The sequence below is a fragment of the Litchfieldia sinesaloumensis genome (genome assembly GCF_900156865.1).
Lineage (GTDB): Bacteria > Bacillota > Bacilli > Bacillales > Bacillaceae_L > Ferdinandcohnia > Ferdinandcohnia sinesaloumensis.
Map to the genome: position 1 here is coordinate 4,451,113 of NZ_LT732529.1, position 57,671 is coordinate 4,508,783.

Sequence of the window (57,671 nt, forward strand, 5' to 3'; positions counted from 1 at the left end):
TTGCTTGGGGAACGGAAAAGACTTTCGAAGAACAGCCGAGACCTTCAAGGTCTCATATCAACAAGTATACCAATGGGTTAAGAAGTACGAAATTATTGGGGATGAAGCACTTAAAGATGGGCGTGGAAGGAAAAAGGAAGCAGCTGAATTAACACCAGAAGATAATTTCAAACTTCAGTTGAAAAAATTAGAAAGCGAAATCCGATTTGAAGATACATATTTAGCAATTCAAGAACTTCATGAGAAAGAAGATTTTAGTATTATCATGCTTTGTAAAATCGCTCGTATATAACGAGCAGCTTACTATAAATGGTTAAAGCGTACACCTTCCGCAAGAGAACTTCAGAATGAAGTAATTATTAAAGAGATGAAAGCTATCCATGAAAAAGTGGAAGGCATCTATGGTTATCGTAGAATGATGATGACCATAAATAGAAAACTAGATGAACGATTCAACCACAAACGCTTTTACAGACTAATGAAACTGGCTGGAATAAAGTCTGTAATTCGAATAAAAAGGAAGCGTCATAAGCACTCTAATCCTCAACATGTGGCGGAAAACGTATTAAATCGTGAATTTACCGCAGAAAAACCAAATAAGAAATGGGTTACAGATGTAACAGAATTTAAATATGGTTCATCAAAGAAAGCTTATTTGAGTGCCATTAAAGATTTATATGATGGGTCTATTGTTAGTTATGTTTTAGGGCATTCAAATAATAATAAACTTGTTTTCGAGACCTTTTATCAAGCTATAAAGTTGTTGGATGGAGACCAACCACTTATTCATAGTGACCGTGGTTTCCAATACACATCTCATGGCTTTAAACGTAGAATAGACAAGGCAGAGATGACACTAAGTATGTCCAGAGTAGGAAGATGCATTGATAATGGACCAATGGAATCCTTTTGGGGAACACTCAAATGTGAGAAGTACTATTTACATAAATATGAGACATTTGATGAATTGTCTCGAGCTATAAACCAGTATATACATTTCTATAATCATGATAGATATCAAAAACGACTAAACGGCCTCAGCCCTATGGAATATAGAGCTAAAGCCGTTTAAGTACCTTTTTATTATTTCCACTGTCTACTTGACAGGGGGCAGTTCACGATGGACAGGCATTTTTTTAGTTAACACCCTTCATGAACTTTTGAATCTTTGGTGATACGAATAGGAGAACAATACCTAAAACGATAGAAGCTCCACCAATTACCCCAAAATAGGTCATTTCAGTTTCAGGTGTATAGAATTTAACAATCTGTGCATTAAGAGCTTGTGCAGCAGCGTTTGATAGCATCCATAAGCTCATCATTTGTGCTGTAAATGCAGCAGGTGCTAATTTTGTTGTAGCTGAAAGACCAACTGGTGATAGTAATAATTCACCTAATACTACGATGAAATAACTTAGAACTAACCATAATGGATTAACTAATGTATCAGGTCCACCAAAGTATACTGGTAATAGGATTACAAGGAAAGAAAGACCAGCAAATAGCAACGCAAGTGAAAACTTTTTTGGAACAGATGGTTGGCGGTTACCAAGCTTCATCCACATCCATGCAAACACAGGCGCTAGGATGATAATAAATAATGGATTTAATGATTGGAACCATGCAGGTGAAATTTCAAAGCCTGCAAAATTTAACTGAGTACGTTTATCAGCATAGCTCGCTAGTATGGTTGCTCCTTGCTCTTGGATAGACCAGAACATAACAGCAGCTAAGAACAAAGGAATATAAGCTAAGATTCTTGAACGCTCAACGTCAGTTGTTTTTGGACTACGATACATGGTGATAAAGTAAATAGCTGGAATAAGGAAACCAAGAATACCAACTAATGCAATGAATGAATCAAATGTAAGAATACCTAAATTTATTGTAACAGCTATTAGAATTGCAAGAACTACGGCACCAATACCAATTTGAGTATATACCTTTTTCTTCTCCCCAGGTGCTAGTGGGTTTGGAACGATTGTTCCAGCAAGACCAAGATTCTTTTTCTTTGTGAAAACAAACATGAGTAAACCAAAGAACATACCAACAGCAGCGATTGAAAAGCCCCAATGGAAGTTATGCTTTAGGCCAACTTCTCCAACGATTAATGGAGCAATTAAACCACCAAGGTTGATCCCCATATAGAAAATACTAAACCCTGCATCGCGACGTGTATCTGTTTCGCTGTAGATCTCACCAACAACACTAGATACATTCGGTTTTAATAATCCGGTACCTAGGATAATGAGGACCATGGAAACAAAGAACAAGCTAATGCTACCAGGAATTGCAAGTGCAATATGCCCAAGCATAATTAATATTCCACCGTAGAACACGGCCTTGGAAGTACCAAAAATTCGGTCAGCTAACCATCCCCCAATAATCCCCGACATGTAGACAAGTGATCCATAGATGGACATGATAGCTAATGCTGTATGTTCAGGAAGACCCAAACCACCTTCAGTTACTTCATAGTACATATAATATAATAGAATGGCTCTCATACCGTAATATGAGAATCTCTCCCAAAACTCTGTGAAGAAAAGAGTGAATAGACCTTTAGGATGTCCGAAGAAACCCTTTTGAGGAACACTGTCCACAATTTTCTGTCTATTATAGTCTGACATAATAAAACCTCCAAAATAGTATGTTAATATAATAATTTAAATAGTTTTATAATGTCAAACAAATGAAAATTCTGATTAGGATAAATGTTTTATAAGGTTTTTAATCTTAAAATAACTGGAAAGGCTTTTATGTATTATTTTATTAAAAAAACAAACAGATTGCGCTTGCAATCTGTTTGGGTTTACTATATTTGGATTATTTAACAATTATTTATGGTGAAATTTATAAAGGATGTATAATAATACCAATAACACAAAATCTAGCCTAGCGGCAAAAGCAAACTGAAGCAATCCTGTATGAAGGACAGGTATTTTAGTTAATAGAATGGCACAAACCATAATAATAAGTAGGGGAATTACTGCTTTTTTAACTTCCTTATTCATTGCGATAAGAATCCCGCATACGACTTCTAAGATTGCAACAACATACATGACCGTATCCGGTGTGGGTATTGGTAAAGTCATCCACATAGAGTGTAAATCGTTTGTGAAGAGCTTGACAGCCCCAGAAATAATAAATACATAGGCAACAACATAACGTATGAGATTCATAGTCGTTAATGATTTATTCATAGTTTCCTTCCTCCTTTTTCTATAACTCTATGCTGGAAGGGACAAACTATTCTCATGCTAAAGGTAGGAAAATAAATTAGACAAAAAGTAGTATAGTCGAACCGATATCAGTTAAATGAATAAAATAGGCAAAAGACATCTGTTAAAGAGGTGATGTGTTTTGTCAATGAATTTCAATGTACGACCAAATGGCGTCATTGCATATACGACAAGTCGCGGTGGGGATTACGACATATGGATTTTCGATGTTCAAAATGGGACCAGGATGCAGCTTACGTACGGGCTAGCCGACTCTCTTTCGAAGCCTGTATGGTCAGACGATGATAGCAAGATTGCTTTTGTAGGGAAAAATCGGATTGTGTATGTGATTTACCTTTCAACTGGCAGAATTGCTGCAATTGATCAAATTAATCCAGGTGGATATCAGACTCTAGATTGGTCACCGAATCATCGGACACTTGCATACACAGCTCGAAATCAAATCATGATGTATGATGTTGTTTCACACCGTGCTACAAGTATTTCGGCCTCAGATGCCGCGCAAGTTCAGTGGTTTCCGAATGGAAGGGAGTTGTTATTTCGAGGTCTAGACGCTTCTGGTAATCAGCAACTATTCCGCATTGCCACAAATGGATTTGAGAGAAAACAAGTTTCAAATGTGACTGATAGCCCATTAAATGAAGTATCACTATCTCCAGATGGGACATTTGCACTTTATACCACGCCTGGAGCAAGTATTTCACTTGTCCGAACAGTTGATTTGTCATCGGGTAATCTGTACGAAATAAGAGGTGGGGAACAAGCAAAAAATTACTATCCAGCCTGGTCGCCCAATTCCCAATATATTGCATTTAGTGCAACGGCATATGCAGAAGGAAGTGGTTATTATAATGAAATACGATTAGTTGGAAAACGGGGTGGAAATGAAAGGGTGATAACGACATCATCTTGTTTTGCAACACCTGTTACTTGGTCACCCGATAATCGTAAAATCGCCTATTTATCTGGTTGTACAGAACAAGGGATTGCAAATGAGATGTGGATGGTGGACGTACAAAATAATCGAACTCCAGTATTGCTAATGAAGGATGCTCAAATTGGAAATATGAGTTGGTCTAAAAGGGGTAGTCGCCCAAAAAGGGCCATCTTTATTAGTGATTCGTATAAAGTTCAATTTTTTTATCCAGCAGACTGGCAGCAGATAGATTCAGAAAGGTATGAGGGGGTAGATGGATTCTTCCAGATTTCAGCTATCGCTGGAGGAAATAATATTCATGAAGTGTGCAAAGGAGAGGCATTTCATCAATTGATGCCTTATGGATCATCACCTCGTATCTATTACACGAGAATACGTGACCATGAGGCTTGCTTGATTTATCCGTCTGCGGACCAACCACCTGAAATGAGCCGACAAGCAGCGGCAATAGTTAGATATCCGGTCCCTGTGCAGATTGAGGGTTCAACCTATAATTACTTTATTTTATGGGCCGATGAGGTACATTTGGCATCGATAGTAGGAACAATTGCATTTAAATAAAAAAGCAGTTGCAACACTCAGGTTGCAACTTTTTTTACATGTCACGAAGTTTCCTAGATAATGTGCTAATCTCTTCCTCGATTTCTGCGATTTGGCGTTCAAGTGGTGAGATATTGCCATTTACAGAATCGAGTTTTTCTAAATCATTTTGAAGACGGACGTAATCTAATTTTAGCTCGCGGATTTTGTATTCCAGTTCTTTCTTATTCATTAGTTGGCCTCTTTCTCATTTAGTTTTTTTTATATTATACCATTGAGAAAGTGGATATGCTTTAATTAGCTTTACTTGGTTCAGGTACACGGGTTAACACGATAAATCCAATAATGAAGAGGATAACTAAGCTGAAGACACCCATATTGGAATGACCTGTTATTTGTGCAGTCGCTCCTACTAATAAAGGTCCCATAATGGAAGCGAATTTACCAAAGATATTATAAAAACCGAAGAACTCATTTGCGTTTTCCTTAGGGACAAGCTTTGCAAAATAAGAACGGCTCAATGCTTGAATCCCCCCCTGTGAAGTTGCAACAAGCATTGCTAGGATCCAGAAATCAAGAGTAGTCTTCATGAAAAATGCGTATATACAAACGATAATGTAAACAAAGATTCCAACATACAACATTTTTTTACCTGTGAATTTCTGGGCCAATCTCCCATAAAGAATCGCGAATGGTGCAGCCACAACTTGGGTCACAAATAATACGATTAAGAGACTTGTAGCATTTATTCCAAGGTCAGTACCGTATGCAGTCGACATCGAAATAATAGTACCAACACCGTCAATATAGAAGAAATAAGCAACTAAGAACAAAAATACAGCACGGTACTTTTTGATTTCCTTAAAGGTTTTGCCCAACCTTCTGAAACTATTCATGATTGGATTTGGCTCACGCTCGATGTAGTATCGCTGATGTACATTCTTAAACAGTGGGATGGAGAAAAGACCCCACCAAACTGCGGTAATGATAAATGCGATTTTGCTAGCAACTGTTGCTGATATTGGTAGTATTTCTTGCTGTGCTAATAAGATAATTGCGATTGCAAGTAGGAATGGGATTGTACTACCGATATAACCAAGGCCATAGCCCCGAGCAGAAACGCGATCCATTTTTTCTTCGGACGTGACATCGACAAGAAAGGCATCATAGAAAATATTTGCTCCCGTGGAGCCTAATGCTGCAAATGTATAAACAATTAATAAAAGCAACCAATTATCACTGGGGATAAAAGCTAATAGTGCTGTTGCAGAAACTCCAAGTGTAAAGAAGAAGGTGAAAAATTTCTTTTTGTAGCCTCGGTAATCTGCAATCGTTCCTAGAATGGGCCCTAGCATGGCTAAAATAAATGTAAAGATTGCAATCGTGTAGCCCAAATATGCTGTGGAATCTGCAGCATCCACACCTGCGTTTGTCGCAGCAGCCTTATAAAATATTGGGAATACAGCTGTTGTAATAATAATCGAATAGGCGGAATTCGCCCAGTCATAATACATCCAGCTCGACTCTTCTTTCGAAAACCCCTTCATCCCATAACCCCCTATCATTTTTTGTATCCAGAGGGACGGCTCTAGTGGTCCCTCTGATAATATATGTTAAATCATCAGTTTCAAAAACTTTAAGAACTGACCCCTAGGTCTAGAAGCTCTTCAATAGCACGGCCGTCTGTTTTTCCTAGATCAAGGCCGAGTAGACTTGCGAATGTTGGGCCTTCGTCTACAAGGTGCATAGAAGGAATCTCGATGTTAGGACGAATACCCTTTCCAGAGGCAATGAATACAGTGGTATAGTTCTCTTTTTCAGGTGAGTAGCCGTGGCTTGCAAAGGTGTATCTTTTTTCACGTACATCTTCGATTTGGATCTCATCGATATACTCACCATCAAAATGCTCTTTGAAATAGTAGCCAAGCTTAGCTTCAATCATGAACGTGGCTTTGTCGTCAGCACCTTTTTCCCTCGCTTCGCTACTTGTTAGAAATCGTTCAACTCCGTTTTCTTCATTCTTAACAAGTTCTTCTAGTAGTGCTTCTATCTGCTGCTGTGATTCTGTATCATTTGGATCCTTCATATAAATATATGCTGACCCATCACAGCTTTTGCAATAAGCCTTCCAATCTATTATTTTTCCATCATGGTTGACTGTAATAAATCCCAACTTTTTCAAAAGGACATTTAGCTTTACAGCTTTAGACTCATCTAATGCGCTGTGGTCACCTAATGCAATGATGGTTGTATTATCGTAAATGCCACTTTCTTTAAGTGCATTTATAATTTTGCCCAGGCGTTCATCGTGACGTCGGAGAGCGGCCATAGCTTCATCAGAAGAAAAACCATGATAATGACGCTGTGAATCTAAGTCAACAAAATGGACGAGCATTAGATTTGGTTTTCTTGTTTTAATGGTTTCAACAGTTGACGCTAGGACGAAATCATCAAGTTCAGGCTGATTAAGTCCGTTCCGAAGATGCCCAAATTTACGATTCATATCCAACTGATAGAGTGGACTACCATTTAATAAGGAAACAAGGATCTGATTTTGCCATGAACGATTTGCGAAAATCTCAGGCATATTGTAATCAATCGTAGATTTTGCTGTAACTGGCCACAAAAGAGCAGCTGTTTTCATACCGGCTTTTTTAGCTTCATCATATAGTGTTGTTCCTTTTACATGCCTTCTTTGCCAATACCAGTCTGGTGACAGGCGACCAGGCTGAAGAAGGGTGTTATTTACTATCCCATGATTCTTGGGATATCTCCCTGTAACAATGGTTGCATGGCATGGATAGGTTACAGAAGGGTAGATGGTTTCAACATTCCGACAATAAGATGCGCGTTCTAGAAGCTTTTTAAAGTTAGGTAGCCTTTCTATAATGGGAAAATCTAGTGATGATAGGCAGTCAAATGAAATGACTAGTAAATAATCTGTGAGTCGAGACATAAGGACCTCCATCCGAAACTAATTCTCTATACTATTCTAAATATAACAGAAAATTTGGAATTAAAATATGAAAATAATGTAAAGACAGCGTTAAAAAAGTGTTCATTTCAATGGCAGATGGAATATAATTATGGTTATGTTGAATTTGGGCTAAGGGGATAGCATCATGTATGAAACAAACACGGTTAGAGAGAAAATAAAATTAATTTTTGTTATGTTAGTACCTATCTTGATTACGCAGTTAAGTATGTTTTCTATGGTATTTTTTAATACGATTATGACTGGTAGGTTTAATTCTTCTGACCTAGCTGGGGTTGCGATTGGTTCGTCGATTTGGAATCCCATTTTTACAGGTATTAGTGCAATCTTATTGGCTGTTTCCCCGATTGCTGCACAGAGATTTGGGGAGAAGAGAGGCAAAGACGTATCGACGGTTGTTTCAAGTGGGATTTATTTAAGTATCATCATTGGGTTAGTAGTTATCTTAGCTGGAGCAGTTCTATTAAACCCTTTGTTAATGATGATGAACCTTCCTGAGAGTGTCCATAAGACTGCATATGATTATTTAGTAGGGCTAAGCTTTGGTATCTTTCCACTGTTTATTTTTAATGTATTGAGGTCATTTATTTATGCTCTAGGTATAACAAGGGTTGTTATGTTTATTTTATTAATCTCTGTGCCTATTAATCTTATTTTAAATTATATTTTCATATTTGGAGCTTGGGGATTCCCTGCATTTGGTGGAGGAGGAGCGGGTATCGCTACCTCAATTACCTACTGGATTATCGTGGCAATTACGGCCTATATTGTTCGAACAAAAGAGCCATTCTCATCCTATAAAATTTTTGTAGGGCTTGGTGGGTTCAATTTTGAAGAAAGTAAGGAAATCTTAAAAATTGGGATTCCGATGGGGCTTTCAACCTTTTTTGAAACAAGCATGTTTGCAGTTGTCACTATATTAATTAGTAGATTCTCAGTCACAACCGTTGCTGCTTATCAATCGGCTCTGAACATTGTTTCATTCTTATATATGATACCAGTGAGTGTTTCAATGGCTTTAACTGTATTGGTTGGGTTTGAAGTGGGAGCAAAGCGTTATCGGGATGCAAAAATATATAGCTGGCTCGGGATTGGACTATCAATGCTCATAGCACTTATAACTGGATTATTGGTAATCATCTTTCGTTATGAAGTCGCGGGGCTGTATTCAACGGAGACTGCTGTTATCACATTGACTGCCCAGTTCTTGATTTACGCCTTGTTCTTCCAGGTCTCAGATGCGATTCAAGCAACAGCTCAGGCAGCACTCAGAGGCTATAAAGATGTTAATATTGCATTCATTATGACGTTGATTGCCTATTGGCTCATCTGTTTACCTGCTGGATGGGTACTGGCCCACTTTACAGATCTTGGGGCAGCAGGCTATTGGCTTGGACTGACATTTGGGCTACTTGCAGCTGGTATTGGTTTATCTGCAAGACTTATCCATATCCAACGTACATGGTACTCCGAGGAAAAGATGGTTAGTTAGTAAACACTCTTCTTCAATGTTAATTTAATGGAAAGGGCTAAACGAAATGTCTGTGAGATTATAAAAAGATAGATTTCGTGGAGTCAAATAATAGGAAACTATTTAGAGGAAGGGGAGAACCCTTCCTTTTTTTGCTCTATACCAAAACTTTACAATATCTTAACTCTAGCTAAAGAAAATAATCGCAATTTTTCGATAAAATGTTGTAAAAGGGTATGGAGGGGTTAGATGAAAATTACGGTTGCAGGTGCAGGGTATGTTGGGCTAGTTACAAGTGTTTGTTTAGCAGAACTTGGTCACGAAGTAATTTGCATTGATATCCAAACTGAGAAAGTAGAGAAACTGCAAGAAGGGACTTCACCTATTTACGAACCGGAGTTGGAGCCATTGTTACAGAGAAACCTGATTGAAGGGAGACTATATTTCACGACGAACCCACGTTATGCGTACACTCATGCTGAAGTGATTTTTATCGCAGTCGGAACGCCACAGCAAGAGGATGGTACTGCAAATCTTGACGATGTGTATGAAGTAGTAGAAACAATTGCTGTTCATATTGAGAATGACGTAATCATATCCACAAAAAGCACGGTCCCAGTGGGAACTAATGAAAAAATAAAACGAATCATCGATTCTAAGAAGCTTCCTCACCTTCAGGTTGACGTTGTGTCAAACCCAGAATTCCTTCGTGAAGGGTCTGCGGTATTTGATTTCTTTTATGGGGATCGCATTGTGATTGGAGCTGAAAATGACGAGATTGCAACAGTAATTGAAAAAATCTATTTGCCTCTAAAAATACCAATCATCAAAACGGATATAAAAAGTGCCGAAATGATTAAATATGCCTCTAATGCCTTTCTTGCAACGAAAATAAGCTTTGTGAATGAGATTGCGAGAATGTGTGAAAAAGTAGGGGCAAATATTGATGATATAACCTACGGAATTGGAAAGGATCAACGAATTGGACCCTATTTTCTAAAAGCAGGGATTGGATATGGAGGTTCCTGTTTCCCGAAAGATATAAGAGCGTTAATGCATACCTCAGGAAGTTTGGGACATCATTTTGAGTTATTGGAAGCAGTTATTAAAGTCAATAATCGTCAAAAATCATTCCCAGTATACAAAGCTAAAGAGATTCTCAGTACTTTAAAAGGAAGAAAGATAGCTGTTCTGGGGCTATCCTTCAAACCTGGTACAGATGACATTAGGGAAGCAGCTTCCATTACAATCATTAAAGAGTTGCTAATGGAGGGGGCAAGTGTTATTGGATATGATCCTATTGCAATTAAAAGTGCAAAAGAGCTGTTTGGCAATACCATAGAGTACACGGATGAAATTACTACTGCCATTCAAGGCGCAGATCTTACAATCATAACAACAGATTGGGAACAAATTAAACAGTTTCCATTAAATATGTACCATTTATATATGAAGGAGCCAAAAATAATAGACGGCAGAAACTGCTATCCGCTAGAAGAGGTACAGAAATATCCACTATTATACATTTCAATTGGGAGACCTACAGTAATGAATACGTTAATAAATAGACTGTGATTTTTCTTGAAAGGAGCTAATGCATATGAAGCTTTTTCTTTCAATCTATCATGCTGATTGTCGAATTTTTCAAAAGGTAAACCAGCATTATGAGAACAAATGGCTCCATTTTTTCTTTTCTAGAATTACATTTCTTGGTGGCGCTACTTTTACAATCATTCTTTGTCTAGCTTTGGCGATTATGACGACGAACCAATCAAGAATAACGGCTACTGCAAGTGCGCTTTCTCTTGCGCTGAGTCATATACCTGTACAAGTAATTAAGAAAATTTATCCTAGAAAAAGACCTTATTTAATAGTAGAAAAATCGAAGTATCCTATAAAAGCTTTAAAAGATCATTCATTCCCTTCAGGACATACAACTGCTATATTTTCGGTTATTATTCCATTTGTTTTATATCTACCCTACCTTGCTGTATTACTGTTCCCGATTGGGTTATGTGTAGGTATGTCGAGGATCTTTTTGGGTTTGCATTATCCATCTGATGTGATGGCTGGCGGTATTCTAGGTTCCATCACAGGATTATTAAGTTATATCTTCTTACAACAAATAATGGAATCTACCTTAAGGGGGATCTTATGAAAATAGCGATCTTTACAGATACCTATTATCCAGAGGTAAACGGTGTTGCACGAACATTGAAGAGGTTTACGGATTTTCTAGAGGAACAAGGCATTGATGTTAAGGTATTTGCTCCAATGTCAGGTTCGAATGAATATGTTTCTAGTCATATTCATCGATTTAAGAGTTTGTCATTTTTCTTATATCCAGAGTGTAGACTTGCATTTCCCAATATGCCTCAAATTCGGTCTGAATTAGAGAAGTTCTCTCCGGATATTATACACGTCGCGACACCTTTCAATATTGGATTTTGTGGAGTTCATTATGCAAAGAAGTTAAATATTCCACTTGTAGGCTCCTATCATACAGATTTTGATTATTACCTACAGTTTTATGACTTGCAATTTTTATCTAATCCTTTGTGGTCCTATATGAGATGGTTTCATCGACCGTTTCAAAAGCTGTATGTTCCATCACTCGTGACAAAAAAACAACTTGAGAATAAAGGGTTTGGACAAATAGAAATATGGACTCACGGGGTAGACAGTGAGTTGTTTAATCCGTATTATGACAAAGTTGCCGTTCGTAAAAAGCATCACGTTTCTAGAAAGTTTATGCTAACGTACGTTGGGAGGTTAGCGCCGGAAAAAAACATAGAAATTCTTGTTGAAGTAGCGAAATCATTGCCAGCCCAGTGGAGTGAACAAATTCAATGGGTGATTGTAGGTGATGGACCTTCACGAAGTAAGATGGAGGAAGAGGCTCCAACAAATATGATTTTCACTGGGTTTTTAAGAGGAACTGATTTGGCTGAGGTATACGCAGCCTCAGATATTTTTGTCTTTCCTTCATCATCTGAAACTTTTGGAAATGTCATACTTGAATCGATGGCCAGTAGTACACCTGTAATTGCTGTAAAAGCTGGAGGAGTTCAGAATATTGTTCAAGAAGGCATGACTGGATATTTGTGTGAGCCTGGTAATAGTGGGGGTATAACAGAAGCGATTTTGCAGCTACTTGAAAATGACGGGAACCGTAATCGCATGGGAATGGAAGGACGAAAATATGCACTCTCCCAAAAATGGGATATTATTTTTGAAAGGCTTCTTTATAGCTATTCGACAGTATTAAAAGACCAGAACAAACAAAAATATGCATAGTAAAAAAGGAAGGGGCCAACCCTTCCTTTTTTAAAACTATTCTCCAATAAAATTAATAAACTCACTTCCAGTTAAGGTTAGGTTTTTAGGAACCTTGATATAGAGAAAATCATAGTTTACTGGCTTATCATCATTAAGGCTACTATCAAATTCCTCCGTAATTCCACCCCCTCTAAATTGGGAAATTACAATATTATTATGGAAACTATACAATTGAATTTCATATTGCGTGGGTGGATATGCAAGCAATTGATTATTTTCGATAGAAATGAAAGGACTTGGAATTTCACTATAAAAGTCATACCCGTTGTAGTTTGTATTTGCTACATAATAAATGACTTCGATAGTAGAGTCATTGGTGTCCTTTTTTTCATAAATGGTTAACATATTGACATTTTCAATTGTTTCGATATTGAGTTCGTTGCCGCTATAAGGAAGTGTCCATCGTTCTTTTTCTCTTATTGCTTCAACTTCTTTAATTCGACCAGAATCAATGGCTTCATGGACTTCTTGATAGGTTATATTCTTTGTCTCAGGTTTTTCAGAAACAAAGCTAGATGTAGGGATGAAATAATAAACAATCACGGACACTGTTAAAATACCAAAATAGATTCCTAAAAAAGCTTTAGTGTTTTTCGGACCAGAGAGTCTTTTTCGCATGTATACAAATAGCAAAACGATAATTGCTATAAATAGAATTAAAATAGGAAGTACTAATACACCAATAGATGACATTATTTCCGCACCTCCAAACGATTTGTTGCCAAAATAACAATCCAGATTAATAAGGCAGACGCTAAGACTATTTTAGCTGAGAAAAGAAGGATTGACGTTTCTTTAAAGAAAAAGGCTAAGGTAGAATAGGTGTTGAACGTTCTGACTTCAAATATCATCCATCCAATTAGTAATGCTGGGAGTAAAAATCCGAACAACTTGTTAATTTGGGTGAACATCCCAATTAGATATCCTATCATGGCAATCAGTAGCAAATATAAGGCTCCAGTATAAATCCCAATCAGGAGATCAGAGAAGGACATGAAAAAATGTTCAGCGATTATCTTATCGCCACCCTCTTTGAAAAATAAGATGACCCTTAATAGAATATCTGCAAAGGACGAGGTGATACTGGCAATGAATGCATAGACGATAAACATCCCAACTGTTGAAAGATGACTGCTCATTCTGTTCGTCACAAATGAAAAATCGATATAATGATAAGACTTTGTGGTTAATGTAATTGCTATAATGAAAGCCCAAAAAGCAGTAAAAATAAAGACTGTACTTCCTGAGTAGCTGTTAATGGATAAGTTTCCACCAAGCCCCATTTGACCTACTCCATTGAAAGAAAAAAGAAGGGCTATCGCTTGTACGCTTGCTAAGCTTATAAACGTCCCAAAATACGACTTTACTTTAAAAAGCACTTGTTTTTTTACGACTTCAGGAAGGTTAGTTTCGATCAAAGACATCATTTATACCTCCTTTGTTTTTTGCTGTTAGGTATACACAAAGGTCCTCTGTATCCACAGCTGAAAGCTCAATTCCTAGTTTTTTTGCCTCCAACCATGTAGCTTCTGGATATATATCCTTTACAACGGAATAGGTGTAATCATGGCCTAAGTCCTCTACGTAAATGACCTCCATACCTTTTGTTGTTTTTTCAATAGCACCTGTTTTTCCACGCAGTCCAACAGCATATCCTTTTAAATCATCAATTGTTTCATGAAGCGCAACTGTACCATTACGGATTAAGAGAATATTTTCTAAAATACTATCAATCTCATTCAATAAGTGGCTTGAAAATAGAATGGTTCTAGGGTGTGCGATGTAATCCTTTAATAATGCCTTATAAAAATCCTTCCGAATGGCCGCGTCCATACCGGTTGTCGGTTCATCGAAAATGGTTATTGCACAACGGGACGATAGGCCGATAATCATATTAAATGTACTTTTCATCCCTTTTGATAGATGATGGTGCAATTGCTTTGGATTAAAATCGAAATATTCAAAAAGGCGTTTTGCCAATTTCTTATCCCAGTTTGGATAAAAACGAGCACTTGCTTCCAATAATTCAGCTAAATTTAACCATGGTGGAAAAACCATATTATCATCTACGAAAATAAGATTGTTTGATATCCTCAAATTGTTAAACGGATCCTCTGAAAAAACACGAACTTCCCCTGAAGAAACAGGATAGAACCCGGCAATTGTTTTTAAAAGAGTTGTTTTTCCTGCTCCATTTCTTCCAATAATCCCCGTTATTGTATCAGGTTCAATTGTAAAATTCAGGTTATCAAGAGCTTTAGTGCTTCCATACAGTTTAGTTACCTGTTGAAAATCAATCGCGTTCATCCATATTCCCCCTTTGCTTTTCTTTTTCAGCCTTAATCATGTTCACTAATTCTTCTTCACTCACTCCTAAACGCTCTGACTCCATCACAAGCTCTGACACGAGAGATTTCATCGTTTGACTCTTCCTTTTCTCTAAAATAAATTGTTTAGCATTTGGCGTAACAAACATGCCCAAGCCTCGCTTTTTATATAGAATGTTTTCATCTGCAAGGAGATTAAGTCCCTTTGCTGCAGTTGCAGGATTAATATTGAACATCTCCGCAAGCTGATACTGGGAAAATACCTTCTGATCTTCTGTGAAAGCGCCACTTAGTATTTCAGTCTCAATCCATTCGGAAATCTGAACATAGATGGGTTTTGCGCCATCCTGCTTAAACATCATATAAACACCTCCTTAGGTGATTATGTACATTAGTGCATTAGTGATATAATGTACTATACTACAAAGTATGATGAATTTCCAGAATGTTTACTATAATTTTTAAAAATGTATATAATTAGGTGATAGAAGGCCGGTTTTAATGTCTTTTTTTAAAAATACATCTCAAGTCTTAGTTTCTTGTAATGTCTAGGTCCATAGTTAGAATAAATATCTTATAGTATAGTTAATTTGAGAAAAATACAGATTAATGAAATTTTTATAGTGGTACGTGAACTGAGGTTTATATGAATATCTGAATAGTGTTAAAGTTTTGGTGAAGAGGTCCTCATCGAGGTGATGAAGACCTGAACGGAGCTAGAGTTCCGGTGAAGAGGGAGACCTGGCCCAGCGCCGCGCGATTCCCGTTCATCGACGATATGAAAAGAAAAGCGGGCCCCAGTCCTGCACAAACTCGAGCCAACAAAACTCAAACACAGCATTACCAAAACACCAAATTTTTCCTCGAAGTTTTTTGAAACCAACGATAACTTTGGTTCGTATATACTAATAAGACAGAATGTTAGGAGTCGATTGTATGAATTCGATACTCGCTTTTATTGTTAAATCGTTTATTTCAGTGCCGACAACGGTTACTGTTTGGTTAATAAGCTTTTTTGCGTTAAATCAAACGTTCCTACTTTCGTCTGGCTATGCTTTATTAGGCGGAGGAATTGCCTATTTCGGCACGTCTGTCATAATGAAACAAGCCTTTTTACGGAAACATGGGCTAACGAGGAAGGAATATCAGTATATTGAGAGAAATTTAAAAGAAGCAAGAAAAAAACTTGCTAGACTAAATAAATCACTTTTTACCGTTCGTCACATTCCTTCATTAAAACAAAGAGTTGACCTGCATCGCGTCACGAAAAAAATCTACCGGCTATCCAAGAGTGAACCGAAACGATTCTATAAGGCAGAACGATTCTTTTTTTCGCATCTTGATTCAGTCGTGGAATTGACAGAGAAGTATGCTTTTCTTTCATCACAGCCAAAGAGAAATAGTGAACTTGAGCGCTCACTACATGAAACGCGTAGAGTACTAGAAGAATTAACACATACAATCGAGAAGGATTTACACAGAATGCTTTCGAATGATATAGAGGACTTGCATTTCGAAATAGATGTAGCCAAAAACTCAAATAAACAAGCACAAGATACCGCGTTTATTGATCAAAATAGGAGGTAATTGAGTATGAGTGAACAAAATTCTCCAAAGTATAAAGAGCCTTCGAATTTAATGGATGAATTACTAGCGAATCCATTTGATGAGAATAAAGATTCACAGGAAAACCCAATTGTTATTACACAGGAAGAAGAGAAAAAGCCTGTACGTTTAGTGGATGTGCTACCTGAGGAAAATAAAGAAAAAGCACTCCAACTTGCGAAACAAATAGATCCAACGAATCATCAAGCCATGATTTCGTACGGAACGCCTGCTCAAAATAAATTGCTTTCTTTTTCAAACACAATGCTTGAACATGTTCAAAAGAATGATGTAGGAGAAGTTGGACAAATTATCTCAGACCTTATGAAGCGTCTGGATGATATGAAGCCAGAGGAGTTAAATCCCGAAAAACGATCTGTGCTTGCACGCATGTTTGGGAAAATCTCAAATTCCGTACAAGAGGTACTTTCAAAATATCAAAAAACAGGTGCACAAATTGACCGAATCAGTGTAAAGCTTGATAGAAGTAAAAATGTTCTTCTCTCAGACATTGCTATTCTTGAAAAACTATACGACAACAATAAGGACTATTTTGATGCGTTAAACGTCTATATTGCAGCAGGAGAATTAAAGCTTGAAGAAATGCATCAAAAAGTAATACCAGAACTAAAAAAACAAGCGGAAGCAACAAATGATCAAATGAAGGTCCAGGAAGTAAACGACATGGTTCAATTTGCGGATCGTCTAGAAAAACGTGTACATGACTTAAAGCTAAGTAGGGAGATTACGATTCAAAGTGCACCGCAAATCCGCTTAATTCAAAACACAAACCAAGCACTAGTTGAAAAAATTCAATCATCAATCATGACTGCCATTCCATTGTGGAAAAACCAAGTGGCTATTGCCTTAACTCTAATTAGACAGCGTCATGCGGTTGAGGCACAAAAGCAAGTTTCTAAAACAACGAATGAACTTTTATTAAAAAATGCAGAAATGTTAAAGAGCAATACGCTTGAAACAGCAAGGGAAAATGAACGTGGTTTAGTTGATATAGAAACCTTAAAGAAAACGAAAGAGAATCTTATTTCTACCTTAGAAGAAACGTTACGAATTCAAGAAGAAGGAAGAAATAAGCGCCGTCAAGCTGAACTAGAGCTTGCTTCAATGGAAACAGAACTGCGTCAAAAATTATTAGATATTAGAACAGATTAACAAAGAAATAGGATAGCTACCGAAATGGTAACTATCCTATTTTTTTTATAATCCAAATAATTGAGGTAGAAACAATGAAAGTTGTGGAATAAACGCAACGAGTAATAATACTATAATTACCACTCCGAAATAAGGTAATAAAGTTGGAACTACTTCTTCTATTTTTACCTTTGCAACACTACATCCTACAAATAAAGCACTTCCTACCGGTGGAGTCATATTACCGATACAGAGTCCAAAACAGAGTAGCATTCCAAAATGAACTGGATCCATTCCGAAATTTTGTGCCACTGGTAAAAAGATTGGTGTGAAAATAAGAACTGCAGGTGTGATATCCATAAAGGTTCCTACAAGTAATAGGATAAAAATAATAATTAGGATAATCCCTATTTGATTTTCCGTAATGGAAAGTAGGGCACTACTAATTGCCTCGGGTAGCCTCATGTATGACATTACGAGTGAAAAGAGAGCTGACGCGGTAATTAAAAATAGAATCATCCCGGTAATCTCAATGGTTTCGGTGAATATTGTTGGCAAATCTTTTAGTTTAAAGCTTTTATAAATAATTGAAAGGATGACTGAATAGATCACCGCAACTGCAGCACCCTCTGTTGCTGTAAAAATACCAGCTACAATACCCCCGATAACAATGAAAATTAACAATAGGCTTGGAATTGCACTTACAATAATATAAAAAATATCCTTCGTGCTGGGTAACTCTGACACTGGATAATTGGCTTTTTTCGCCATGAAGTAAGCGACTACCATTACAGCCAAGCCCCATAATATCCCAGGGATATAACCAGCCATAAATAATGCAGCTACAGATGTACCCCCACTCACCAATGAATAGACAATAAGGACCGAACTAGGAGGAATAATTAACCCGGTTGGTGCAGAAGCGATATTCACCGCAGCTGAATAGGTCAGTTTGTAGCCTTGATTGGTTTGCATCGGTGTCATAATGCGGCCCATTGCAGCGGCAGACGCAACACTTGATCCAGAAATCGAGCCGAACAGCATATTGCCTACAGCGTTTGTGTGTGCCAAAGCACCTGGAAGTTTACCTACCAATACTTTAGCAAAGTTAACAAGTCGAAACGCAATTCCACCGTTATTCATAATAATTCCTGATAAAACAAATAGGGGAATCGCTAACATGGTAAAGTTATCAATACCTGTAACCATCCGTTGTGCCGAAGTTAAAATAGCAACATCAAAGGGAAGTATCAGCAAAAAGGTAAACACTGAACTCAAGATGATTGAAATCGCAATTGGTACACCAAATAATAAGAGAAGAAAAAAAGTGGCAAAAAGTATGACTCCTGCAATTGTTTCCATTAAAGGATCACCTCTCTTTTTCTGTCCTTATAAGATAACAAGCTGTGAATCTGATAAAGAATAATGCAAACTCCGCTAACGAGAATCGCTGCATAGACGACACCCATGGAAAGTCCAGTGGCAGCTGCTGTTTGTGCAGATGTAAGCATGACAATTCTAATTCCACCATAAACCATTAAAATCGTGGCGGTTAACAGAATAATAATATCCGTGATGAATTCAAACTGTATTTGTACTTTTGGATTGAATTTTTCTCTAATAAATAGAATTCCGATATGCTTTTTTGCTCCAAATACGTAAGCTGCTGACATCAATCCAAACCAAATTAGCATATATCGTGTTAATTCCTCTGTACCTGGGGAGGAGATGTTAAATACGTATCTCGATAAGACTTGCCATGTTGACAGGACTACCATCGAGACTAGCAGTAAACTAGAGAAGATGATCAACACCTTGTCCAGAAGCTGTTTCACTTTATTCATTTGACGAATTCCCCTTTATTAATTGGTAAATGTCTTTTGTTTCTTCATCTTTTGCATAGGCTTCGTGCAGCGGTTTTACAGCACTGATAAAGGAGGTTTTATCAACCTCAATAAATTGAACCCCCATTTTTGTTTTAGCGATTTCTGTCTGTTCTGTAATAGCCTTCATCCAAACATCTTCATGATAAATGGTAGATTCTTTCGCCGCCTCCTGGATGATTTTTTTTTCATCAGCTGATAATTTATTAAAACGTTTTGCATTCATTACGAGCATATCAGGCACGATTTGATGCCCTGTATACATATAGTACTTTGCAACTTCACCGTGGTTATTACCGACTAGGGCGGTTTCATTATTTTCAGCAGCATCAATTACGCCTGATTGGAGGGCAGTGTACACTTCACCATATGCCATAGGAGTGGGGAGTCCACCAAATGCTTCAATCATATTTACACTGGTTTGGCTTGGTTGAACCCTTGTTTTTAAACCAGCAACATCAGCAACTGTATGTACCTCCCGATTCTTTGTATACAGGTTACGTATTCCAGCGTTGTAGTAGGTTAAGCCAATAAAACCAATGTCTTCAGTTTTGTAATAAATCTCATTGGTAATGTTTTCATCATTCATTTTTTTCTCAAACTCTTCGTAGCTCTCAAATAGGTATGGCAAACTAAAAATCGAATAGTCTGATTCAAATCCTTCTAAGGCACTTGCACTGGCTTTGGCCACATCAACAGCACCTGATTGTGTTAACTCAAGTACTTCACGCTCACTTCCTAGTTGGCCATTCGCATAGATCTCTACTTTCATTTTATTGTTAGATTTTTCTTCAACTAATCGTCCAAATTCAACTAGCGATAGGTGAACAGGGTGATCTAGGGTTTGATTATGAGCCAGCTTGAATTCTGTTACACCAGCCTCGCCGGTGTTGCATCCGGATAATAAAAATACATTGACTATACCGAATAGGATAAGGGCCATTATTCTCATATTTTTTCCTCCTGTAATAAAAAAAATCGACGAGTACTCTTATATTTTGTGTTGATTTACCAAACTTATCCGGATGAATGGAGTATTTGCGAGGTCAAAATGAAAAAGGGTACCATTCAATAAGTACCCTTTTTTCGAACATCTATTATGAGGTTTTGATTTCTTTATGATCAAGCAATTCTTCTTTTTTACTAAATTGGCTAATCGTAAGCCCTAATACTGAACCAATGAGTGCAGGAACAACCCATTCTAAACCAACAGCTGCGAGTGGTAACGTATCTTTCAATGACTGAAGAGGTCCGAGGTCAAGCCCAAATGCATTTAATCCACTAAGTAGTGCAAATACACCTGTAAATAACATCGCTGACCCATATACGGCCTTCACATTTTTGAAATAGCGACTAAAGAAAGTTAATACGACTAACACAATGAGTAGCGGGTAAGTCATTACTAAGAATGGGACCGATACTTTTAAGATTTGTGCTAAACCTAAATTTGAAAGGGTAAACCCGACCAACGTAACTAGAAGGACAACGGTTTTATAACTAACCTTTGGCATTAAGTTTGAAAAATACTGGCCACAAGCGGTTGTTAATCCAACAACTGTTGTAAAGCAGGCTAAGGTAAAGATAATGCCAAGAAACACAGTTCCACCTTGCCCAAATAATAGGGTTGCAGCAGAAGATAAGATACCTGTACCGTCATCAAATGTCCCGTGGCTCGCCATTTTTGCACCAATTAATCCAATTCCAATATAGATAGCCGATAGAAGAATACCTGCAATGATTCCAGCTCTAAACGTATATCTTGTTAATTGAGATCGGTTATTGATACCTCTTTTTTGAATAGCGTTTAAAATTACAATTCCGAAGGCTAATGATGCTAATGCATCCATCGTATTATAGCCTTCTAGGAAACCGGTGAAAAAGGCACCTGATTGATAGGCTTTTGTAGGATTCAGGAAAGGTGTATCGATTTTGAATAACCCTACAATGATTAAAGTTACAATTGCAACTACTAGAGTTGGAGCAATGATCCGGCCCATATATTGTTCCATTTTAGTTGGATTTAGGCTGATAAAATACACAATTCCAAAGAAAATAGCTGAGAACAGCAATAGAATAAGGGCGCTATTAGTTGATTCACTTAGAAATGGTGTAATTCCCATTTCGAACGCAACATTCGCATTTCTCGGAATTGCAAGGAACGGTCCAATACACAGATAAACAGCCACCATAAAAGCTGTACTAAACACGGGGTGAACACGATTACCCATTGCTTGTGCTCCGCCTTTTACAAGAGAAACTGCAAAGATAACAAGAACCGGTAACCCAACACCTGTTACAATAAACCCAAGCATGCCAGTCCAAAAACTTGTACCAGCTCCAGCACCTAAAAATGGTGGGAAAATCAAATTACCAGCACCAAAAAACATCGAAAACAACATAAACCCAATAAACAAAGTGTCTAACTTCTTCACATCAAATCTCTCCTTAATTGTTATTTTAAAATAGGGACGAAGGGACAGGTCCGTTGTCCCAAGACAAAATAAAAAACCTCGCCCCTAAAAAAGGGACGAGGTTAACTCGCGATACCACCCAAATTCCGCAGCCAACATAGACTACGACACTCACTAACGTACAATCATACGTGTTCCTTGTAACGGCGGACTCCCGTCAAAGCTTACTTATTTCAGCTTTGCACCTCAGAGATGATTTTCGGATAGAATCTGAACATCGACTTTCAGCAACTGTCGACTCTCTGGGGATCAGACTTCCTATCGTACTCTTTCTCGTCATCGATTTTTAATATATTGGTATATTATCAGAAGAAAAATTACCAGTCAACAAATTTTTTGATAGTTTATATAATTTTGTATTGGAAAAGGTTTACATGAAGGTCTCAACTAAGTAATCAGTTGCACGTAATTAAAAAGAGATGGTGGTGGAGAATAAGGTGGGACAAGGCACCTGTGCCTTGTCCCATTAAATCAGTTCGCTTTCAATTTCTTTTTTACAAGTAAGGACATTTTCTATGATTTGTTTGATGAAGTCTTCGGTGATTCGGTATTTCGGGACACTGACACTAAAAGCACCATGGTTTTTACCGTCCACTGTTATACTTGCCCCGACACAAAATATATCTGCCTCGTGTTCTTCATTATCAAAAGAGTATCCTCGTTCACGGATGTTGTTTATTTCAATCATAAAGTCCTCTTTAGTTGTTAGTGTATTTTCTGTCTTTTTTTCTAACGTAATGCTATTTAAATAACTTTCTATTTGTTGATCATTTTGGTCGGCAAGGATTGCTTTTCCCATTGCCGAACAATAAAGGGGTATCGCTTTGCCAACACGAGAATATAAAGAGATAGGATTGAAGCTTTCTAGTTTGGTTATATAAACAATGCTTGCTTGGTCAAGAATTCCAAGATGTACAGTTTCAGTCGTTTGTTTTCTAAGTTTTTCTAGGTATGGCTTTGCGATATCCTTAATATCCGTTTGATTTAACGCTTTGTTTGCATATTTAATAATAGATTTTCCTAGACGGAATTTTTTTGTTTCCTCATCCTTTTGGACATAACCAATTAATTGTAGCGTGTCTAAAATTTTTAATGCGGTGGAACTTGTTAATTCTGTTTCTTTTGCTATTTGTTGAAGAGTTTGAGATTTATCAGTAGTAGACAGGAATTTTAAAATTGTATCAGCTTTAATCAGCACGGTTCCATACGGTTGCTTCTTATCAGTCAAGGTAATCACTCACTTTATAAAATTTTCTAAAAAATTAACAATCTATCGGTTGAAATCCCTTACACGATTATATATAATAGCCTTATAGTTTCCATATAATAAATTTAATTTCCAAATAGGAAATAGTCAAGGGGTTTTGGAGGCAATTATGAAGAAATTAAATGTACTCTCAAAAATCGCGGATTGCGGCGTAGTCGCAGTTGTCCGAGCAGACACAAAAGAAGAAGCAGTAAAAATCTCAGAAAGTTGTGTAGAGGGTGGAATTATAGGAATCGAGGTGACCTTTACAGTCGATGGTGCTGACGAGGTTATTAAGGAACTTGCTTCCATCTACAAAAATAGTGAAGTTGTAATCGGGGCTGGAACAGTACTGGATTCAACAACTGCACGAATTGCTATTTTAGCAGGAGCACAATTTGTTGTAAGTCCAAGTTTTGATGAAGAAACGGCTAAGCTATGTAATTTATATCAAGTTCCTTATATGCCAGGATGCTTGACAATTACGGAAATGAAACGTGCACTTGAAGCTGGTGCAGATATTATTAAGCTCTTTCCAGGAAATGCCTTCGGACCGGATTTTGTGAAAGCGGTTAAAGCACCACTTCCACAGGTGAACATCATGCCAACGGGTGGTGTAAGTCTGGATAACATTGATCAATGGATTAAAAATGGCTGTGTTGCAGTTGGTGTGGGTGGTAATTTGGTTGCACCTGCAAAAACAGGAGACTTCGCTAGCATAACGAAATATGCAGCACAATATGTTGCTAAAGTTAAAGAAGCAAGAGGGGCGTAAAACCATGAAAAAGAAGATTGTTGCATTCGGAGAGCCTTTACTTCGCTTATCAACTAACATGGGTGAACGCCTTTTACAAGCAAATCAATTAACCCTAAATTACGGTGGTGCAGAGGCAAATGTTGGAGCATCCCTTTCTCGTTTTGGGTACGATGTTTATTTTATTGGTAAAGTACCAAATAATTCACTCGGATACGCGTATGAGAGACATTTGCAATCGTTTGGTGTCCAAACCGATTATCTCCTTAAAGGTGGTGAGCGACTAGGTACATACTACTTGGAAACAGGTATAGGAGAGAGAAGTGCGCAAGTCATCTATGACCGAAAAGGTTCAAGTTTTTCACAACTTACTCCTAATGAAGTGGATTTCGAAGATATTTTGCAAAATGCGGACCTTTTTCATGTCACAGGAATCACACCTGCCCTTTCACCGGTCCTACAGGAATTAACATTACAAGGATTAAAAGTAGCGAAGGAAATAGGTGTGAAAACTAGTTTTGATTTCAATTACCGTGCAAAGTTGTGGAGCCTTCAGGAAGCTCGTGATGCAATTCAACCTTTTTTACCATATGTAGATATTTGCTCATGTGGGGAATTGGATGCACTCAACCTGTTAGGAATTGAAGAAGCAGATGCTTCGTTGGATCATTCTCAAAAACTCACTTTCTATTATGAAAGAATTAGTGAAATGTATCCTAACATCAAGTATTTGTATTCCACTTTTAGAGAGGTATATTCAGCTTCACATAACAGTTTACAAGGGAATTTATTTGTAAATGGGAAGTTGTATCAATCAAAGGTACATGATATCAATCCAATCGTTGACCGAGTTGGAGGTGGGGATGCTTATGCCTCTGGAATTCTCTTTGGAATTTTAGAAGGTAAGGAACCGGAGCAAATTGTCAGCTTTGGAACAGCTGCATCCGCATTAAAACATACTGTTCATGGAGATAGTAATGTCTTTTCGGAAGAAGATATCCTGGCATTTGCTAAAAATGCAACGGGTCAAATCGTCCGATAAGATATTCAAATATTAAATATTACTTTTAGGAGGAATATGAAATGGAAACAAAAATTGAAACACGTTATGCAAATCATCCCGAGGAAATTAAGCGATTCAATACAGATGAATTAAGGAACCAATTCTTGGTAGAAACCATTTTTGAACCAGGAGAGGTTAAATTAACATATACACATAATGACCGTATGATTTTTGGTGGAGTAACTCCGACTGACAAAGAATTAACGATTAAACTTGATAAAGAATTAGGGGTAGAGTATTTCTTAGAGCGCCGTGAATTAGGAATTATTAACATTGGTGGCGAAGGAATGGTTATTCTTGATGGCGAAGAATATAACATGGTTCGTCGAGATGGACTTTATGTAGGTAAAGGAACGAAGGAAGTTTTATTCACTTCTAAGGATCCTAACAATCCAGCAAAGTTTTATATCAATTCAGCACCAGCCCACCACAAGTATCCAACTGTGAAAATTGACATTAATGAAATTAAGCCTTTAGAAGCAGGAGAGCCTGGAACTCTAAACGAGCGTAAAATTTATCAATATGTACATCCAAATGTATGTGAAAGTAACCAACTTCAAATGGGACTAACAATGCTTTCTCCTGGTAGCGTATGGAACACTATGCCGTGTCATACACATGAGCGCAGAATGGAAGTTTACCTGTACTTTGATATGGAACCAGAAACTCGTGTATTCCACTTCATGGGTCAACCAGAGGAAACTAGACATCTTGTTATGAAAAATGAGCAAGCAGCTATTTCACCAAGCTGGTCCATCCACACAGGTACTGCAACAAGCAACTATACATTCATCTGGGGTATGTGTGGAGAAAACATCACATACACGGACATGGATGTTGTACCAATGGAAAAATTACGATAAAAAATTGGAGGACTATCAAAAATGACAACTCAATTGTCTGATTTCTCATTAGACTTTTTCTCATTAACTGGGAAGGTTGCCATCGTAACTGGTGGTGCTACTGGTCTGGGTCAAGGCTTTGCGGTTGCGTTAGCGAAAGCTGGAGCAGACCTCTTCATAACAACTCATGGCACTAGTTGGGATGAAACAAGAGAATTAATCGAAAAAGAAGGACGTCGTGTCGAATTTTTCCAAACAGATTTATCTAAACGTGAAAATGCAAAAGAAGTAGTTTCAGCATGTGTAAAAGCATTTGGAAAAGTTGATATTTTAGTAAATAACGCAGGTACAATCCGTCGTTCTCCAATTCTTGAGTACAAGGATGAGGACTGGGATGCGGTTATTGATCTTAACCTAAACTCTCTTTACTTTTTAAGCCAAGAGGCTGCAAAAGTAATGGTTGAACAAAAGAGTGGAAAAATTATCAACGTGGCTTCTATGCTTTCATTCCAGGGTGGTAAATTTGTTCCGCCGTATACAGCAAGTAAGCATGCTGTACACGGACTTACAAAATCATTTGCTAATGAACTTGCTGAATATGGAGTTCAAACAAATGCAATTGCACCTGGATATGTAGCAACAAATAACACAACACAAATTCGTGCAGATGAAAAGCGTAATGCAGAAATCCTATCACGTATTCCTGCTGCACGCTGGGCAAGCCCGTCAGACCTGATGGGAACAGTCGTATTTTTAGCAAGCCGTGCATCAGATTATGTGAACGGTCATACACTTGCAGTAGACGGTGGCTGGCTGGCACGATAAAATAAAAAGCTGATTCGCTTTAAAAGCGCTTCAGCTTTTTTTAAACCAAATTCCTCCTTCTCCACTTTAGGAGAGGGAGGAATTTGGTTTAAATATTAATCTCGAGTTCCGAAATAAATATAGAAAGACTCATTAAAGGTGTTGGCGAGAATGGAAAAGACAAAAGAAACTATTAAAATGACATCTTTGTTCGCATTTTTTATACCCTTAGGATTGTCTGCAAGTCTTGTGACCTTATCTCATATTATCATCAATGGTACGTTAGTAAGGGCGGATAATTCTGAGTTTGTTTTAGCAAGTTATGCAATTGCAATGAGTTTGTTTGGAATTACAGAACGACTAGGAAATTTACTCCGGCAAACGTGTTCTGCACTTGTAAGAGATAAAACTTCATATCAATTAATGGTGCGTTTTTCCTTTTACCTTATATTTGGCTTAATGGTGGTTGCTATTTTTGTTGCCTATACACCTGTTGGAGATTTTATATTTGCCAAAGTATTTGGTGCTAATGCGAATATGGTGGGTGAAATTAAGTCCATTTATCAGGTTCTAATTTTTGTTACAATTTTTTCCGCAGCACGTTGTGTTGCCCAAGGAGTCATTATTTTTAACAGACAAACGAAATGGTTAACAATCGGAATGGCCATTAGGATCACTGCTATGTACGCATTGTCTTTATACTTTATTAAGAGTGGTCAGATATCTGGGACAACTGGAGCAATTATCTTTTTACTAGGAATGATGATTGAAAGTTTGGTTAGTATTATCGAAGCGAGAAAATTGGTTCGAAAAATGCCCGATAAGAATGAGGAACTACGGATAGAATCGAAGAAAAGTATATTTAAGTTTTATAGTCCACTTATGTATTCTTCGGTAATTGTCGTTATGATTGGACCTGCAATTAATATTTATTTAGGTAAAACAGATGATATCGAGCTAGCCATTGCAAGCTATGCGATTGCGCTAAGCGTGACTCAGTTGATTTTAAGTTTTTTTACCTTTACCCATCAAATTGTCATTAACTTTTATAGTGAACATAACGGTATCGTGACAAAATTTTTATTCACCATAGGATTTATACCGTTTATTATAATCGCAATATTAACAACTACCCCATTTGGTGAATTATTCTTAGCGAATATAATGGGGGTCGAGGGTCGATTATTAGATGCTAGTATGCAAGTATTGAGAGCTACTATGTTAATGGCATTAGTATTTCCATTTGTCGATTATTTTAATGGATTATTGATGGTCTATAAGCAAACAAAAATCACGGTTTTTTCTCAGTCCGCAAATTTCATTGTTACATTGCTAGCGTTAATTATCGGAGTAAATCTAGCGTCTCAATGGAACGGAATAATCGGTGGAATAGGAACCTCACTTGGACTACTAGCTGAATTAATCGTTGTAAGGATTTTTATTAGCTCGATAGAACGTAAAGAAGGAAAAGTGAATATTTTTTCATTAAAAAGACTTTTAAAAGTTAGAAAAAATCACAGCCTGTAAAGTATAGGGTGATTCACGATTCTATTGATGGTACTTTTTGCACTTTAACAAAAAGATGGTTAGAATAAAAACGAGTCAAAGTAAAAGTGAACAGATTAAGGAAGGTACATAAAATGTCAAAATGGTCTCAATTAGAAGAAATGAAACCTTTTATACAGAAAATCTGGCAAGAGTCAGGCTTTGAAACACCAACAAACATTCAAGAAAAGGCGATTCCCGCAATACTGGAAGGTAAGGATGTCATTTGCGAATCTCCGACGGGAACTGGTAAGACCCTTGCTTACTTGCTACCAGCTATCCAAAAGCTTGACGAAACAAAAAATGGTATTCAAATCGTCATTCTAGCCCCATCTCGCGAACTTGTTATGCAGATCCTTGATGAGGTCAAAAAGTGGACGAAAGGTACTAATATTGTAAGTAGTGCTTTTATTGGTGGGGCAAACATCAAAAAACAAGTGGAGAAGCTTAAAGATAAGCCACAAATCGTCATTGGTACAACAGGTCGTATTGTAGAACTTATTAAATTGAAAAAAATGAAAATGCATGAAGTGTCAACCGTAATCGTAGATGAGGCAGACCAGCTCGTTTCAAATGAACATCTATCCAATGTTCAAAGCATCATTAAGTCGACATTGCGGGATCGCCAAACCCTCTTTTTCTCGGCAACAATTTCTGAGCAAACTGAAAAAGTGGCGAAGTCCCTAATGAGCGATGCGGAGCTCATCCGAGTACAACAAACCCTTGATCAGGAAAACACATCTCACATTTACTTCCTCTGTGAGCAACGGGATAAAATTGATGTGTTGCGCAAGATAATGGTTACAGAGCCGGAGAAGGCCATTGCATTTATAAAGAGCCTAGAGAAAGTGGAAGAACTAGAGGCGAAGTTAACCTATAATCATATCGGAGTGGCAGTGCTTGCTGGAGAGGCGAAAAAACTTGAGCGGCAGCAATCGTTGAAAAACTTTCGTGAGGGTAAAATTCCATTGTTACTAACGACAGATGTGGCCGCAAGAGGGTTAGACATTCAAGACGTAACATATGTGATTCATTTTGACTTTCCGAAAACAACCAGTCAATATGTACACCGCTCGGGCCGTACAGGTCGAATGGGTAAAAAGGGTGTTGTTATTTCAATCGTTAATGCACGTGAGGAGAGCTTCGTTAAAAAAATGGGGCATGATCTAGGGATTACGTTCACCAAAAAGGATTTTTATAAAGGTGAAATTGTGGATGCTCGTGAAGAGAAAAAAGTAATATCAAAAAAGACAAAAGCCAAAAAAAAATAACAAGAATAAATAGTAAAGTTAAAATAGTAAAGTTATTTAACCAAATTGCCTAGAAAAGAACTCTTTCTAGGCGATTTTTTTATTTCGTTGAATAGAACCTTTGAAAAATAGTGGATACCTAAGTTTTCACGTTCATATTACCATTCTTCACTTTATGTCAGATACCTTCACTAAGAGTATGAGTTTGGAACGGGGTTATCCAAATATCCCTAAGTAAATGTATAACATTTCCTATATAGGAAAATAGTATAAAGAAACAATAGCAGGAGAAGTATCTTGCACCTTTACTTCATTTAGAGTTAAAACACACCTTTAGGGAGTTTTTCAATGAATGGATAAGAACAAAGTGAGTGGCATCCAGCTTTTCTATTTAATGACTGGTTATGTATTGGGTACTGCACTTATTTTGGGAGTAGGCGTCGAAGTAAAGCAGGATGTATGGTTATTTTTATTAATAGGTACAGTAGGTGGACTTTTTCTTATGGCCATCTATACCCAATTATCAACCTATTATCCGGGCGATTCGTTAGTCCAGATTCTCCAGAAAGTGGTCGGTAGGTATCTCTCATACCCCATCATAATGTTATATATTTTTCATTTTACGTATTCAGCAGCAAGAGGATCTAGGGAATTAGGAGACCTAATCGTTTCTACTATCTTAACAGAAACTCCAATCAGTATTGTAATCGGTAGTTTTATGGTGTTAATGATCTATTGCCTTGGAGGTGGGTTGGAGACGTTAGGGCGGATGGCGGAAATGTTGTTTCCAGTTTATATTTTTTCTCTTATTCTAATTTGGATTCTATTGTTTACTGTTGATCAATTTAGCCTAGGAAATCTAACTCCTATATTAGGGCAGGGTGTTTCTCCATTTTTAAAAAGAGCAATTCCGAACTCAATAAACTTTCCTTTTGGGGAGACAATCGTGATTATGATGTTTTTTCCACTTCTAAGCAATAAACAAAATCTAAGAAAAGTAGGTATATTCAGTATCCTGCTTGGTGGATTACTATTAGCTATCAATTCGATTATGGTTTTATCCGTTATTGGTCCGGAGATTTATAATGTAAATATTTTTAACTTCCTAGCAGCAGTACAATTAGTTTCTGTTGCTGATTTTCTCGAGCGATTTGATGCTCTTGTTATTTTAATGATGGTAGCAGGCGTATTTTTTAAAGTGGGTGCTTTTATGTTAGCAGCTGCATTTGCAGTGGTTCAATTATTAAAATTAAAACAGTTTCGTTCAGTGCTAATTGCACTTGCAACGATTATTACCCCCCTATCACTTGTGAGTGCAACAAGCTATATTGAACACTTAGAAATAGGTTTTCGGTTTTATATACCTTATGTACATACTATCTTGCAAATTATCATACCAATCTTGTTGTTATCTATCGCTTTTATCCGTAAAAAACGAGAGCAAAGAGGACGTCCCCAGTAATGGAAGGTGTGTGTCGTGAGAGGTTATAGGCGGTTACAAAAAGAATACTCAAATAAAAATGGTAAGCAACAAGACGTTTTACCAGAGAAAAAAGAAGAACCAGGAAATCCAGAAGAGGAAGGGAATGCGGTAAAAAAAGAAAAAACATTGTTGTCAGGTAATTTAAAAGAGGATGGGGATCGGATAAAGAGCCTTTTTAAAGGGGCGACCGATTTTACTTATCGGAGAATTAAAATTACTAATTCGACTCACGCCATGATTTTATATCTGGATGGATTGGTTGATATTGAGAAGATTGAATTACATGTGATTCACCCTTTGTTACATATAGATTTTGCAAAGGCTAATAACACGGAACTAAGTATAGAGTATATCTTTGATAAATTAAGCTCAGCAAATTTAAATCAAGACAATAGACTTCAGTCAACAATTGATCAAATTTTAGCTGGTAATACAGTACTTCTTATCGATGGAATTGATAAAGCCATTATTATTAGTGAACAAAAATGGGAGCAACGTTCTGTTAAAGAGCCTCTATCCGAAGCGGTTGTTATAGGTCCAAGAGAAGGGTTCACGGAAAATATTGAAACAAACATTAGTATGGTGAGAAGAAGGCTAAAAACGACAAAGCTAAAGTTTGAATCGATGCAAATCGGAAAGATGTCAAATACTATGGTAGTCATTACCTACCTTGAAAATATTGCACAAAAGTCGATTATAGAGGAAGTTCGTAATAGGCTAAATCAAATAGATATCGACTCAATCGAGGACAGTGGTTACATTGTTGAATTTATTGAGGACAATCCTTATTCTGTGTTTCCACAGGTGTTACAAACTGAACGGCCTGACAGGGTTGTAGGGAATCTACTTGAGGGAAGAGTCGGAATAATTGTTGAAAATAGCCCATTTGTTCTTATAGTTCCCGTTACTTTTTTTCAGATGATGAACTCACCTGAAGATTACTACGGAAGATTCATCATGTCATCTTTCATTCGGTTTATCCGGTATTTATTTTTATTTGTTGCATTGTTATTTCCATCTATCTATATTGCAGTAACAACTTTTCACCAAGAATTGTTGCCAACAAATCTTTTATTTAGTGTTGCGGCTTCAAGGGACAAGGTGCCTTTTCCTGCAGTTGTAGAGGTCTTATTGATGGAAATAACCTTTGAAGCTTTACGTGAGGCGGGTCTTCGATTACCAAGACCAATCGGATCAACAGTAAGCATAGTAGGGGCTTTAGTAATTGGGCAAGCAGCAGTGGAAGCAGGGATTGTTTCAGCTCCGCTTGTAATCGTTGTATCAACAACAGGAATAGCCTCTTTTATGTTCCCAAATTATCCACTGACAGGAGCAATTCGACTCCTGCGTTTTATCATGATTTTTCTCGCCGGAACATTAGGTTTTTATGGGATTTTACTTGGTGTCTTCTTTATATTGGGCCATCTAGTACAACTTCGTTCCTTTGGTGTTCCATATCTTGCACCGATGGCCCCATTTAACTTTAACAATATGAAGGATATATTCGTTCGTGTTCCTTGGTGGAAGATGGACGAACGCCCAGAACAAACCGGAAAACGAAATATAAAGCGGGTAGGTATTCGCCAACGGAAATACTGAATCAGTACAAAAGGACGGGAAATGTGTACATGAAAAAGCTGAGATTGCTTCTGATTTTAGTAGTCACCATGAATGTATTAACAGGCTGTTGGGATCGCTTAGAGGTAAATGACATAGCCGTTGTTACTGCAATCGGATTAGATCTCATTAAAGATGATAAAATTCGCTTGTCACTACAGGTGGCAATTCCATCAGCACTGGGACCAACCGGTGCTAGTGGAACTGGTAGTAGCGATGGAAAAAGTACGTATATTATATCCGAGACTGGAGAAACACTTTCAGAGGCTTACCGAAATTTACAATTGAAAATTTCAAGACGTATTTTCTTTTCACAAAGCAGGGTTTTATTAATCGGAGAAGAAATGGCTAAAAAAGGCGTGAGTAATATTATTGATTTTCATTCGAGATATCACGAACCCCGTATTAACAGTTTTGTCATGCTGACAAAAGGAGAGGCTGCGGAATTCATCAAAACCATGCCAAAGCTAGAAAGTGTTTCTGCTGAAGAAACAAAGGAACTCATTAAATTAAGTGCTGGATTAACAGTTTATGTAAGAGACTTTTTGAGCATGCTGCTTATGGATGGAATGGAGCCATTTGCGCCTGAACTCACACTCACACCATTAGAAGTTGGAGATAAGAACGGGAAAGAGGAAGGACAGGCTGTTAATGGGACGGCAGTATTTAAAGATGATAAGCTGGTAGGATGGCTAGACAAATCCACAACTCGTGGATTATTATGGATCCGCAATGAAATGGAAAAAGGGGTTATTACAGTCAAAGTCCCAGAGGAAGACGGAGATGGAAATATTAGTATTGATATTGTTCAAACTGAAGTGAAGATTAACCCGCAAATGAAAAATGGTAAATTAGCAATAACAATTAATGTTAATGCAAATATGAATGTTATGGAAAATGACTCAACATTAAATTTAGATGATTCCAAGATACTTGAAGACCTCCAAAGTAAAGTTGAATCTGAAATTAGTGATAGAATCCAAAGTGTTATAGATATTGTGCAGAAGGAATACCAATCTGATATTTTTGGCTTTGGTCAAGCTATTTATAAAAAGTATCCCAAACAATGGAACTCAATCTATAGAGAAAACTGGGAAGAGGAATTTTCACAACTAACGGTAGACATTAAGCCAACGGTTTCCATCAAAAGAATCGGCTTAAGTAAGCAATCAAATGAAATTTAAAAGGAATTATGAAAATGGCTAAAATAATTTTAGTAATACTTCTATTTTTTTCAGTCTTTTTCTGGGAAGCACGAAAGCTTGTAAAGAAAAAGGAAATGATTGAGCTAGCTGTTTTTTCATTTTTGATTCTCATTGGATTGGCATTGAGTATTGCAGCAGTCATACAATCATTAATCTAAAACCACAAAGCATAGCAGATTACCTACTTATTATTATTGATAATCATGAAGTTCCCCTCCTATAATTAAACTGACAACGTTTACACAAAATGGTGGGGGGATGAGCTTGACTACGAAAGTAAAATTTGGAATCGTTGGATCGGGGCATATAGCGAATACACATATCAAGAGTATTTTAGAAACGGAAAATGCAGAAGTAATTGCAATTTACTCTCGGAATAAAGAAACTGTTCATAGGTTAGGAGATACGTATAATCTTAAGGCATTTACAGATTATCAAGAATTTTTAACTTCCTCAGGAATTGATGCTGTTTGTATAGTCACACCTCATGGAACACATGCCGAACTTGGGATAATTGCTGCAAATGCGGGGAAACATGTTGTTGTGGAAAAACCTATTGATGTTTCCATTGAGAGTACGAATAAACTGATTGAAGTATGTGAAACAGCAGGTGTTACCTTAAGTTGCATCTTTCAGCATCGGTTTAATGATGCAACGCGCAATCTGAAAGAAGCTGCTGACAATGGTGAACTTGGACAATTGAACTTTGGTGCAGCTAGAACAACCATTTTTCGTTCACAAGAGTATTATGATAGTGGCAAGTGGCGTGGAACTTGGGAGATGGATGGAGGGGGACCTCTCATAAATCAAGGCATTCATTATATCGATTTACTTCTTTATATCATGGGCCCGGTTGAGGAGGTTCACGCATATTGCGCTACAAGGACACATGAGCGAATAGAGGTTGAAGATATAGGAGTTGCAACTGTGAAATTCAAGTCGGGTGCACTCGGATTAATTGAGGCAAATACGACAGCATATCCTGGATATTCTTCAACTCTTGATATATTTGGATCAGATGGAAGTGTCGTTATCGAAAATGGTAATATAAAGGCTTGGAATTTTAAAAGTGGCTTGCAAAAGAGGGAAGAAAAGAACGTATCCACAAATTTAACATCCTTTATCAGACAATATGAAGATATTGTTCAAGCAATAACAGCTAATCGTAGACCTCTAGTTACTGGATTGGAAGCAAAAAAATCACTTCAATTGGTGCTAGCCATGTATCAATCTGCACGAGAAGGAAGACCGATTCAACTGTAGCTAATGGGTTAATCGTTCGAAAAACCCTACCAAATAAGGGCGTTTCCGTAAGAGTCATTTTCAATGATTTTCGGAAAGGCTCTTTTTTAACACTTTTCATTCTTCTGAGAAATTGCACAAAATTTTAATAGCAAGTCTTTTGTTTGGGAGGTATACTAAATATATAAATATACTAGAATGCATATAAAATAGGGGGAAAGAAGATGTTTCTATTAACTAGAAAAAAAGAAGAAATCAATAAAGAGGAAGCGTTTTCAAATTATTTGGTAGAAGAACTACAAAAAGTTTATAAACAAAATGAAAACTATGATGGCTTGTCAAAGGATGTTCCATATTTATCAGGCGATAGTGAAATAGAGGTATGGATTAATAAGCTATTAGAACTAAAAAACGCTCAAATTAGGGAACAATTCCTCAAAAACATTGAAATTATGGAGTTTGTTACGCAAATGGATTATGTGAAGGATATGGTGGACTATATTTCTATTCAAAAATCATCCATGGATGACGTGGCAGCTAGTAGTGAGGAAATGAGTGCTTCAATTGAACAAATTTCTGATTTCGTTCAGAATTCTTTAATCACAACAAATGAAACAATCTCTATTTCAACAAATTCTCTTGATACAATCAATGATTCTTTTAAGTATATCAATGAATCTTTTGAGGAGATAAAGGCTGTTCAAGACAAAATGCAGAACGTTGTAGAAGTCACAAAGGAAATCGAAAATGTCGTGAACATTATTAATAATGTAGCGGGGCAAACCAATCTGTTAGCTTTAAATGCTAGTATTGAAGCTGCAAGATCTGGAGAGGCCGGTCGAGGTTTTTCTGTTGTGGCAACGGAAATAAAAAAATTAGCTGACAATACCAAACAATCGGCTAACTATATAAAAGACATGGTAACGAAACTAAGAGGAGAGATTGGAGCATCAGAAGAAACAATTACTGGTGCAGTTACAGTTTTTACTAAGGGTAAAGAACAAATTAATCAGGCTGTACTTTCAATGAATCAATTGGAGCAGTCATTAGGAAGTATTTCAACAGTGTTTGAAGAAATATCGGCTAATGTTGAGGAGCAATCGGCAACAACACAGGAAATTACAGGGCAACTTTCTGAGTTGAACGTTCAAACGCAAGCATTGAATGAGGTATGTATTAAAACAGGACAAGGAATTTATGATGTAAGTAGTATGCTGCAGGATACTAAGGAAATGGCACTGCCTTATTTTAAAGATTTAAAAGAAGAGCAAATTAAAAAGGTAGCGACGGTTGACCACTTACTCTTTAAATGGAAAGCTTATAATGTTGCTTGTGGATTTGTAAAACTAAATGAAAATAGCTTAGGAGATTACATGGACTGTAACCTTGGAAGAATGCTTGAATCCTTAAATCAAACGGACCATACACACGAAACAGTACGGAAAATGTATATACCACATAAGAATGTACATGAACTTACGAAAGAAGTCATTATGGCTGTTAACAGTGGTAATAGAAATAATCTAGATCATCTCTTACAAGAGCTAGCGGAGAATACCAATGAATTCGTTGAGGAATTTAGAACAATAAAGTTTTAGTGGTGACAATTGACTCACCAAATTAAAATAGGGACACCGAAACTGTCCCTTATTTTTCATATTATATTTATCCTCGAGTTTAAACTAACCTCCAACCCGATTACTTAATTCCTCTTGTTTCCTTGCGATTTTCTTATAAGCGAGATTTGCTGAAGAAAGAATCACTAGACCTAATAGGCTGATACCAAAAAAGAATCCTAATCCAGATATGTTGGCAACGGCAAAGTAAACCGCGGCAAATCCAAAAATAATAAAAAGACTAGGCATCGGGTTGTAGATAGTAATTAGAAGTGCATTTTTTAAATGAGTACCTAAAGGTTGTTCAAATTCAACAAAGGAAGCTAAGGTGTAGCAAATGATAAGGAGATAAATGCAACTCATAATCAAACTTGAATAAAAAAGAAATGTAGAAATCTCATTAGAAGTAGAACTTAAAAAGCGTATATTCATATACAAAATAAAACCGATAACGCTAATAAATAATCCTAATTTATTGCTATTTAAAAATTCTTTTCTATAATAACCCCAAAAGGTCTTAAAAACAGGTGGATGATTCTTCATTAGAAACTGTCTTAGTGTAGCTAACATTGCAATTGTAGCTGGGAAAAATCCCAATATCACAAAACCACTTAATGTAAATAGAATCCACAGGATATTTAAATATGCAAGTCTCGCCACCCATTCACAAAAGGTAAGAACTGAACTTGAAAATGCACCTAATTGCATAGTACCCCTCCTTATCATAACTATATCACGTGATAGATTATAGCGTTTTTATTTTTTCTAAGAAGGTAAAAAATTTATCAAAAAGGTAAAAATAAAGCTCTAATAGTAACAAACTGTCTTGTAGTTGAAATAAGGGGTAGAAATGTAGTAAAAATTTTGCCAATAGTGTAAAAATTATTCGTTGTTGAAAGCGATTTCAAATTTTATACTTAGACTACATTTAGATTACTAATCTTCAATAAGAAGAGGTGAAAGATTATGAGTAGTGAAGCAAAGCTCGAGACAGAGATCGTAAAAAAAGCGAAAAATCATGTGCGAGCCAAAAAAAGAAAGAGTGGTCCTTTTAGTGGATGGAAGGAGAATCTTGCTGGATATGCATTTGTAGCACCAATGTTTATTGGTACTTCTGTATTGGTTTTATTTCCGATTCTTTCTTCGTTTGTTCTAAGTTTTACAGATTGGAATTTTGTATCTGGTTACCAGAATGCTAGATTCATAGGATTTGAGAACTTTTCCAAATTATTTACGAATGCACTGTTCATTAAGGGTTTAATCAATAACTTTATCTTAATTTTAGCCATCCCAATTACTTTAATAGTATCTCTAGGATTGGCTGTTATTATCAATAAGTATGTCTACTTAAAGGATTTGTTTAAGGTGATTTATTTTATGCCGTTTATTTCGAGCATTGTTGCCGTAGCAGTTGTCTTTCAGGTGTTGTTCCATCCAACAAAAGGTCCAATTAACCAATTACTCATATCGCTCGGGGTTGATAATCCACCTGCATGGATTGCAGACGTCACTTATGCCCTGCCATCTGTTATGTTAATTATGATTTGGACAGGAATTGGATTTAATTTAATCATTTATTTGGCAGGCTTGCAGAATATCCCTAAGGAATTATATGAGGCTGCACAAATTGATGGTGCTACAGCTTGGTCCCAATTTACCAAAATTACAATTCCGTTAGTGTCACCTACAACATTCTTATTGTTTGTTACCGGTGTTATCTCAAGCTTTAAAGTATTTGATCTGATTATTGTCTTAACGAATGGTGGACCAGCAAATTCAACTATTACACCAGTTGTTTATTTATATCAGCAGGCATTTATAGAACTAAAGACAGGTTATGCTTCAGCTATTTCATTAGTAATGTTTATCATCATACTAATTATTACCTATATCCAATTTGTTGGTCAGAAAAGATGGGTAAATTATTAAATAGGAAGGAGCAGTACAGATGGTAGCAAAATTAGATATGCGTAAATTACTCACGACAGTCATAATGATTCTACTAGGAATTGCTTTTCTAATGCCATTCTTGTGGATGATTTCTGCTTCTTTAAAAGTAGAAGAAGATGTATTGTCATTTCCGATTAAATGGATCCCAGAAACGTGGAATGTAGTTGAAAATTATAAAGAGGTCTGGACAGGCTCAATGCCATTTATACTCTTATACTGGAACTCTATTAAAGTTACTGTTCTAACTACCTTAATCTCATGTACGGTTTCATGTTTAGCAGCATATGGATTTGCCAAAATCAATTTTAAAGGTAGGGATTTAATATTTTTAATTGTATTGGCGACCTTTATGATTCCGCCTCAAACATTGTTAGTAACACAATTTCTACTATATAGATGGGTAGGTCTTTACGATACACACACAGGTCTCATACTATTAAATAGTTTTAGTGTATTTGGTACTTTTATGCTTCGCCAATTCTATCTCGGAATTAGTAATGAAATTATTGAATCAGCAAGAATGGATGGGGCAGGTCATCTTAGAATATTTGCTTCGATTGCACTGCCTTTAGTAAGGCCGGCAATTGCAACTTATGCGATATTACGGTTTATCTGGACCTGGAATGACTTCCAGAATCCATTAATATTTCTTCGTTCCAAAGAGTTATATACCATTCAACTCGGTGTACAAAGTTTTTCGGATCAACATGGTAGCGTGTATTCCTTAATGATGGCAGCTTCTGTGTCGGCAATCTTACCATTATTAATTATCTTTATTATCGGACAGAAAAACGTCATTGAAGGAATTCAGCTGGGTGGGGTAAAAGGGTAAAACGGTATGTACTCTTAGCTTAGATTGGGAGAGTTGATATACAAAACAAAAATTATAGGGAGGGTTTAAAGATGAAAAGATGGGGGTTATTATTACTTGTTGGCTTTTTCGCAATGTTTGCTTTAGTTGCTTGTTCTGAAAAAGATGATGCTTCAACAGGTGAAGGATCAACTGATGAAGAAGTAACGCTAAAATTTGTCCACTGGGTGAATGAAGATGTAGGGAAATGGGAAAGTGTTATCTCAAAGTACGAAGAAGCAAATCCGGGAATCAAGGTTGAGTCTATACCGCTTGTTGAAAATATGAATTCACGCGATTATTTTAAACAATTGGATTTAATGGCCTCAGCAGGAGATGATATGGATTTAATTCTGTTTTCCAATGTAAGTGACTTAGTCAAACGTATAGACGCAGGTCTAGTTGAACCAATCAATGAATATCTAGATGCAGAGGGTATTGATATTAATACTGTTTACAATAACACCTATCCATCCGTGGATGGTAAGTACTATGGTTTGCCAATGAAAAATGTGACCATGCTTGTGATGATGAATAAAGCACATCTTGATGAAGCGGGCTTGGAGATTCCTACAGATTGGACATGGGATGACTATGCTGAATATGCGAAAAAGCTAACAACTGACGAACACTACGGTTCTTACTTCCACACATGGCATAACTTGTTTTCATCATTGAAATTGATGAGTAAATCAGAGGGAACCATGATATTAAATGAAGATGGTACTTCAAATGCAACTGATCCGATGCTTCGTGCTTCACTCGAATTACGTAATCAATTAGAAAACGTGGATAAGTCTTCTGTTCCATTTACTGAAATCTTATCTCAAAAAATGGATTATCGTCAGCAATTCTTTAGTCAATCAGCTTCGATGATTCCTATCGGAAGTTATATGGTAACAGAATGGGGCCAATTTACACCAGAATTTGAAATTGCGTGGGCACCATGGCCAAAAAATAATGCAAGTGACGAAGGTCTAGTACCGATGAATGGAGACTTAATTTCAATCGCAAAATCCTCAAAACATAAGCAGGAGGCATATGACTTCATGCGTTGGTTGTCAACTGAGGGTCTTCTAGAACAAGGAATTTGGATTCCGTCTTGGGCTGAAGCAGATTTTGATAGTATGTTAGAAACAGTAGTAAATGGAACTGCAAAACCTGAGGCAATTCATATGGATTCCTTGAAGTCTACTCTTTCCAAAGCAAAACCATCTAAACCAATTGCACCGCCACCATATATTACAGAAGCGGATACAGAATATACTGCAGAGGTTGAATTATATCTCCTTGGTGAGCAGGATTTAGATAAAACAATGGATAATGTAGAAAAAAGAATACAGGCACTTGTAGATGCTAACCAATAGTTAGAATATTCATGATATAATAGAGAGAAAACACTCGTTTTCTCTCTATTTATTTTTACTATGAAGGAGATCAGCAGTGAAGAGATTATGGGAAAAAGTAAACCAAATGTCCTTACGAACAAGGTTAATGATCTCAGTTATCATTTGCATATTATTACCTTGGGTTAGTACGTTTATTGTTTCAAACTACTTTACGAAAGATGTTTTAGAGCAGCGTGCCGCAGCACAATCGGAAGATGATTTAAGAATGATTGAACTAGGAATAAGGAATATTTTTGATGATATTATGTATACATCAAACTATATCCAATTTGATTCAAATATGAGTCAGTTACTAAAATCACACGAGCTAATTAATGCAGATTCTCCAACCATAAAACAAGAGATTGCCCTTAACTATATCCATATATCAAATGAATTATCAAGTATTACCGAATTACTAATGCCCCTCTATATTACAATTTTGTTTGAGAATGACTTATATTACAACAACTATTCTTTAGTGAATTTTGATCCTTTACAGTTTAAGGAAACCTCATGGTTTGAGAAGGTAGAGAGCTTAAGTTTTTATGAGACCTACTGGCTAGGTGCACATGATAACTATATTCAATCAGAGAAAGATACATACCCATATTTGCTTACAATTGGGAGAAGAATACAACAAGCAAATTCATCAAATATATATTTAATCATAAGTTTGAAAGAAAATGAGATAAGAAGACTATTTAGTCAATATCAGATAGAAAAACGTGCTAAGTTTTATTTGACAAATAGGAATGGTGAAGTTTATTCGAGTTTAAATACAGATGAAATAGGAACCACATTACCATACGAATTAAGGGACTCTGATTATCAAATCGTTAATTTTGAAGAAGAGAAGCATCTAATGGTCTCATACCCAGTATCCTATTCGGATTGGAGATTAGTTAGCCTTGTTCCTTATAAGGACACGATTGGATCAATCAATATGGTTACTAGAACGACCATTCTTATTCAAGGAGGATTCTTGGTCCTGTTCTTAATTGGACTTATTATGCTCGTGCGTGAATTCACGAAACCAATTATCCGATTAAACTCTGTCACAAAAGCGATCAAAAAGGGGGACTTATCAGCTAGGATCCAACTTTCAGGAAGTAACGACGTAGCTCAGTTAGGACATTCCTTTAATCATATGTTGGATACAATTGAGGAAATGATTGAACAAATAAAAATACAGGAAGAGGCCAAAAGGAACGCAGAATTAGACATGCTCCAAGCTCAAATTAATCCACACTTTTTATTTAATGTATTAAATGCAATACGCTTAAAGATTAAGATGGAGGGAAATAATGGGAGCGCTTCACTAATTTATTCATTATCCGCTTTACTGAGGATGACAATAAATCGTAATAATGCATTTATTCCATTAGATGAAGAGATATCGATTGTAAAGCATTATGTAGAATTGATGAATTTCCGTCACCAACATGATGTAGTGCTAAAGATTGACGTAGGTGAAATTGCATCTGCTATAAATGTGCCAAGGTTTTTCTTGCAACCTGTAATTGAAAACGCAATTATTCATGGCAATAATAATCGTAAAGAGACAATTCAAATAAGTGCCGCTGAACAGATAAACACACATTTAAAATTATACATTACAGACAATGGTAAAGGGATGGACAAGGTTACGTTAAAACAATTGCAAGAAAGGGTCTATCAGACAACTAATCAGCAATATGATAAAAATGATCAATCATTCAATGGAATTGGATTACAAAATGTCTATCAAAGGATGAAATTAGTCTATGGAGATGATTTTCATATGGGAATAGATAGTAATGAAGGTGTAGGTACGACGGTAATCTTTCATATACCAGTTCATAAGGGGTGAGTCAATTGTATAAAGTGGTCTTGGTAGATGATGATGTAATCGTAATTGAGTTCTTAAAGAGATTTATTTCATGGGAGAAGTATGGTTTTAAAGTTATTGCTCACTTTCAAGATAGTACTCTTGCTTTAGACTATTTGAGGGAACATGAATATGATGTATTAGTCACGGATATAGGAATGCCTAAACTTAATGGGATTGAATTAATTGAACAACTAAAAAGTCATAAGGAAAATGCTCATCATATTATCCTTTCTTGTCATGGCGAGTTCCAATTTGCACAACAAGCTTTAAAGTTAGAAGTCTATGATTATATATTAAAGGAAACGATGGAAGAGGAAAGTATAACTGTACTACTTGAAAGACTTAAAGAAAAATTGGACCGTGATCAAATTATACTAAATGAGCACTTAAGAGTTTCCACGTTTTTAGAAAGAAATAATCTTACTCTTAAGTCTAAGTTAATAGAAACACTAATGAAGGAACATAATCTAGAAAAGACTGGATGGTGGAGAGAGCAGAAGGAACTTCTAGGAATCGACTTCTCATTTATGTATTATACACCGGTACTGTGCTTTATTGATCATTTTCAGGATGTAATGAAGCATTATGAAAATGAGACTTCACTTCAGTTTAGTATAAATAACCTGGTAGAAGAAGTACTAGCAAATTCTAAACAAAAAGTACAGATATTCTTCATACAAAACCAGTTCTTTATTCTTTTTCCACTGAAGGACAGGAACAGTGGAGAAGCCCAGCGCACAATAGAATCCGTTGTAAAAGAAATACATCGAAAAATTCGGGCCTTCTTAAAGGTTAGCATTACAACGGTCATCGGTTCACAAAATGAAGAGGAACAGCAATTAATAGATAACATGAGATTGTTACTTGAAAACAAAGATCAACGTTTTTATTACCAGTATGATAGCATCCATTATTTCAGTCCAATTATGTATACAAGAGATTCAATTTTTCGAGATTATGTAGAGATAGCGCAAAAAATTAAGGAATTCTTATTAAGGGAAGAAAAAAGTGAAATTATTGAATGTATTTCACAACAATTAAGGAAAATAAAAGAAAGAAAGTATTCACCAGAATCGGTAAAAGATTGGGCAATCAAGCTGATAATTGATATTAAATTATCTTTAAATACACTAAAACATTTTGAAGCACATTCTGTAGCAATAACTGTTTCTGACCAGCTTATTCAGCAGGTGGAAACATTTGAACATATGGAATCAGTGTTACATGAAATCTTTTATATGTTTATTGAACAGATAAAATCTATTGATTTGACCAGTAGAAATGATGATATTATCAAGGCCCAAAAATATGTACAAACCCGTATAGGGGAGAAAATATCCTTGAAGGATGTAGCTACACATCTGCACTTGAATTCAAGTTACTTTAGTCGAATGTACAAGAAAGAAACGGGAGAAGGTTTTATCGAATATGTAACGAAAGTTAAAATGGCAAAGGCTATAGAGTTACTTAATCACTCGATAAAATCAATTGAGCAAATTGCATTTGAGTTAGGCTTTGACAATAAAAGTTACTTTTCAAAAACATTTAAAAAGTATTATGGAATGACCCCAGGGGAATATAAATATAGATCTTTAGAAAAGACATAAAGGAATATGAGAGATTCGTATTCCTTTATTATTTTGTATAATAATTCCATAATATCTCTATTGAAAATAAAAGCGTTTTCTCTTATTATTAGTAGTAGGTAAATAGTTTGTTTACTAACCGAACTAATGTATAATTGTTTTAGGAATATATTAGTATACTGTTAATAATTTAGCTCATGCTAGATATTTGAAAGGATGAAGGAAATGAAAACATTTATTAACGATGATTTTCTTTTGTATAATGATACTGCAAAAGAGTTGTATCATAATGTCGCGAAACATTTACCAATTATTGACTACCATAACCATTTAAACCAAGTTGAAATCTTAGAGAACAAAAACTTCAGTAATCTAGCTGAAATCTGGCTTGGTGGCGATCATTATAAATGGAGATTAATGAGAGCGAATGGTATAAGTGAAGATTATATTACAGGTAACAAATCAGATTATGAAAAATTCATGGCATGGTCAAAAACTGTTCCAAACACTATTGGAAATCCACTTTATCATTGGACTCATTTGGAGCTTTTACGTTACTTCGGCATCGATGATTTATTAGATGAAACAACTGCTCCAGCTATTTGGGAGGAAGCAAATAAAAAATTATCTTCACCTGAATTATCCGTACGTTCTATCTTCGATAAGTTCAATATTGAATTTGTTGGAACGACAGATGACCCTACCGATGACTTAGCAAGTCATATTAAAATCAAGGATGAAGGCTATAAAGTTCATGTTTCTCCATCATTCCGTCCTGATAAAGGCTTAACCATTGAAAAAGATGATTTCAGTGCGTGGGTTGAAAAATTAGGTCAAGTTACAAACCAAAACATTGAAAATTATGAAGCGTTTTTAAGTGCGCTTGCAGAACGTGTTGAATTCTTTGATCAACAAGGCTGTAAGAGCTCTGACCATGGTTTAAGTGTACTATTCTATGAAGAAGCAACGAAGGAAGAAGTATCAGCGATTTTTGCGAAAAAACTAAAAGGTGATCAGCTTTCTGGGAAAGAGGTTGACCAATTCAAGACATATACATTGGTGACATTAGGCGAGCTTTATGCTGAAAAAGGCTGGGTAATGCAGCTTCATATCGGTGCAACTAGAAATAATAACACTCGTATGTTTAACCAATTAGGTCCTGATGCTGGATATGACTCGATTGGCGATATTATGATTGCAGATAAATTATCTAGACTTCTAGATGCACTTGAAGTACAAAACAAACTACCAAAGACTGTTTTATATAGCTTGAACTCAAATCACAATAATGTATTAGCTGCAATGGCTGGTAACTTCCAAAGCTCAGAAGTACCAGGAAAAGTACAATTTGGTACAGCATGGTGGTTCAATGATACATTAGATGGTATGGAAGACCAAATGAGAACACTGTCAAGTATGGGTTTAATCAGCAACTTTATTGGAATGCTGACTGATTCAAGAAGCTTCCTTTCATTCACAAGACATGAATATTTCAGAAGAATACTATGTAATATTCTAGGAACTTGGGTGGATCAAGGAAAAGCACCTAAGGACATGGCTCTATTAGAAAAATACGTGCGGGGCATCTGCTACGAGAATGCAAAACGTTATTTTTCAATCTAAATATAGTATTTAACCTTAAGATAATTGGAGTGGCGGTTTTTGAGAATTTTTTAAAAACTGCCATTTTCTTTTCCAGGTCATGTACAATGCTATGGAAGGAGTGTGAAGAATGATTGATTTTGTAAATATAGTCAGGGATATTATCTTACCGATATTTATCATTATTGCAATTGGTTATATTCTTCAAAGAAAGTTTAAGATGAATGTACCAACTTTAGCAAAAATAAATATGTACTTTTTGGTACCAGCCTTTATTTTCGTTAAATTATATAGTACGGAATTATCCTTTCAATTGTTTGGCTTTGTTCTGTTATTTTTTATTATTATTATTGTCATCCTTTATGTACTTTCAACGATTGCAGCAAGGGTAATTGGCCTTAAAAATGGAGAAACGATTACATTTTCCAATAGTGCAATCTTTTTTAATTCAGGAAATTATGGTGTGCCTGTCAATGACCTTGTTTTTAAGGGAGACCCATTTGCAATGTCCATTCAGGTGATTGTCCTTACCTTGCAAAATATTTTAATTTTTTCTTATGGTGTATTTTCACTTCAATCTGCTAAAATTGGAAAACTAAAAGCAATGCAAGGTTACCTAAAAATGCCTGTGCTTTATGCAATGTTAACTGGTATTCTATTGAACTATTTATCTGTTCCAATTCCGTCTTTTGTTTGGGTTCCTGCGAACTATATTGCTGATGCTATGGTTGGAATTGCCTTATTTACGTTGGGTGCACAGGTTGCTGAAATTGATTTCAAAGCTGGTTTGTCAAAGGTATATTGGAGTCTTGGTTTTCGCTTACTCGTTGGACCTGCGATTGCACTGGGGCTGATTTATCTATTGGATATCGAAGGAGTTTTTGCTCAAGCACTTTTTATTGCTTCTAGTATGCCTACCTCTGTCAATAGTGCAATTATTGCTGAGGAGTATAATAACTATCCGGGATTTGCTGCGCAAATTGTTTTATTTTCAACCATATTTAGTTCGATAACCGTGTCAATTATGATTTATTTAGCAAGGATATTGTTTTAGGTAAAAAAGCCCTGTCAGTTTTCCAATTAGACAGGGCTTTTTTCCGTATGCGTTTCTGTTCTTTCAGGTAATGTTAATCGGATTTCTTGAACGTCTAAGAAATGTTGTATTCCAAGTGCACAAGCTCCGAGAACACAAGAACGATTACCAAGGTCAGAGAGTACTAGTTCTCCATATTCACCAACAGATGAAATTAGGAGTCCTTTTAATTTCTCAACTGCTTCAGGGTAGATTTTTAATAATTGGCTGTTCATCACAATTGTTTCAGGATTATATAGATTAATAATATTGTTAAGGCCAATCGAAATATATCGTAAATATTGGTCAAAATAGCTTTTTACAATTACATGGCCATCTTCTAAGAAAGTTTGTATATCAGCTATAGTTAGATTGGTTAGCTGGAGTTCGTCTTCTAATTTTCTTAATAATTTTGGCTCAGATGCATATAGTTCCCAGCACCCGTGATTCCCACATCTACAAGCTTCTCCATCTGGATAAATGATCATATGGCCCATTTCGCCAGAGTAACCGTGATAACCCTTGTGCAAATCTCCATCGATAATCATCCCTGATCCAATACCTGATGTTAAGATGACAGTAAGCAAGTTATTGCTAAGATGATGCTTATAAACCTTTTCAGCGTATGCAGATAAATTAGCATTGTTTTCTATGAATAGAGGTATTCTTATCTCTTTCTGTAGATCCTCTTTAATATTTTTTTGAATCCATTTGTATCTTGGATTAAAACGTATACTTTCATCTAGTTTATTTACTGTGCCATGGATACCAATTACGGCATTTACGAGACCATAGGGGCTGTCTGAAAACTCTAGCTGATATTCTTTAATTTTCTTAATGATAATCTGAACAATGGTATCATAATCATCCGTATCTAGTTTTTGTTCCGTTTCAAAAACGGCATTTCCATTGAGATTAGAGATTGTGTACGTAATAGATTTATAATCTAAATCTATCCCTAACACGTATCCTGCATCTTTATTAATAGAGAGCATAATTGGTCTTCGACCTATTGAATATTGCTCTAATTGTGTCTCACAAATTAATTCCTCCTGCAAGAGATCTGCGACTTGTACAGAAACTGTTGCTTTATTTAATCCTGTAATCTTTGATAAATCTGCCCGTGATATTAAACCGTATTCTATTATTTTTTGTACTATTAAACTACGATTTATTTTTTTGATATATGAACTGTCCCCAGTGACCATTTTATTTTGCTCCTTTATGTCAATTACGATTGTTTATCGCAATCAAAAATGTCAAAATTTATTGAAAAGGCTTACATTAAATTAGTTGGTTTAGTAGATAATCTAATTATAACAGATATTGAAACTTAGATATACGAAATTAACAATTTTATGATGAAATTATAACTGTTTTTTGCAAAAAGGGGAGGGTTCTAAGAATCATCGTAACAAACGTTGAACTTATTAACTTATACAAATAAGAAAATTTCACCATAATGTCAAACTCAAAGCAGTTTCAGTCAATTTTCGAAGAAAATTAAGTGCTTTCAGTCAAATAATTTCACTTTTATTATGATAAGATAAGTTTAACATCAAGATTGATTGAAAGGATGGTAGTTGTGAAACATCCCATTTTGCCAATATACCGATTAAGCGGTAGGCAAGAATTTATATTAGACTATCATTCACATCAAGAATATGAAATTTATTTTTTTCATAGTGGAACCTGCCGTTATCTGATAAAAAATCAGATATATGATTTGGAACCCGGTGATATCCTCTTGATGGATGGAAAAACGTTACACAAACCCATTGTTTCTCCGGAAAAAGAGTATATCCGAAGTACAGTTCACTTCTCTCCGCATTGGATTGAAACCGTTTTAAGAGAGTTGAATGCGGGTTACTTATTAGACGTATTTCGGAAATTACAGCACTGTTTGATTCGGACAAATGAAAACCAACAATCGAAGAAATTGGAGGAATTAATTTGTCGGCTTGATGAATTATATAGAATGTCAGATAAGAATCAAGTAGCTGCTACAGAAGTTGAAATGAAGGTTATCATGATCCAGATCTTGATACTAATTGATAAGATGGGACGAGCAAACTCGTATAAAAAACCTGATACAAAAGATGATAAGACGGATTATGTCGAGAATATCGTCACCTTTGTTCAGGAACATTATATGGAGAAACTTACAATTGATTCAATTGCAAAGTCGCTTAATTTAAGCAAATCCTATCTTTCACATCTATTTAAAGAAATAACTGGGTTTACAGTGATGGAATATTTAATGGCGACACGGTTAACACAAGCAAAATATATGCTTGCTCTGGAACCGGATAAACCTTTAAAGGATGTATCCTTTGATTGTGGTTTTGAAAGCGCCTCACACTTCAGTCGTTATTTCAAAAGTAAAGTTGGGATGACCCCAAAGGATTATCGCAAATTACAAATAAAAGAAGAAGGGGAGTAAGAAAAAATATGAAAAAAGTAAGACTAGGTATTGTAGGTTTAGGCGCACAAGGTGGAGCTTATGCTGGATTTATCGCAGAGGGAAAAGTACCGAATATGGAAATCGGAGCAATTTGTGATATCGATCCTGCCAAAAAGGCTGAAGCTGCAGAAAAATATCCGAATGTACCATTTTATGAGAATTATATCGAGATGATGGAAAGCGGAGATGTGGATGCAATTGTAACAACAGTACCACACTATCTACACCCTGAAATGACAATTGAAGCACTAAAAAGAGATATTCATGCATTAGCTGAAAAGCCAGCAGGTGTTTATACAAAACAAGTAAAAGAAATGAACGAATTTGCTGCTTCTAAGCCAGAATTAACATTCGCAATCATGTTCAACCAAAGAACAAATGAACTTTACAAAAAGGTAAAAGAAATTATTGATAATGGTGAAATCGGTGAAATCCGTCGTACAAACTGGATTATTACAACTTGGTGGAGACCACAAGGTTATTACGATCAAAGTGCATGGAGAGCAACATGGGAAGGTGAAGGCGGAGGTGTTTTAGTTAACCAAGCTCCACACCAATTAGACCTTCTTCAATGGATTTGTGGAATGCCGAAAAAGGTGTATTCAAACGTTAAGTATGGTTACCAACGAAATATTGCAGTTGAAGACGAAGTTACTGCTATGTTTGATTACGGTAATGGAGCTACTGGTGTTTTTGTTACATGTACACATGATATTGTAGGTACAGACCGTTTTGAAATCCTTGGAGATAAAGGAAAAATCGTTGTTGATGACAGTAAGAAAGTTACGATTAAACGCTTAACAAGATCGGAAAAAGAAATGAGCGACAGCATGAGCATGCAAGACGTCATGAAAATTTTCATGGGACAATCTGATGATAAAGTTTTCACTGAAGAAGTAATCGAGTTTGAAAGCGTATGGGGTGCTCAACACTCTTCTGTATTAGAAAACTTTGCAGCCAACATCTTGGACGGAACTCCTCTAATTGCTCCAGGAAGCGACGGAATCAACGGTGTTCAACTAGCAAATGCAATTCACTTATCAAGCTTCCTTGGTAAAGAAGTCGAAATTCCAGTAGATGAAGAAGTTTATTTAGCAGAGTTAAATAAGCGCATCGAAGAAGAAAAAAAGAATCCAATTCAAAAATAACTAAAAGAAGTAACTAGAAACCGCGATACCAGGTTTCTAGTTATTCATCTTCACTCGTAGATAGAGGAGGAAGGAACACTATGCTTAAAGTAGCTGTTGTCGGCTTAGGTGATATTTCGAAAATTCATATCCCCTCCATACAAAATAGTTCAAAAGCAGAATTAGTTGCTGTATGCGATACAAATGAAGAACTCCGCAGTACGGTAGAAAATGTAAACTTTTATACAGATCTTGATGAGATGCTAGAAAAAGAAAGTTTAGACTGTGTTCATATTTGTTTGCCACACTATGCCCATTACTCCGCAACAAAGGCATGTGTGGAAAAGGGCGTAAATGTCTTTTTAGAAAAACCACTAGCTAGAAGTGCAGAGGAAGGGATGTTCGTCGTTGATTTAGCAGAACAGCACCCAGATGTTAAGGTATGTGTGAGTCTGCAAAATCGCTTAAACGAAACCTTCATTAAGTTAAAAGAAATTGTGGATAGCGGTGAATTAGGAAAGGTTACCGGAATTAAAGGTCTTGTTACATGGTTCCGACCAAAATCCTATTATGACGTTAAACCTTGGCGTGGCAAAATGAAGCTTGCTGGCGGTGGTGTCATGATAAACCAATCCATTCATACGCTGGATTTGATGCAACTCATTGGTGGAGAAATTGAAACAATTCGTGGATCAATTGATCAGTTACTTGATTACGGATATGAAGTAGAAGATACAGCAGTAGCTAACATCAAATTTAAGAATGGTGCAACTGGATTGTTTTTTGCAACAACAACATATGCAACGAATTCTTCTGTAGAGTTTCAAGTAATCCTTGAAAAAGGGAAACTAACGATTAAGGATAGTGTCCTTACGATTACAAATAGTGACGGTGTGAAAGAAAGATTAGTAGAGGATTCTAAGCTTCCAGGAAGCAAGTTCTACTATGGTGCAAGTCATGATACATTAATCAATCATTTTTATGATGCAATTATTAATGACACCGATGATTATATCCATGTTCAAGATGCCCAAAAGTCGATGGAAATGATTAGTGCAATTAGAAGATCTTCAGAAGTTAAAATTCCAATCAAAATGGAGGTATACAAATGACAAAAGGTAAAATTGGCGTTCAAATGATGATGCTTAAGCAAAAAGTAGAAGAACTTGGTGTTTATGAAACCATGAAAAAGATTCATGAACTTGGATTTGGTGCTGTAGAGGTTTCACAAATTCCTATGACTGAAGAAAATGTAGCAGAGTTAAAAAGAGCAAGCCAAGAATTTAATATAAAAATCGCAGCATTATCCGCAGGGTTAGAGCCAATGTTTGAAGGTGCTCCAGGCGAGGCGTTATCAACTCATTTTGAAAAAATTGTAAATGACTGTAAAACACTAGACTGTAATTTTGTCCGTATTGGTATGCTTCCATTTACAGTTATGGGTGATAAAGAAAAAATTATGAGCTTCATTGATAGAGCTGAAAAAATGGCACACCGTTTAGCTGAGCATGGAATTGAGTTATATTATCATACTCACCATGTTGAATTTGAAAAATATGATGGTGTTTATTTATTAGATCTTATTAAACAAAACACAACTAAACTAGGCTTTGAATTGGATGTTCACTGGATTCAACGTGCTGGAGAAAATCCTGTGAAAATTATTCAAGAATACAAAGATCGTATTTCATTACTTCACTTAAAAGATTACCGTGTTAGTAAGTTTGAATTCAATCCAGATGACATGAAGGATATGGCTGGATTCATGAACAAGTTCTCAAACATTATTCAATTCGCAGAACTTGGTGAAGGAAACATGGATATTGGATCTATGATTGAAGCAGGTAAGGAAAGTGGCGTTCAATATTTCTTAATCGAACAAGATGACACATACGGTCGTGACCCATTCGAATGTCTTGAAGTCTCAGCTAACCATTTAAGAAAAATTGGATATGCTGACTGGTTTTAATAAGAAAAGCGCAATGCGCCTGAGCTAGACATAGAAAACTAAGTAAAATGTATAAGCAAGCACCTGGTGATGATCAATTTTCAGGTGCTCTTGCATTTTCTTCTACATTAAATAACAGGAGTGATAGATCAATGAGTAAAGATGGAATGAATTATGCCCCAAAAGGGAAACCCAATCCGGTTGTTAAAGAAGGAGAGTTTCCAATTGCAGCAGTAGCCCTTGATCATGGGCATATTAATGGTATGTGTAACGGATTAGTGGAATCAGGTGCAACATTGAAGTGGGTCTATGATCCGGACCCTGAAAAGGTAGAAAAATTTGTTGAAGCATTCCCTGGAGTACAAGTTGCTGAATCATTAGAGCAGGTTTTAGAGGATAAAGAAATTAAATTAGTTGCAGCAGCAGCTATTCCGAATAAACGTAGTGAACTAGGAATTAAGGTAATGGAGGCAGGTAAGGATTACTTTACTGATAAAACTCCATTCACCACTTTAGCACAATTAGAGGAAACGAAGAAAGTTGTAGAACGCACTGGCCAGAAATACATGGTTTACTTCAGTGAAAGACTTCATGTTGAGGCAGCAGTCTTCGCGGGAGATCTAATCAAACAAGGTGCAATAGGTAGAGTTATTCAAGTAACAGGCTTTGGTCCACACCGCCTAAATGCCGACAGTCGTCCTGATTGGTTCTTTAATAAAGAACAATATGGGGGCATTTTATGTGATATCGGAAGCCACCAAATCGAACAGTTTTTATATTACACAGGTAATGAGGATGCAACTGTTCTTCATAGTAAAGTGGGGAATTACAATAACCCAGAGTATCCAGAATTAGAGGACTATGGTGATGCAACACTAGTTGGTGAAAATGGCGCTACTTTCATTTTTAAGGTGGATTGGTTTACTCCTGATGGTCTTGGTACTTGGGGCGATGGCCGTACATTTATTACAGGAACTGAAGGTACGATTGAATTAAGAAAGTATATCGATGTTGCTAAAAGTGAGTCAGGTGATCATCTTTTCTTAGTTAATAAAGAAGGTGAAAAACATTATGAGTTACGTGGAGAAGTTGGATTCCCATTCTTCGGACAACTCATTTTAGATTGTATTAACCGTACTGAAAATGCTATGACACAAAAACATGCTTTTAAAGCAGCTGAGTTATGCTTGAAAGCACAGGAGCAGGCAATTGTTGTAAGCAAATAATTAATTAAAAACTGGTCAACCTATAGGGTTTGACCAGTTTTTAATTGCTTAGATACATTGAAATAGAAGGACCTAGTTTAATTTCGTAAAAAACAACAATAGGCCTAAAATTCAGACAAACAATAATCGAGATGTAGATGATATCATTCAATCACACCTTTTGAAAGCGGTTACCAAATTGATTTATTAAGAATTTGAGCGCAATTGAGAATTAGTTGAAAGGAGACTTGAATGAGTGAAAAATTCAGAAACAGTAATAGATAACAATCATACATCAAAGATAAAAAAAGAGTCGAAGCTTTCAAATGAGATACAATCCACTATCGCCCATCTAAGAAAATACCAGATGTTGTATTACATAGCCATTCCGGGAATCTTATATTTTATTATTTTTAAATATATCCCTTTAATGGGATCTGTTATCGCATTTAAAGATTATAACATTTTCAAAGGTGTATTTGATAGCCCATGGGCGGGTCTAAAGCACTTTGAAGCATTATTTGTGAACCCAGATGCATTGAGAATCCTAAAAAATACACTCTTATTAAGTTTTTACGATATTTTGGTATTTCCAGCACCGCTTATCCTAGCATTGATGTTGAATGAGTTGCGCCTGGCGATATACAAGAGAATTGTTCAAACCGTTATATACATGCCACATTTTCTATCTTGGGTCATTATTAGTGGGATTTTTATCGGAATCTTGTCTCCATCTACAGGAATTGTTAATCAATTTATTCAATGGCTAGGTGGAGAGCCCATTTATTTCTTAGGCTCTGAACATTTTATCCGACCAATCTTAATTATTGCTCACTTATGGCAAAGCGTTGGTTGGGGAACGATTATCTACCTAGCAGCGTTAACGGCTGTAAACCCAGAATTATATGAGGCAGCAAAAGTTGATGGTGCTAACCGCTGGAAGCAAACTATCCACATCACGATACCTGCTATTCTACCAACTTTCTGTGTGCTCTTTTTATTACAAATCGGTAATTTCCTAGACTTTGGTTTTGAAAGGGTTTATGTTTTCCTGAACCCATTAAATACAGTAAATGGTGAGGTACTTGATACTTATATTTACAAAGTGGGATTACAACAAGCGCAGTATAGCTTTACAACCGCTATTGGTATCTTGAAATCAGTAGTTGGGTTATTTTTACTTCTGATTGCTAACTTCCTTAGTAAAAGATTTACAGGGAACAGTTTATTCTAAGAAAGGGGATATATATGAAGCAACAGCGAAGCTTGGGTGGAAGTATATTTACTAGTTTTAATATTTTATTTATCACATTACTATCGTTAAGTATGTTGCTCCCATTTCTCCATATCATTGCAAAATCATTCAGTTCAGTCGAAGCAATAACAAATGGAAAAGTATTATTCTGGCCAGTTGAGTTTACCTTGAACAACTTTCAATATGTCATGCAAGACAATTCAATTTGGCGAGCGTTTGGGATTTCTGTTCTCATTACAGTTGGTGGAACATTATTAAACCTGATTGCAACAGCAACGTTAGCCTATCCCACATCAAGACCAGAATTTAAAGGGAAAAAGTTAATCTTATTAATGGTATTATTCACAATGATATTTTCCGTCCCTCTAATTCCTTCGTTCTTAGTGATAAAGAACTTGCAAATGATTGATACTTTATGGGCGCTAGTCATACCCGGATTAATAAGTGCATTTAACTTTTTTATCATGAGATCCTTTTTTATGAATATCCCGAGCACACTAATTGATGCTGCTAGGGTTGATGGGCTTGGAGAACTAGGGATTTTATTTAAAATAATTTTACCATTATCTAAACCTGCATTAGCAACACTAGGAATTTTCTATGGGGTTGGTCATTGGAATAGTTATCAAACTGCCATTTACTTTATCAATGACCCTACATTGTACCCACTTCAAGTAAAGTTACGAAATATGATTATTTCTGATGAGATGGTTGACACAGAAGCTACTCTAACATCAATGGCATTAAGCTCTCCTGAGGGTATTCAGATGGCAACGATTATATTTGCAACCTTACCAATTCTACTTGTATATCCTTTCCTACAAAAGTATTTTGTAAAGGGTTCCATGCTAGGGTCGGTTAAAGAGTAACTATAGTTTTATATTCATATTAACAAAAAAAGATTAGGGGGAAAGTAGTTATGAAGTTGAAGAAACGCAGGAATATGCTTTTGACATCCATCTTAGCTGCAACATTATTTATTACTGGTTGTAGTTCAGGAGAAACATCAAATTCAGAAAACAAGGAGAACAAAGGAAACAATGAGTCTCAGGAGAAAACAGAAATCTCCATCTCCTTACGTACACTTGCATTACCGTATATCGAAAACTCTCCAAATATTAACGAAGATGAACTTGTTAAAAAGCTAGAAGAATTAACAAATACGGACCTTGATATTCGTTTAATGGACCATAATGATTATCGAACAAAAATGGACCTTATGTTTGCATCTGGTAATATACCCGATGTTGTACAAGGGATGAACAACTACTACTCTTCTGGACAATCACTTGAACAAGCGGTTGAAGCAGGTGTTTTCATGCCGCTGGATGAATTGATTGAAGAACATGGTCCAAACTTAAAGAAATTTATCCCTGAAGAAGTTTGGGAAACACATCGTTATAAAGACGGAAAAATCTATGCAATCCCACAAATATTGTCTAATCCAGCACGAAGAGCAACATTCATTCGAAAAGATTTATTAGACAAAGCTGGTTTAGAAATTCCTAAAACAGCAGAGGAAACACTGGAGGTATTACGTGCATTTAAAGAGATGGGAGTCGAACAGCCATATGTAGCACGAAAAGGCTTAAGCTATTCGGATACATTCTTTGGTTCCTTTGATGTTCAACCTGTGTTTGAATTAAATGAATCAGGAGATCCAGTTCCGAAGTATCTTGATGTAGAAAATATGACAAAAGCTCTTGATTTCTATAAAACTATGTATGATGAAGGCTTAATCGATCGAGAGTTTTTAACTCAAGAATCAAGCCAATATAAAGACATCATTCAATCAGGTAAGGGTGGTATGTGGTCAGCAAATGCCAATGTCCTTAATTCTTGGGAACAAATTTTGCAAAAAAGTGTACCTGATGCAGATATTGCAATCATTCCATCACCAGTTGGCCCAGATGGTAAAGGTGGATATGTTCTGTACAGTAATACACTTAGAACCTTCTTGATTAATTCAGAAGCAAAGAATCCCGAAAAGATTATTCAGTTCTTTGATTGGATGGTATCAGAAGAAGCCGAAGAATTCTTTACGTATGGTATTGAAGGTACGGATTATACGAAAGAGGCTGGGAAAATCAATTATAATGATCCAGAATCACAGGATGGAGTTAACAGGGAGGCATTCCGTACAGGCTGGTTATGGTTAATCGGTGATGCAACTTATACAAAAGGATTATTGGAGTTGACTCCTGAAGGAAAAGAATTATTGAGTATTTATGATGATATTCTTATGAAAGAAGGAAGAGGGCGGATTGTGTTTGAACCACCATTGCAAACCTTAACCAATCAACCTGCATTACAAGATAACAATATCGATGGTCCAAATGATTTTATGATGGAACATATTGCAAAAATGATAACAGGTGCAGAGCCAATCTCTAATTGGGAAAAAGTATTGGAAGAGTGGAAGAGCAAAGGCGGAGAGAAATTACTAGAAGATGCCAAGGCCCAATACGAACAAGGCTTGTATCAAGAAGCAAAAGACCGGTAACGTATTATGACATGAAAGCCAGCCTTTATTTTAAAAGGGCTGGCTTTTATACGTAACCTAAATAAAATGCAAGAATATTTGTAAAAATAGTATTTTTAAGCTATCAAAAATGCGTTAAAATAAAATATATTAGTATATCAACAACATGGGTAGGGGGGAGAAACAATTATTATCTCGATTTTAGTTATTGATGACGAACCGATAGTTCGAAAAGGTATC

The 57,671-nt window shown here is 36.3% G+C and carries 51 protein-coding genes, 1 pseudogene and 1 other annotated feature (1 of these 53 running past the window's edge); of the genes and pseudogenes, 36 read left to right on the plus strand and 16 right to left on the minus strand.

Annotated features, from left to right (window positions below; genetic code table 11):
- A pseudogene (locus CZ490_RS21645) lies at window positions 1–1,072 on the plus strand (IS3 family transposase); the annotation flags it as partial.
- A gap of 64 nt (window positions 1,073–1,136) precedes the next feature.
- Here CZ490_RS21645 and CZ490_RS21650 read toward each other — a convergent pair.
- Window positions 1,137–2,630, minus strand: a complete 1,494-nt coding sequence (locus tag CZ490_RS21650) for a peptide MFS transporter (RefSeq protein ID WP_077620805.1) — start codon at window positions 2,628–2,630, stop codon at window positions 1,137–1,139.
- A 207-nt stretch (window positions 2,631–2,837) separates the two neighbouring features.
- Window positions 2,838–3,203, minus strand: a complete 366-nt coding sequence (locus tag CZ490_RS21655) for a DoxX family protein (protein WP_077620806.1) — start codon at window positions 3,201–3,203, stop codon at window positions 2,838–2,840.
- Window positions 3,204–3,369: 166 nt separating this feature from the next.
- On the opposite strand from CZ490_RS21655, the gene CZ490_RS21660 reads away from it, so the two are divergent.
- The gene (locus CZ490_RS21660) at window positions 3,370–4,740 is read left to right on the plus strand and encodes a TolB-like translocation protein (protein WP_077621139.1); all 1,371 of its coding nucleotides are present in this window, start codon (window positions 3,370–3,372) and stop codon (window positions 4,738–4,740) included.
- A 34-nt stretch (window positions 4,741–4,774) separates the two neighbouring features.
- Here CZ490_RS21660 and CZ490_RS22580 read toward each other — a convergent pair whose 3' ends face one another.
- From CZ490_RS22580 to CZ490_RS21670, 3 genes are all read right to left on the minus strand, one after another.
- Complete coding sequence (locus CZ490_RS22580; protein WP_200801616.1) at window positions 4,775–4,951, minus strand: SE1832 family protein; 177 nt, start codon at window positions 4,949–4,951, stop codon at window positions 4,775–4,777.
- A gap of 61 nt (window positions 4,952–5,012) precedes the next feature.
- Window positions 5,013–6,266: an MFS transporter gene (locus CZ490_RS21665; RefSeq protein ID WP_077620807.1), complete on the minus strand. Its 1,254-nt coding sequence runs from the start codon at window positions 6,264–6,266 to the stop codon at window positions 5,013–5,015.
- An 89-nt stretch (window positions 6,267–6,355) separates the two neighbouring features.
- Complete coding sequence (locus CZ490_RS21670; protein WP_077620808.1) at window positions 6,356–7,675, minus strand: alkaline phosphatase family protein; 1,320 nt, start codon at window positions 7,673–7,675, stop codon at window positions 6,356–6,358.
- A gap of 166 nt (window positions 7,676–7,841) precedes the next feature.
- Between CZ490_RS21670 and CZ490_RS21675 the strand changes: the two genes are divergently transcribed.
- The 4 genes from CZ490_RS21675 (at window position 7,842) to CZ490_RS21690 (ending at window position 12,482) form a co-directional block, all read left to right on the plus strand.
- Window positions 7,842–9,206, plus strand: a complete 1,365-nt coding sequence (locus tag CZ490_RS21675) for an MATE family efflux transporter (RefSeq protein WP_077620809.1) — start codon at window positions 7,842–7,844, stop codon at window positions 9,204–9,206.
- Window positions 9,207–9,434: 228 nt separating this feature from the next.
- Window positions 9,435–10,760 carry a UDP-glucose dehydrogenase family protein gene (locus tag CZ490_RS21680; RefSeq protein ID WP_077620810.1) on the plus strand — a complete coding sequence of 442 codons (1,326 nt, stop codon included), beginning with the start codon at window positions 9,435–9,437 and terminating at the stop codon, window positions 10,758–10,760.
- Between the two features lie 25 nt (window positions 10,761–10,785).
- Window positions 10,786–11,343: a phosphatase PAP2 family protein gene (locus CZ490_RS21685; protein WP_077620811.1), complete on the plus strand. Its 558-nt coding sequence runs from the start codon at window positions 10,786–10,788 to the stop codon at window positions 11,341–11,343.
- Complete coding sequence (locus CZ490_RS21690) at window positions 11,340–12,482, plus strand: glycosyltransferase family 4 protein (protein WP_077620812.1); 1,143 nt, start codon at window positions 11,340–11,342, stop codon at window positions 12,480–12,482. The genes CZ490_RS21685 and CZ490_RS21690 overlap by 4 nt, the downstream gene beginning before the upstream one ends.
- 36 nt (window positions 12,483–12,518) lie before the next feature.
- On the opposite strand, the gene CZ490_RS21695 is transcribed toward CZ490_RS21690, so the two are convergent.
- From CZ490_RS21695 to CZ490_RS21710, 4 genes are read right to left on the minus strand one after another with little or no spacing between them, the layout of a single operon-like run.
- Window positions 12,519–13,217, minus strand: coding sequence for a hypothetical protein (locus tag CZ490_RS21695; RefSeq protein ID WP_077620813.1), 699 nt, complete (start codon window positions 13,215–13,217; stop codon window positions 12,519–12,521).
- Window positions 13,217–13,948, minus strand: a complete 732-nt coding sequence (locus CZ490_RS21700; RefSeq protein ID WP_077620814.1) for a hypothetical protein — start codon at window positions 13,946–13,948, stop codon at window positions 13,217–13,219. Before CZ490_RS21700 ends, CZ490_RS21695 begins: the two co-directional genes overlap by 1 nt.
- Window positions 13,929–14,831 (minus strand): ABC transporter ATP-binding protein, encoded by a 903-nt coding sequence (locus CZ490_RS21705; protein WP_077620815.1) that lies wholly within the window; start codon window positions 14,829–14,831, stop codon window positions 13,929–13,931. Before CZ490_RS21705 ends, CZ490_RS21700 begins: the two co-directional genes overlap by 20 nt.
- Complete coding sequence (locus tag CZ490_RS21710) at window positions 14,818–15,213, minus strand: GntR family transcriptional regulator (protein ID WP_077620816.1); 396 nt, start codon at window positions 15,211–15,213, stop codon at window positions 14,818–14,820. Before CZ490_RS21710 ends, CZ490_RS21705 begins: the two co-directional genes overlap by 14 nt.
- 574 nt (window positions 15,214–15,787) lie before the next feature.
- Between CZ490_RS21710 and CZ490_RS21715 the strand changes: the two genes are divergently transcribed.
- Both CZ490_RS21715 and CZ490_RS21720 read left to right on the plus strand, forming a co-directional pair.
- On the plus strand, window positions 15,788–16,438 hold the full coding sequence (locus CZ490_RS21715; RefSeq protein ID WP_077620817.1) for a 5-bromo-4-chloroindolyl phosphate hydrolysis family protein: 651 nt from the start codon (window positions 15,788–15,790) through the stop codon (window positions 16,436–16,438).
- A 6-nt stretch (window positions 16,439–16,444) separates the two neighbouring features.
- Complete coding sequence (locus CZ490_RS21720) at window positions 16,445–17,629, plus strand: toxic anion resistance protein (protein ID WP_077620818.1); 1,185 nt, start codon at window positions 16,445–16,447, stop codon at window positions 17,627–17,629.
- A 45-nt stretch (window positions 17,630–17,674) separates the two neighbouring features.
- Here CZ490_RS21720 and CZ490_RS21725 read toward each other — a convergent pair whose 3' ends face one another.
- The 5 genes from CZ490_RS21725 to CZ490_RS21745 all read right to left on the minus strand — a co-directional run bounded on the left by CZ490_RS21725 (window position 17,675) and on the right by CZ490_RS21745 (window position 23,190).
- Window positions 17,675–18,970 carry a TRAP transporter large permease gene (locus CZ490_RS21725; protein ID WP_077620819.1) on the minus strand — a complete coding sequence of 432 codons (1,296 nt, stop codon included), beginning with the start codon at window positions 18,968–18,970 and terminating at the stop codon, window positions 17,675–17,677.
- On the minus strand, window positions 18,970–19,452 hold the full coding sequence (locus tag CZ490_RS21730) for a TRAP transporter small permease (protein WP_077620820.1): 483 nt from the start codon (window positions 19,450–19,452) through the stop codon (window positions 18,970–18,972). The genes CZ490_RS21725 and CZ490_RS21730 overlap by 1 nt, the downstream gene beginning before the upstream one ends.
- Entirely contained in the window at window positions 19,445–20,443 is a 999-nt protein-coding gene (locus CZ490_RS21735; RefSeq protein WP_077620821.1) for a TRAP transporter substrate-binding protein, read from the minus strand. The genes CZ490_RS21730 and CZ490_RS21735 overlap by 8 nt, the downstream gene beginning before the upstream one ends.
- 145 nt (window positions 20,444–20,588) lie before the next feature.
- Window positions 20,589–21,923 (minus strand): branched-chain amino acid transport system II carrier protein, encoded by a 1,335-nt coding sequence (gene brnQ / locus CZ490_RS21740; RefSeq protein ID WP_077620822.1) that lies wholly within the window; start codon window positions 21,921–21,923, stop codon window positions 20,589–20,591.
- An 88-nt stretch (window positions 21,924–22,011) separates the two neighbouring features.
- Window positions 22,012–22,251 (minus strand) — a binding site (T-box leader).
- Window positions 22,252–22,428: 177 nt separating this feature from the next.
- Window positions 22,429–23,190 carry an IclR family transcriptional regulator gene (locus tag CZ490_RS21745; RefSeq protein WP_077620823.1) on the minus strand — a complete coding sequence of 254 codons (762 nt, stop codon included), beginning with the start codon at window positions 23,188–23,190 and terminating at the stop codon, window positions 22,429–22,431.
- Between the two features lie 148 nt (window positions 23,191–23,338).
- On the opposite strand from CZ490_RS21745, the gene CZ490_RS21750 reads away from it, so the two are divergent.
- From CZ490_RS21750 to CZ490_RS21800, 12 genes are all read left to right on the plus strand, one after another.
- Window positions 23,339–23,983 carry a bifunctional 4-hydroxy-2-oxoglutarate aldolase/2-dehydro-3-deoxy-phosphogluconate aldolase gene (locus CZ490_RS21750; protein WP_200801618.1) on the plus strand — a complete coding sequence of 215 codons (645 nt, stop codon included), beginning with the start codon at window positions 23,339–23,341 and terminating at the stop codon, window positions 23,981–23,983.
- 4 nt (window positions 23,984–23,987) lie between these two features.
- Window positions 23,988–25,004, plus strand: coding sequence for a sugar kinase (locus tag CZ490_RS21755; RefSeq protein ID WP_077620824.1), 1,017 nt, complete (start codon window positions 23,988–23,990; stop codon window positions 25,002–25,004).
- A gap of 53 nt (window positions 25,005–25,057) precedes the next feature.
- Complete coding sequence (gene kduI, locus CZ490_RS21760; RefSeq protein WP_077621141.1) at window positions 25,058–25,888, plus strand: 5-dehydro-4-deoxy-D-glucuronate isomerase; 831 nt, start codon at window positions 25,058–25,060, stop codon at window positions 25,886–25,888.
- A 21-nt stretch (window positions 25,889–25,909) separates the two neighbouring features.
- Window positions 25,910–26,692: a 2-dehydro-3-deoxy-D-gluconate 5-dehydrogenase KduD gene (gene kduD, locus CZ490_RS21765; RefSeq protein ID WP_077620825.1), complete on the plus strand. Its 783-nt coding sequence runs from the start codon at window positions 25,910–25,912 to the stop codon at window positions 26,690–26,692.
- 150 nt (window positions 26,693–26,842) lie between these two features.
- The gene (locus tag CZ490_RS21770; protein ID WP_234987278.1) at window positions 26,843–28,198 is read left to right on the plus strand and encodes a multi antimicrobial extrusion protein MatE; all 1,356 of its coding nucleotides are present in this window, start codon (window positions 26,843–26,845) and stop codon (window positions 28,196–28,198) included.
- Window positions 28,199–28,311: 113 nt separating this feature from the next.
- Window positions 28,312–29,487 carry a DEAD/DEAH box helicase gene (locus CZ490_RS21775; protein WP_077620826.1) on the plus strand — a complete coding sequence of 392 codons (1,176 nt, stop codon included), beginning with the start codon at window positions 28,312–28,314 and terminating at the stop codon, window positions 29,485–29,487.
- A 331-nt stretch (window positions 29,488–29,818) separates the two neighbouring features.
- Window positions 29,819–30,928: a GerAB/ArcD/ProY family transporter gene (locus CZ490_RS21780; RefSeq protein WP_077620827.1), complete on the plus strand. Its 1,110-nt coding sequence runs from the start codon at window positions 29,819–29,821 to the stop codon at window positions 30,926–30,928.
- Window positions 30,929–30,943: 15 nt separating this feature from the next.
- Entirely contained in the window at window positions 30,944–32,548 is a 1,605-nt protein-coding gene (locus CZ490_RS21785) for a spore germination protein (RefSeq protein ID WP_077620828.1), read from the plus strand.
- A gap of 29 nt (window positions 32,549–32,577) precedes the next feature.
- The gene (locus CZ490_RS21790) at window positions 32,578–33,750 is read left to right on the plus strand and encodes a Ger(x)C family spore germination protein (RefSeq protein WP_077620829.1); all 1,173 of its coding nucleotides are present in this window, start codon (window positions 32,578–32,580) and stop codon (window positions 33,748–33,750) included.
- A 14-nt stretch (window positions 33,751–33,764) separates the two neighbouring features.
- On the plus strand, window positions 33,765–33,929 hold the full coding sequence (locus CZ490_RS22445; RefSeq protein WP_159440003.1) for a hypothetical protein: 165 nt from the start codon (window positions 33,765–33,767) through the stop codon (window positions 33,927–33,929).
- A gap of 106 nt (window positions 33,930–34,035) precedes the next feature.
- Window positions 34,036–35,034 (plus strand): Gfo/Idh/MocA family protein, encoded by a 999-nt coding sequence (locus CZ490_RS21795; RefSeq protein ID WP_200801620.1) that lies wholly within the window; start codon window positions 34,036–34,038, stop codon window positions 35,032–35,034.
- Window positions 35,035–35,237: 203 nt separating this feature from the next.
- The gene (locus CZ490_RS21800) at window positions 35,238–36,611 is read left to right on the plus strand and encodes a methyl-accepting chemotaxis protein (RefSeq protein WP_077620831.1); all 1,374 of its coding nucleotides are present in this window, start codon (window positions 35,238–35,240) and stop codon (window positions 36,609–36,611) included.
- 84 nt (window positions 36,612–36,695) lie between these two features.
- On the opposite strand, the gene CZ490_RS21805 is transcribed toward CZ490_RS21800, so the two are convergent.
- Window positions 36,696–37,337, minus strand: a complete 642-nt coding sequence (locus tag CZ490_RS21805) for a YesL family protein (protein ID WP_159440004.1) — start codon at window positions 37,335–37,337, stop codon at window positions 36,696–36,698.
- 258 nt (window positions 37,338–37,595) lie between these two features.
- On the opposite strand from CZ490_RS21805, the gene CZ490_RS21810 reads away from it, so the two are divergent.
- The 7 genes from CZ490_RS21810 (at window position 37,596) to CZ490_RS21840 (ending at window position 46,932) form a co-directional block, all read left to right on the plus strand.
- Window positions 37,596–38,558, plus strand: coding sequence for a carbohydrate ABC transporter permease (locus CZ490_RS21810; protein ID WP_077620833.1), 963 nt, complete (start codon window positions 37,596–37,598; stop codon window positions 38,556–38,558).
- 19 nt (window positions 38,559–38,577) lie between these two features.
- Window positions 38,578–39,411, plus strand: coding sequence for a carbohydrate ABC transporter permease (locus CZ490_RS21815; RefSeq protein WP_077620834.1), 834 nt, complete (start codon window positions 38,578–38,580; stop codon window positions 39,409–39,411).
- Window positions 39,412–39,482: 71 nt separating this feature from the next.
- Window positions 39,483–40,796 carry an ABC transporter substrate-binding protein gene (locus CZ490_RS21820; RefSeq protein ID WP_077620835.1) on the plus strand — a complete coding sequence of 438 codons (1,314 nt, stop codon included), beginning with the start codon at window positions 39,483–39,485 and terminating at the stop codon, window positions 40,794–40,796.
- 76 nt (window positions 40,797–40,872) lie between these two features.
- On the plus strand, window positions 40,873–42,669 hold the full coding sequence (locus tag CZ490_RS21825) for a sensor histidine kinase (protein WP_077620836.1): 1,797 nt from the start codon (window positions 40,873–40,875) through the stop codon (window positions 42,667–42,669).
- 14 nt (window positions 42,670–42,683) lie between these two features.
- Window positions 42,684–44,297, plus strand: coding sequence for a response regulator transcription factor (locus CZ490_RS21830; protein WP_234987327.1), 1,614 nt, complete (start codon window positions 42,684–42,686; stop codon window positions 44,295–44,297).
- A gap of 204 nt (window positions 44,298–44,501) precedes the next feature.
- On the plus strand, window positions 44,502–45,899 hold the full coding sequence (gene uxaC / locus CZ490_RS21835; RefSeq protein ID WP_077620838.1) for a glucuronate isomerase: 1,398 nt from the start codon (window positions 44,502–44,504) through the stop codon (window positions 45,897–45,899).
- Window positions 45,900–46,008: 109 nt separating this feature from the next.
- A complete protein-coding gene (locus CZ490_RS21840) occupies window positions 46,009–46,932 on the plus strand; it encodes an AEC family transporter (RefSeq protein WP_077620839.1) in 924 nt (307 codons plus the stop codon).
- Window positions 46,933–46,958: 26 nt separating this feature from the next.
- Here the strand turns inward: CZ490_RS21840 and CZ490_RS21845 are convergent, their stop codons facing one another.
- Window positions 46,959–48,158, minus strand: coding sequence for an ROK family protein (locus tag CZ490_RS21845; protein WP_077620840.1), 1,200 nt, complete (start codon window positions 48,156–48,158; stop codon window positions 46,959–46,961).
- Window positions 48,159–48,535: 377 nt separating this feature from the next.
- On the opposite strand from CZ490_RS21845, the gene CZ490_RS21850 reads away from it, so the two are divergent.
- From CZ490_RS21850 to CZ490_RS21890, 9 genes are all read left to right on the plus strand, one after another.
- Window positions 48,536–49,393: an AraC family transcriptional regulator gene (locus CZ490_RS21850; RefSeq protein ID WP_159440006.1), complete on the plus strand. Its 858-nt coding sequence runs from the start codon at window positions 48,536–48,538 to the stop codon at window positions 49,391–49,393.
- 8 nt (window positions 49,394–49,401) lie between these two features.
- Window positions 49,402–50,562, plus strand: a complete 1,161-nt coding sequence (locus tag CZ490_RS21855; protein WP_077620842.1) for a Gfo/Idh/MocA family protein — start codon at window positions 49,402–49,404, stop codon at window positions 50,560–50,562.
- 80 nt (window positions 50,563–50,642) lie between these two features.
- Window positions 50,643–51,653, plus strand: coding sequence for a Gfo/Idh/MocA family protein (locus tag CZ490_RS21860; protein WP_077620843.1), 1,011 nt, complete (start codon window positions 50,643–50,645; stop codon window positions 51,651–51,653).
- Entirely contained in the window at window positions 51,650–52,510 is an 861-nt protein-coding gene (locus CZ490_RS21865; RefSeq protein WP_077620844.1) for a sugar phosphate isomerase/epimerase family protein, read from the plus strand. Before CZ490_RS21860 ends, CZ490_RS21865 begins: the two co-directional genes overlap by 4 nt.
- A 131-nt stretch (window positions 52,511–52,641) precedes the next feature.
- Window positions 52,642–53,715 carry a Gfo/Idh/MocA family protein gene (locus CZ490_RS21870; protein WP_077620845.1) on the plus strand — a complete coding sequence of 358 codons (1,074 nt, stop codon included), beginning with the start codon at window positions 52,642–52,644 and terminating at the stop codon, window positions 53,713–53,715.
- Between the two features lie 235 nt (window positions 53,716–53,950).
- Complete coding sequence (locus CZ490_RS21875) at window positions 53,951–54,928, plus strand: ABC transporter permease (protein ID WP_407639796.1); 978 nt, start codon at window positions 53,951–53,953, stop codon at window positions 54,926–54,928.
- Window positions 54,929–54,942: 14 nt separating this feature from the next.
- Window positions 54,943–55,818, plus strand: coding sequence for a carbohydrate ABC transporter permease (locus tag CZ490_RS21880; RefSeq protein ID WP_077620846.1), 876 nt, complete (start codon window positions 54,943–54,945; stop codon window positions 55,816–55,818).
- 50 nt (window positions 55,819–55,868) lie between these two features.
- Window positions 55,869–57,452, plus strand: a complete 1,584-nt coding sequence (locus tag CZ490_RS21885; protein WP_234987279.1) for an extracellular solute-binding protein — start codon at window positions 55,869–55,871, stop codon at window positions 57,450–57,452.
- A gap of 186 nt (window positions 57,453–57,638) precedes the next feature.
- On the plus strand, window positions 57,639–57,671 hold the start of the coding sequence (locus CZ490_RS21890) for a response regulator transcription factor (protein ID WP_268762202.1). Its footprint extends 990 nt past the window's final position; 33 of the gene's 1,023 nt are visible here — the first part of the coding sequence; its start codon is at window positions 57,639–57,641; its stop codon lies off the right edge, out of view.

Bases quoted from the DNA above. Each gene is read 5' to 3' on its own strand.
- CZ490_RS21675 (WP_077620809.1), top strand. From the start codon at position 7,842: ATGTATGAAACAAACACGGTTAGAGAGAAAATAAAATTAATTTTTGTT.
- CZ490_RS21665 (WP_077620807.1), bottom strand. From the start codon at position 6,266: ATGAAGGGGTTTTCGAAAGAAGAGTCGAGCTGGATGTATTATGACTGG.
- CZ490_RS21810 (WP_077620833.1), top strand. From the start codon at position 37,596: ATGAGTAGTGAAGCAAAGCTCGAGACAGAGATCGTAAAAAAAGCGAAA.
- CZ490_RS21695 (WP_077620813.1), bottom strand. From the start codon at position 13,217: ATGTCATCTATTGGTGTATTAGTACTTCCTATTTTAATTCTATTTATA.
- CZ490_RS21790 (WP_077620829.1), top strand. From the start codon at position 32,578: ATGAAAAAGCTGAGATTGCTTCTGATTTTAGTAGTCACCATGAATGTA.
- CZ490_RS21775 (WP_077620826.1), top strand. From the start codon at position 28,312: ATGTCAAAATGGTCTCAATTAGAAGAAATGAAACCTTTTATACAGAAA.
- CZ490_RS21770 (WP_234987278.1), top strand. From the start codon at position 26,843: ATGGAAAAGACAAAAGAAACTATTAAAATGACATCTTTGTTCGCATTT.
- CZ490_RS21865 (WP_077620844.1), top strand. From the start codon at position 51,650: ATGACAAAAGGTAAAATTGGCGTTCAAATGATGATGCTTAAGCAAAAA.
- CZ490_RS21730 (WP_077620820.1), bottom strand. From the start codon at position 19,452: ATGAATAAAGTGAAACAGCTTCTGGACAAGGTGTTGATCATCTTCTCT.
- CZ490_RS21815 (WP_077620834.1), top strand. From the start codon at position 38,578: ATGGTAGCAAAATTAGATATGCGTAAATTACTCACGACAGTCATAATG.
- CZ490_RS21685 (WP_077620811.1), top strand. From the start codon at position 10,786: ATGAAGCTTTTTCTTTCAATCTATCATGCTGATTGTCGAATTTTTCAA.
- CZ490_RS21880 (WP_077620846.1), top strand. From the start codon at position 54,943: ATGAAGCAACAGCGAAGCTTGGGTGGAAGTATATTTACTAGTTTTAAT.
- CZ490_RS21655 (WP_077620806.1), bottom strand. From the start codon at position 3,203: ATGAATAAATCATTAACGACTATGAATCTCATACGTTATGTTGTTGCC.
- CZ490_RS21700 (WP_077620814.1), bottom strand. From the start codon at position 13,948: ATGTCTTTGATCGAAACTAACCTTCCTGAAGTCGTAAAAAAACAAGTG.
- CZ490_RS21710 (WP_077620816.1), bottom strand. From the start codon at position 15,213: ATGATGTTTAAGCAGGATGGCGCAAAACCCATCTATGTTCAGATTTCC.
- CZ490_RS21845 (WP_077620840.1), bottom strand. From the start codon at position 48,158: ATGGTCACTGGGGACAGTTCATATATCAAAAAAATAAATCGTAGTTTA.
- CZ490_RS21755 (WP_077620824.1), top strand. From the start codon at position 23,988: ATGAAAAAGAAGATTGTTGCATTCGGAGAGCCTTTACTTCGCTTATCA.
- CZ490_RS21650 (WP_077620805.1), bottom strand. From the start codon at position 2,630: ATGTCAGACTATAATAGACAGAAAATTGTGGACAGTGTTCCTCAAAAG.
- uxaC (WP_077620838.1), top strand. From the start codon at position 44,502: ATGAAAACATTTATTAACGATGATTTTCTTTTGTATAATGATACTGCA.
- CZ490_RS21690 (WP_077620812.1), top strand. From the start codon at position 11,340: ATGAAAATAGCGATCTTTACAGATACCTATTATCCAGAGGTAAACGGT.
- CZ490_RS22580 (WP_200801616.1), bottom strand. From the start codon at position 4,951: ATGAATAAGAAAGAACTGGAATACAAAATCCGCGAGCTAAAATTAGAT.
- CZ490_RS21705 (WP_077620815.1), bottom strand. From the start codon at position 14,831: ATGAACGCGATTGATTTTCAACAGGTAACTAAACTGTATGGAAGCACT.
- CZ490_RS21715 (WP_077620817.1), top strand. From the start codon at position 15,788: ATGAATTCGATACTCGCTTTTATTGTTAAATCGTTTATTTCAGTGCCG.
- kduD (WP_077620825.1), top strand. From the start codon at position 25,910: ATGACAACTCAATTGTCTGATTTCTCATTAGACTTTTTCTCATTAACT.
- CZ490_RS21805 (WP_159440004.1), bottom strand. From the start codon at position 37,337: ATGCAATTAGGTGCATTTTCAAGTTCAGTTCTTACCTTTTGTGAATGG.
- CZ490_RS21860 (WP_077620843.1), top strand. From the start codon at position 50,643: ATGCTTAAAGTAGCTGTTGTCGGCTTAGGTGATATTTCGAAAATTCAT.
- CZ490_RS22445 (WP_159440003.1), top strand. From the start codon at position 33,765: ATGGCTAAAATAATTTTAGTAATACTTCTATTTTTTTCAGTCTTTTTC.
- CZ490_RS21820 (WP_077620835.1), top strand. From the start codon at position 39,483: ATGAAAAGATGGGGGTTATTATTACTTGTTGGCTTTTTCGCAATGTTT.
- CZ490_RS21660 (WP_077621139.1), top strand. From the start codon at position 3,370: ATGAATTTCAATGTACGACCAAATGGCGTCATTGCATATACGACAAGT.
- CZ490_RS21680 (WP_077620810.1), top strand. From the start codon at position 9,435: ATGAAAATTACGGTTGCAGGTGCAGGGTATGTTGGGCTAGTTACAAGT.
- CZ490_RS21725 (WP_077620819.1), bottom strand. From the start codon at position 18,970: ATGGAAACAATTGCAGGAGTCATACTTTTTGCCACTTTTTTTCTTCTC.
- CZ490_RS21855 (WP_077620842.1), top strand. From the start codon at position 49,402: ATGAAAAAAGTAAGACTAGGTATTGTAGGTTTAGGCGCACAAGGTGGA.
- CZ490_RS21780 (WP_077620827.1), top strand. From the start codon at position 29,819: ATGGATAAGAACAAAGTGAGTGGCATCCAGCTTTTCTATTTAATGACT.
- CZ490_RS21840 (WP_077620839.1), top strand. From the start codon at position 46,009: ATGATTGATTTTGTAAATATAGTCAGGGATATTATCTTACCGATATTT.
- CZ490_RS21670 (WP_077620808.1), bottom strand. From the start codon at position 7,675: ATGTCTCGACTCACAGATTATTTACTAGTCATTTCATTTGACTGCCTA.
- CZ490_RS21885 (WP_234987279.1), top strand. From the start codon at position 55,869: ATGAAGTTGAAGAAACGCAGGAATATGCTTTTGACATCCATCTTAGCT.
- CZ490_RS21720 (WP_077620818.1), top strand. From the start codon at position 16,445: ATGAGTGAACAAAATTCTCCAAAGTATAAAGAGCCTTCGAATTTAATG.
- CZ490_RS21735 (WP_077620821.1), bottom strand. From the start codon at position 20,443: ATGAGAATAATGGCCCTTATCCTATTCGGTATAGTCAATGTATTTTTA.
- CZ490_RS21800 (WP_077620831.1), top strand. From the start codon at position 35,238: ATGTTTCTATTAACTAGAAAAAAAGAAGAAATCAATAAAGAGGAAGCG.
- CZ490_RS21750 (WP_200801618.1), top strand. From the start codon at position 23,339: ATGAAGAAATTAAATGTACTCTCAAAAATCGCGGATTGCGGCGTAGTC.
- CZ490_RS21870 (WP_077620845.1), top strand. From the start codon at position 52,642: ATGAGTAAAGATGGAATGAATTATGCCCCAAAAGGGAAACCCAATCCG.